The 57,671-nt window shown below is 37.7% G+C and carries 48 protein-coding genes, 1 tRNA gene and 4 pseudogenes; 44 read left to right on the forward strand and 9 right to left on the reverse strand.

Features of this window, described 5'->3' with window-relative positions; all coding sequences use genetic code 11:
• Both PVV69_RS04875 and ndk read left to right on the forward strand, forming a co-directional pair.
• A partial coding sequence (locus tag PVV69_RS04875) for an autotransporter outer membrane beta-barrel domain-containing protein (protein ID WP_273756717.1) occupies positions 1-140 on the forward strand: 140 nt, incomplete at its 5' end.
• Positions 141-528: 388 nt separating this feature from the next.
• Positions 529-951, forward strand: coding sequence for a nucleoside-diphosphate kinase (ndk, locus tag PVV69_RS04880; RefSeq protein ID WP_273756682.1), 423 nt, complete (start codon positions 529-531; stop codon positions 949-951).
• A 97-nt stretch (positions 952-1,048) separates the two neighbouring features.
• Here the strand turns inward: ndk and pgsA are convergent, their stop codons facing one another.
• The 3 genes from pgsA to PVV69_RS04895 all read right to left on the reverse strand — a co-directional run bounded on the left by pgsA (position 1,049) and on the right by PVV69_RS04895 (position 4,932).
• A complete protein-coding gene (pgsA, locus tag PVV69_RS04885) occupies positions 1,049-1,630 on the reverse strand; it encodes a CDP-diacylglycerol--glycerol-3-phosphate 3-phosphatidyltransferase (protein WP_273720801.1) in 582 nt (193 codons plus the stop codon).
• A 73-nt stretch (positions 1,631-1,703) separates the two neighbouring features.
• Positions 1,704-3,677 (reverse strand): excinuclease ABC subunit UvrC, encoded by a 1,974-nt coding sequence (uvrC, locus tag PVV69_RS04890; RefSeq protein ID WP_273756683.1) that lies wholly within the window; start codon positions 3,675-3,677, stop codon positions 1,704-1,706.
• A gap of 391 nt (positions 3,678-4,068) precedes the next feature.
• Positions 4,069-4,932 carry a 23S rRNA (adenine(2030)-N(6))-methyltransferase RlmJ gene (locus tag PVV69_RS04895; protein WP_273756684.1) on the reverse strand — a complete coding sequence of 288 codons (864 nt, stop codon included), beginning with the start codon at positions 4,930-4,932 and terminating at the stop codon, positions 4,069-4,071.
• A gap of 718 nt (positions 4,933-5,650) precedes the next feature.
• On the opposite strand from PVV69_RS04895, the gene PVV69_RS04900 reads away from it, so the two are divergent.
• From PVV69_RS04900 to PVV69_RS04965, 16 genes and pseudogenes are all read left to right on the forward strand, one after another.
• Entirely contained in the window at positions 5,651-5,827 is a 177-nt protein-coding gene (locus PVV69_RS04900; RefSeq protein WP_273756685.1) for a hypothetical protein, read from the forward strand.
• A 946-nt stretch (positions 5,828-6,773) separates the two neighbouring features.
• Entirely contained in the window at positions 6,774-7,085 is a 312-nt protein-coding gene (tatA, locus tag PVV69_RS04905; protein WP_273720805.1) for a twin-arginine translocase TatA/TatE family subunit, read from the forward strand.
• A 56-nt stretch (positions 7,086-7,141) separates the two neighbouring features.
• A complete protein-coding gene (tatB, locus tag PVV69_RS04910) occupies positions 7,142-7,582 on the forward strand; it encodes a Sec-independent protein translocase protein TatB (protein ID WP_273756686.1) in 441 nt (146 codons plus the stop codon).
• Entirely contained in the window at positions 7,579-8,361 is a 783-nt protein-coding gene (gene tatC, locus PVV69_RS04915) for a twin-arginine translocase subunit TatC (RefSeq protein WP_273720807.1), read from the forward strand. The genes tatB and tatC overlap by 4 nt, the downstream gene beginning before the upstream one ends.
• A gap of 60 nt (positions 8,362-8,421) precedes the next feature.
• Positions 8,422-9,699: a serine--tRNA ligase gene (gene serS, locus PVV69_RS04920; protein ID WP_273720808.1), complete on the forward strand. Its 1,278-nt coding sequence runs from the start codon at positions 8,422-8,424 to the stop codon at positions 9,697-9,699.
• Positions 9,700-9,832: 133 nt separating this feature from the next.
• Positions 9,833-10,492, forward strand: coding sequence for a protein-L-isoaspartate(D-aspartate) O-methyltransferase (locus tag PVV69_RS04925; protein ID WP_273720809.1), 660 nt, complete (start codon positions 9,833-9,835; stop codon positions 10,490-10,492).
• 169 nt (positions 10,493-10,661) lie between these two features.
• Entirely contained in the window at positions 10,662-11,834 is a 1,173-nt protein-coding gene (locus PVV69_RS04930) for a M23 family metallopeptidase (RefSeq protein ID WP_273756687.1), read from the forward strand.
• Positions 11,835-12,232: 398 nt separating this feature from the next.
• Positions 12,233-12,679 (forward strand): preprotein translocase subunit YajC, encoded by a 447-nt coding sequence (gene yajC / locus PVV69_RS04935; RefSeq protein ID WP_273756688.1) that lies wholly within the window; start codon positions 12,233-12,235, stop codon positions 12,677-12,679.
• A gap of 509 nt (positions 12,680-13,188) precedes the next feature.
• Positions 13,189-13,575, forward strand: coding sequence for an Mth938-like domain-containing protein (locus PVV69_RS04940; protein WP_273756689.1), 387 nt, complete (start codon positions 13,189-13,191; stop codon positions 13,573-13,575).
• Between the two features lie 496 nt (positions 13,576-14,071).
• Positions 14,072-14,263: pseudogene (locus PVV69_RS10040) on the forward strand (HNH/ENDO VII family nuclease); the annotation flags it as partial.
• 84 nt (positions 14,264-14,347) lie between these two features.
• Positions 14,348-14,926 carry an SMI1/KNR4 family protein gene (locus PVV69_RS04945; protein ID WP_273756690.1) on the forward strand — a complete coding sequence of 193 codons (579 nt, stop codon included), beginning with the start codon at positions 14,348-14,350 and terminating at the stop codon, positions 14,924-14,926.
• A 34-nt stretch (positions 14,927-14,960) separates the two neighbouring features.
• Positions 14,961-15,039, forward strand: a pseudogene (locus tag PVV69_RS10000) (SMI1/KNR4 family protein); the annotation flags it as partial.
• A 50-nt stretch (positions 15,040-15,089) separates the two neighbouring features.
• Positions 15,090-17,705, forward strand: a pseudogene (locus PVV69_RS04950) (DUF6990 domain-containing protein).
• A gap of 33 nt (positions 17,706-17,738) precedes the next feature.
• The gene (locus PVV69_RS04955; protein ID WP_273756692.1) at positions 17,739-18,089 is read left to right on the forward strand and encodes an HNH/ENDO VII family nuclease; all 351 of its coding nucleotides are present in this window, start codon (positions 17,739-17,741) and stop codon (positions 18,087-18,089) included.
• Positions 18,090-18,349: 260 nt separating this feature from the next.
• Positions 18,350-18,811 carry an SMI1/KNR4 family protein gene (locus PVV69_RS04960; protein WP_273720815.1) on the forward strand — a complete coding sequence of 154 codons (462 nt, stop codon included), beginning with the start codon at positions 18,350-18,352 and terminating at the stop codon, positions 18,809-18,811.
• Between the two features lie 1,094 nt (positions 18,812-19,905).
• Positions 19,906-20,766, forward strand: a complete 861-nt coding sequence (locus tag PVV69_RS04965) for a squalene/phytoene synthase family protein (protein ID WP_273756693.1) — start codon at positions 19,906-19,908, stop codon at positions 20,764-20,766.
• A 731-nt stretch (positions 20,767-21,497) separates the two neighbouring features.
• Here PVV69_RS04965 and PVV69_RS04970 read toward each other — a convergent pair.
• Complete coding sequence (locus tag PVV69_RS04970) at positions 21,498-23,387, reverse strand: peptidyl-prolyl cis-trans isomerase (protein ID WP_273756694.1); 1,890 nt, start codon at positions 23,385-23,387, stop codon at positions 21,498-21,500.
• A gap of 153 nt (positions 23,388-23,540) precedes the next feature.
• Between PVV69_RS04970 and tpiA the strand changes: the two genes are divergently transcribed.
• The 14 genes and pseudogenes from tpiA to PVV69_RS05040 all read left to right on the forward strand — a co-directional run bounded on the left by tpiA (position 23,541) and on the right by PVV69_RS05040 (position 37,712).
• A complete protein-coding gene (gene tpiA / locus PVV69_RS04975) occupies positions 23,541-24,305 on the forward strand; it encodes a triose-phosphate isomerase (protein WP_273720818.1) in 765 nt (254 codons plus the stop codon).
• 81 nt (positions 24,306-24,386) lie between these two features.
• Positions 24,387-24,839, forward strand: a complete 453-nt coding sequence (gene secG / locus PVV69_RS04980) for a preprotein translocase subunit SecG (RefSeq protein WP_273756695.1) — start codon at positions 24,387-24,389, stop codon at positions 24,837-24,839.
• A gap of 127 nt (positions 24,840-24,966) precedes the next feature.
• Complete coding sequence (locus tag PVV69_RS04985) at positions 24,967-26,595, forward strand: CTP synthase (protein ID WP_273756696.1); 1,629 nt, start codon at positions 24,967-24,969, stop codon at positions 26,593-26,595.
• A 36-nt stretch (positions 26,596-26,631) separates the two neighbouring features.
• Complete coding sequence (gene kdsA / locus PVV69_RS04990) at positions 26,632-27,477, forward strand: 3-deoxy-8-phosphooctulonate synthase (protein ID WP_273720821.1); 846 nt, start codon at positions 26,632-26,634, stop codon at positions 27,475-27,477.
• A 77-nt stretch (positions 27,478-27,554) separates the two neighbouring features.
• Complete coding sequence (eno, locus tag PVV69_RS04995) at positions 27,555-28,823, forward strand: phosphopyruvate hydratase (RefSeq protein WP_273756697.1); 1,269 nt, start codon at positions 27,555-27,557, stop codon at positions 28,821-28,823.
• A gap of 97 nt (positions 28,824-28,920) precedes the next feature.
• The gene (locus PVV69_RS05000) at positions 28,921-29,328 is read left to right on the forward strand and encodes a TM2 domain-containing protein (protein WP_273756698.1); all 408 of its coding nucleotides are present in this window, start codon (positions 28,921-28,923) and stop codon (positions 29,326-29,328) included.
• Between the two features lie 407 nt (positions 29,329-29,735).
• Positions 29,736-30,142 (forward strand): annotated as a pseudogene (locus PVV69_RS05005) (NINE protein).
• Positions 30,143-30,304: 162 nt separating this feature from the next.
• On the forward strand, positions 30,305-30,616 hold the full coding sequence (locus PVV69_RS05010) for a septum formation initiator family protein (protein ID WP_273720825.1): 312 nt from the start codon (positions 30,305-30,307) through the stop codon (positions 30,614-30,616).
• A 147-nt stretch (positions 30,617-30,763) separates the two neighbouring features.
• Positions 30,764-31,804: a pyruvate dehydrogenase (acetyl-transferring) E1 component subunit alpha gene (gene pdhA, locus PVV69_RS05015; protein WP_273756699.1), complete on the forward strand. Its 1,041-nt coding sequence runs from the start codon at positions 30,764-30,766 to the stop codon at positions 31,802-31,804.
• A gap of 16 nt (positions 31,805-31,820) precedes the next feature.
• Positions 31,821-33,188, forward strand: a complete 1,368-nt coding sequence (locus tag PVV69_RS05020; RefSeq protein ID WP_273756700.1) for a pyruvate dehydrogenase complex E1 component subunit beta — start codon at positions 31,821-31,823, stop codon at positions 33,186-33,188.
• Between the two features lie 14 nt (positions 33,189-33,202).
• The gene (locus tag PVV69_RS05025; RefSeq protein ID WP_273756702.1) at positions 33,203-34,528 is read left to right on the forward strand and encodes a pyruvate dehydrogenase complex dihydrolipoamide acetyltransferase; all 1,326 of its coding nucleotides are present in this window, start codon (positions 33,203-33,205) and stop codon (positions 34,526-34,528) included.
• Positions 34,529-34,749: 221 nt separating this feature from the next.
• The gene (lpdA, locus tag PVV69_RS05030; protein WP_273756703.1) at positions 34,750-36,210 is read left to right on the forward strand and encodes a dihydrolipoyl dehydrogenase; all 1,461 of its coding nucleotides are present in this window, start codon (positions 34,750-34,752) and stop codon (positions 36,208-36,210) included.
• A 75-nt stretch (positions 36,211-36,285) separates the two neighbouring features.
• The gene (gene lipA, locus PVV69_RS05035; RefSeq protein ID WP_273756704.1) at positions 36,286-37,248 is read left to right on the forward strand and encodes a lipoyl synthase; all 963 of its coding nucleotides are present in this window, start codon (positions 36,286-36,288) and stop codon (positions 37,246-37,248) included.
• 2 nt (positions 37,249-37,250) lie between these two features.
• Positions 37,251-37,712 carry a type II toxin-antitoxin system RatA family toxin gene (locus PVV69_RS05040; protein ID WP_273756705.1) on the forward strand — a complete coding sequence of 154 codons (462 nt, stop codon included), beginning with the start codon at positions 37,251-37,253 and terminating at the stop codon, positions 37,710-37,712.
• A 92-nt stretch (positions 37,713-37,804) separates the two neighbouring features.
• Here PVV69_RS05040 and PVV69_RS05045 read toward each other — a convergent pair whose 3' ends face one another.
• Genes PVV69_RS05045 through rirA form a run of 3 tightly spaced genes read right to left on the reverse strand, consistent with a single transcriptional unit; the run spans position 37,805 to position 39,952 of the window.
• A complete protein-coding gene (locus PVV69_RS05045) occupies positions 37,805-38,293 on the reverse strand; it encodes a CinA family protein (RefSeq protein ID WP_273756706.1) in 489 nt (162 codons plus the stop codon).
• Complete coding sequence (locus PVV69_RS05050; protein WP_273756707.1) at positions 38,290-39,489, reverse strand: bifunctional 2-C-methyl-D-erythritol 4-phosphate cytidylyltransferase/2-C-methyl-D-erythritol 2,4-cyclodiphosphate synthase; 1,200 nt, start codon at positions 39,487-39,489, stop codon at positions 38,290-38,292. The genes PVV69_RS05045 and PVV69_RS05050 overlap by 4 nt, the downstream gene beginning before the upstream one ends.
• Positions 39,490-39,505: 16 nt before the next feature.
• Positions 39,506-39,952: an iron-responsive transcriptional regulator RirA gene (gene rirA, locus PVV69_RS05055; RefSeq protein WP_273756708.1), complete on the reverse strand. Its 447-nt coding sequence runs from the start codon at positions 39,950-39,952 to the stop codon at positions 39,506-39,508.
• A 178-nt stretch (positions 39,953-40,130) separates the two neighbouring features.
• On the opposite strand from rirA, the gene PVV69_RS05060 reads away from it, so the two are divergent.
• The 8 genes from PVV69_RS05060 (at position 40,131) to PVV69_RS05095 (ending at position 51,301) form a co-directional block, all read left to right on the forward strand.
• Positions 40,131-42,395 (forward strand): PAS domain-containing sensor histidine kinase, encoded by a 2,265-nt coding sequence (locus tag PVV69_RS05060; protein ID WP_273756709.1) that lies wholly within the window; start codon positions 40,131-40,133, stop codon positions 42,393-42,395.
• A gap of 1 nt (position 42,396) precedes the next feature.
• Positions 42,397-43,755, forward strand: a complete 1,359-nt coding sequence (locus tag PVV69_RS05065) for a sigma-54 dependent transcriptional regulator (protein ID WP_273720836.1) — start codon at positions 42,397-42,399, stop codon at positions 43,753-43,755.
• 4 nt (positions 43,756-43,759) lie between these two features.
• Positions 43,760-45,136 carry a Trk system potassium transporter TrkA gene (gene trkA, locus PVV69_RS05070; RefSeq protein ID WP_273720837.1) on the forward strand — a complete coding sequence of 459 codons (1,377 nt, stop codon included), beginning with the start codon at positions 43,760-43,762 and terminating at the stop codon, positions 45,134-45,136.
• A gap of 10 nt (positions 45,137-45,146) precedes the next feature.
• A complete protein-coding gene (locus PVV69_RS05075; protein WP_273756710.1) occupies positions 45,147-45,956 on the forward strand; it encodes a hypothetical protein in 810 nt (269 codons plus the stop codon).
• A gap of 144 nt (positions 45,957-46,100) precedes the next feature.
• On the forward strand, positions 46,101-46,733 hold the full coding sequence (gene clpP / locus PVV69_RS05080; RefSeq protein WP_273720839.1) for an ATP-dependent Clp endopeptidase proteolytic subunit ClpP: 633 nt from the start codon (positions 46,101-46,103) through the stop codon (positions 46,731-46,733).
• Between the two features lie 181 nt (positions 46,734-46,914).
• Positions 46,915-48,189, forward strand: a complete 1,275-nt coding sequence (clpX, locus tag PVV69_RS05085) for an ATP-dependent Clp protease ATP-binding subunit ClpX (protein ID WP_273720840.1) — start codon at positions 46,915-46,917, stop codon at positions 48,187-48,189.
• A 179-nt stretch (positions 48,190-48,368) separates the two neighbouring features.
• Complete coding sequence (gene lon, locus PVV69_RS05090) at positions 48,369-50,792, forward strand: endopeptidase La (protein ID WP_273720841.1); 2,424 nt, start codon at positions 48,369-48,371, stop codon at positions 50,790-50,792.
• Between the two features lie 230 nt (positions 50,793-51,022).
• Positions 51,023-51,301 (forward strand): HU family DNA-binding protein, encoded by a 279-nt coding sequence (locus PVV69_RS05095; protein ID WP_273720842.1) that lies wholly within the window; start codon positions 51,023-51,025, stop codon positions 51,299-51,301.
• A gap of 930 nt (positions 51,302-52,231) precedes the next feature.
• Here PVV69_RS05095 and trmFO read toward each other — a convergent pair.
• On the reverse strand, positions 52,232-53,626 hold the full coding sequence (gene trmFO / locus PVV69_RS05100; RefSeq protein WP_273756711.1) for a methylenetetrahydrofolate--tRNA-(uracil(54)-C(5))-methyltransferase (FADH(2)-oxidizing) TrmFO: 1,395 nt from the start codon (positions 53,624-53,626) through the stop codon (positions 52,232-52,234).
• Positions 53,627-53,793: 167 nt separating this feature from the next.
• On the opposite strand from trmFO, the gene PVV69_RS05105 reads away from it, so the two are divergent.
• A tRNA-Leu gene (locus PVV69_RS05105) sits at positions 53,794-53,876 on the forward strand.
• Positions 53,877-54,011: 135 nt separating this feature from the next.
• Positions 54,012-55,439, forward strand: coding sequence for a trigger factor (gene tig / locus PVV69_RS05110; RefSeq protein WP_273756712.1), 1,428 nt, complete (start codon positions 54,012-54,014; stop codon positions 55,437-55,439).
• Between the two features lie 56 nt (positions 55,440-55,495).
• Here the strand turns inward: tig and PVV69_RS10045 are convergent, their stop codons facing one another.
• Entirely contained in the window at positions 55,496-55,630 is a 135-nt protein-coding gene (locus PVV69_RS10045; protein ID WP_404978371.1) for a hypothetical protein, read from the reverse strand.
• On the opposite strand from PVV69_RS10045, the gene gatB reads away from it, so the two are divergent.
• Both gatB and PVV69_RS05120 read left to right on the forward strand, forming a co-directional pair.
• Positions 55,568-57,067, forward strand: a complete 1,500-nt coding sequence (gatB, locus tag PVV69_RS05115; RefSeq protein WP_273756713.1) for an Asp-tRNA(Asn)/Glu-tRNA(Gln) amidotransferase subunit GatB — start codon at positions 55,568-55,570, stop codon at positions 57,065-57,067. The genes PVV69_RS10045 and gatB overlap by 63 nt on opposite strands.
• A 143-nt stretch (positions 57,068-57,210) precedes the next feature.
• Entirely contained in the window at positions 57,211-57,609 is a 399-nt protein-coding gene (locus PVV69_RS05120) for an NADH:ubiquinone oxidoreductase subunit NDUFA12 (RefSeq protein ID WP_273756714.1), read from the forward strand.
• The last annotated feature ends 62 nt before the right edge of the window (positions 57,610-57,671 follow it).

Below are 57,671 nucleotides of genomic sequence, written 5' to 3' on the forward strand. Positions count from 1 at the left end.
GTAATGCAGGGAAATTAGGAATTGGTTTAAGCAGTTTAGTCAGTGATCACTTAAAGCTTTATGCACAGGCACATTATGTCAAAGGACGTAAGACAAACCAGTCCTTTCAGGGGATGTTAGGATTACGCTACAGCTTCTAAAGTTCTGCTTATTTTTTAGATTTTTCTTTGTATGTGTATGGGGGAGGGGGATGCGCGGTGTTGAGGTATCATTTTTCAAGGAGGTTAACCTTTTTATAAAAACTATATATCTCTATCATGTGTTGTTTTTTCTTATATTTTTCCCCTTATTCAATGATAATTTTAGAGAGAAGCATTTAAGATTATGCCAACAATCCAAAATGATAAGAAGAGCAGTGGTACTGTTATAAAAAGATTAGGTACCACAAATGTTTCTATTCTTGACTGAAATTCACACAAGCCAATACAGGTTTTTGAAATTTGCTATGAAGATTTTTCTACAGTCTCTTGGCAAAGAGCTTCTTGCTCGTTATAGAACAGCCAGATAATGTTATATAAAGGTGGTCAAATGGCTGTAGAACGTACTTTTTCGATGATTAAACCAGATGCAACGCGTCGTAATTTGACAGGAGCAATTACAAAAATGCTTGAAGATGCAGGACTGCGCGTTGTTGCATCTAAACGTGTATGGATGAGTCGGCGTGAAGCGGAAGGATTTTATGCTATTCATAGGGAACGCCCATTTTTTAGTGAATTGGTTGAGTTTATGTCTTCTGGTCCAACAGTTGTGCAAGTTTTAGAAGGTGAAAATGCAATAGCTAAAAACCGTGAAATAATGGGCACTACAAATCCTGCGGATGCACAAGAAGGAACAATTCGTAAAGTCCATGCTTTGTCTATTGGAGAAAATTCTGTTCATGGTTCAGATAGTCCTGAAACCGCAAAAGTAGAAATTGCCTTTTGGTTTTCAGAATTGGAAATTGTGGGTTAATAAAAGCATAAAAATAGAAAATCCCGAAATAGACTGTTTCGGGATTCTTTTTATGAAGCTTGTAGATTATTTGCGGTATGTGGTACGGACTGTTTTTTTATGTGATAACGTGTTTTAAGCCTGCACGAAAATAATCCCACCCTGTCCACAATGTGAGAAGAGCAGAAATCCATAGCATAGTAATGCCAAATTCTACTGTGTAGGGGAGAACTTTATTACCAGCTGGTCCTGCTAAGAGAAGAACGATAGCTATCATTTGTACAAAAGTTTTCCATTTAGCAAGACGAGAAACAGGAACACTCACTTTCAATTCCGCCAAATATTCACGTAATCCTGATACAAGAATTTCTCGACAAAGAATAATAATCGCTGCCCATAATGTCCATCCAGCAATCGTACTATCTGCGGCTAGCAATAGCAGACAGGCAGAGACGAGAAGCTTATCTGCAATGGGATCTAACATGCGACCAATATTGGATGTCTGTTCCCAAATCCGAGCAAGATAGCCATCAAGAAAGTCAGTAATAGAGGCAATAACAAAAATAGAAACAGAAGTCCAACGTGCAATATCGCTTGATTGCAACCTTCCTTCTAAAAAAAAGCAAGCAACAACCATTGGCACAGCGATGATCCGTGCATAAGTGAGAATATTTGGAAAAGAAAAAGTATGATTTTTCATAGAGCAATTTTCAATTCTTTGTAAGATATGATTTATTTTATAAAGGTAACAAGGCGAATATTATGAAACAAGCCTATTTTTCATTAAAATAGTTATAAACTTTTTTTGCAATGGTGGCCGAAATTCCCATTACTTTTGTTAAGTCTTCGAGTGAAGCATCGGCTACGGCTTTGGCACTTCCAAAATGATGCAGCAATGCACGCTTTCTTGTTGGACCGATATTTTCAATTTCATCAAGCGGGTTTTTGAATGTCGCTCTTTTTCGTTTTGCTCTGTGCGTTCCAATTGCGAAACGGTGTGCTTCGTCGCGTAGACGTTGCAAAAAATAAAGGATAGGGTCACGTAGAGGTAGTGTAAAGGGTGTTTTGCCCTTGATAAAAAACCGCTCACGTCCAGCGTTACGGTCTACACCTTTGGCTATTCCAACAACGGTGATGAGGTCGCCTATTTTTAATTCAGAGAGTATTGTATGCACACTATTAATTTGTCCCTCACCACCATCAATGAGGATAAGATCAGGCCAAAGAGGAGAAGAATCATCGCTTTGCTTGCCTGTATGAGGCAGATCATGCTCTTTGAGAAGACGTGAAAATCTTCGTTTAATGACTTCTTTCATCATAGCAAAATCATCACCAGGTGTGATATTGGTCGAGCGAATATTGAATTTGCGATATTGATTTTTAATAAATCCTTTGTGATCTGCAACGATCATTGCACCTATCGCATTTGTTCCCATCATATGGGAATTGTCATAGACTTCTATACGGCGGGGAGTATGAGACATTTGGAATATTTCGGCAAGTCCCTGAAGCAATTTTGTCTGTGTAGCTGTTTCAGCAAGTTTGCGTCCAAGTGCTTCATGAGCATTGATAGAAGCGTGATGAATAAGAGTTTTTCGTTCACCTTTTTTAGGTAAAGAGAGTATTACTTTACGATTTGCTTTGAGACTGAATGCCTCCATAAGAAGTGCTTGTTCTTCGATTGCTTCAGATAAAAGGATCAGTTTTGGAAGTGGCTTATCATCGTAGAATTGGGCAAGAAAACTCTCTAAGATTTCAGAACGAGAAAAAGAGGAATCTGCTTTAGGAAAATAGGCTCTGTTTCCCCAATTTTGTCCCATGCGGAAAAAGAACACTTGGATGCAGGTCACTCCTTCTCGTTGTGCAATTGCAAAGACATCTGCTTCTTGTATTGTTTGAGGGTTAATACCTTGATGGCTTTGTATGTAAGAGAGAGCCGATAAGCGATCACGATAGGTAGCAGCTTGTTCAAAATCAAGGTTTTCTGCAGCTTGATGCATAGCTTGAACCATATGACTTTTAACAGATTGGCTTTTTCCTGAGAGAAAAGCTTTTGCTTCTCTCACCAGCACAGTGTAATCACCAATACGAATTTCATCTGTACAGGGTGCAGAACATCGCTTAATTTGATAAAGCAAACAGGGGCGTGTACGGTTTTCATAAACCGAATCGCTACAGGTTCGTAGTAAAAAAGCGCGTTGTAAAACATTGATTGTTTGTGTTACTGCACTTGACGAGGCAAAAGGACCAAAATAATGGGCTTTTTTTGTTCGGGTACCACGATGTTTGTAAAGTGCAGGTGCGCGATGATCGTCAGTGATAATAATATAAGGAAAACTTTTATCGTCACGCAGTAACACATTAAAACGTGGATGTAATCTTTTAATAAGATTAGCTTCTAGAAGCAGCGCTTCTGTTTCCGTATGGGTAACGACAAATTCCATGTGGGATGTCGCACGAATCATTCGGGCAATACGGTTATTGTGCCCTTGTTCTCGCGTATAGTTTGAAACGCGTTTTTTGAGATTACGTGCTTTGCCAACATAGAGGATATCACCATTGTCATCAACCATTCGATAAACCCCTGGCTTATGAGGAAGATGTTTGACAAACTCTTGTATGAGTTTGGCACCTTTCAATTGGTTTGTATCATTTTCTTGGTTGGCATTGTCCCACATAATGGGTGAGAGAAAAGAGAGATTTTCTCTTTCATTTTGGAGAAAAGCTGTGTCGTTTTTCAGAACCATTCAGTTTATCCGGAAACATTTTCTATTTATTTTATGAAGTGTTTTTATTCATAAAAGACTATTATTTATGTAATGGTAGTTATTATTTCCTATAAATAACGTATTATGACATGAGACCATTTAATTTTGGAGTAATCACTTTTCAACAAAACAGAGGGCGTTTTTTTAAAAACAATTTTACAAACTTTCCAACACTATTTATCGGTGATGAAAGCAGGTTTTGTTGAAAAAATGAAATTCCCACTGCTAACCATGATGTATACTAAGAGATAATATAGTTCAAAAGGTCAAGAAAACCAAGATCCTTGGTATTGCAAGATTTTTAAGCAGTGCAAAAACTTTGATTTTTACCAAGAAAATTTTAACTGAAAACGGAATTTAGATGAAAGACCTAACATAATGAATGTTCTTTTTGGATCCAATTATGAATTATCCTTGCATGTTTATCTTGTCCAAGACGATGAATAAGAAACGGGGTTAGTTTTTTCATTTCTTCTTCCAAAAGATAAGGAGGATTGATAAGAATTATCCCACTTCCATTCATTGTGGGTGGGATTGAATTTTTTCGAACACGCATTTCGAGTTGTAAAATTTTTGGGATTCCCGTTTGATAAAGTGCATGAAGAAAATTTTCAATTTCTTTGTCGTATTTAACTGGATACCATAGAGCATAAATTCCTCTAGGAAAACGACGATATGCTTTTATCAATCCGTTAATCAGACGGGCAAATTCACCAGTTTTTTCAAAGGGAGGATCAACAAGGATAAATCCACGTTTTTCCTTTGGTGGCAAGTGCGCATTTAAAGAAAGCCAACCATCTAAATGCAAGACTTTTGTTTGATAATCACCGGCAAAATTTTTTGCTAAAATACGATAATCTTCATCATGGAGTTCAATTGCGGTAAGTCGGTCTTGTTTACGCAATAATTGGCGAATAACAAAAGGAGATCCAGGATAGAAGAGAAGTTCTTTTTCTCCTTCATTAAGTAAATCAATAATATTATACCATGGAGAAAGGAGTGTTTTTAAATCTTCTGGAATAGGAGTTGATAAAAGCCGTTGTACACCTTCACGCCACTCTCCAGTTTTGTATGCTTGTACAGAAGAAAGATCATATATACCAATTCCAGCATGGGTATCTATAACGCGAAAAGCTTTTTCTTTGCGTTTGAGATATTCTACAATGCGGGTGACAATAATGTGTTTAAAGACATCAGCAAAATTGCCAGCATGATAAATATGCCGATAATTCATGAATAAATTCTACCGTATATGACTGCTTACTCAATTTCTCTATTAACATAAAATAATGGTTTTATATCAACAAAAATCCTTTTGTAGAGGTCAAACAATCGAAAAGTCGTATATGCACCTAGTAGAAAATGCAGATGTTATAGCTTTACAATTATGTTTTCTATTTTGGTAATCCATACAATTTGTATGAAGGGGGATTAATCACCAAGGTTTCGAATTTTTTGTCAGAATACGGAAAGAAAGAGAGAAAAGACTTCAAGCATTTATTCTTTATTTTTGTGAAGGAATTTTTTTTATTATTGCTGTCTTACAAAGAAAATCAGAGAGGATACAAATGAGCTGAAGCAGCAATGGAAATCACTAAAATTTTAAAGATAAGTTTTTACGTTGAACAATGAATTTATCAACGAGTTAAAAATTGATATATTTAAAATGCCTGATAAAATACGACTAACGTGTTTTAATAAAATTACTATAAATCTTTGAGAAAAAAGCAAAAACACGGTTATAATATGTAGAAAAATATCTCCTGTCAGCATTTAATTGAGTGAAAGCACAAATTTCACGTGTATGTATGATAAATCATTAGGTTATGTATAATATTGAAATATAGCTTTTAAAAATTGATATGAGATAGATGAGCTGTGTTTAACAAAATAAAAACTATAATTGTTGGTATTTCCGGTATTTTTGTAAAAGATGAAGAGAAGCTTTCATTATGAAACATAAACCTTGGGCTGTTATTCTGTTCGCACGCAATATAGGGGCAGCAGATGATATCAAGGCGCCTATCACTTCTTTACGTGAGGTAAGTGGACGGGATGATATTTTTATTGATCAAAAGAGGGAAGAATACACCATCTGTTACCTCACTATCCAGCTGCTACAACATTAAAAAAATCAAAAGAACGTAATTCATGCCACATGGGCTCTGTCTCGACTTCATGCTTTTGATTTAATAAAATTTGGCATGAATGCTCATTGTTTTCCTGTTTTAGATATTCCTACAAGAGGAACACATAATATTATCGGGATACGTGCTTATCCAAAGGAAAAAGAAACAGTTACAGCTTTACGGACGTACGACAGCTCAAAGGTTTATTGATAGGGGTGTTTTACTGGTGATGAAACATATTCGTGAGACATGGACGAACACTTTCTGATACGCATTCTGAGTGAGTATCGCTTGATATCTTAGAAAAATACGATTTTATGCTTTTTTAAAATTTTGCTGATTTACCAACTGCAATGGTAACATATATTATCTATGAAGCAATCGACGATCGAGTTTCGGCAATATTGTATAAAAAAGTTATTGAGAACATTTTTTGTGAGAAGATAGACTTTTACGGTCTTTGAGTGTCAGATGATGTATCAATCAAAGCTCTTTCAGGGATTACATTTTCGAAAAATTTTCAGATTGAACACGTAAAATTTTGCAGAAGGTTGTGATGGTGCCCTTCATTGTAATAGTAGTTTGCAAGAGATGTGCATGATTGCACGGATGACACCATTTAAAAGGTAAAGCATTGGAGCGTGTATAGAATGCTTCCAAGAAGTTTTTGTTACGCCGATAGATCGGATGAAGTTGCTTTAAGAGAAGAGTTTTCAAGTCTTTTGAATTCTGTTTAAAGCAGCTTATTATTTAAACTTTATGAGGTTCATGATAATACATTAAGAAAAATGGACGAGAGGTTAAAAAGTGAGTTTACAATAAATAGCGTACGATTGCCTTTAACTGGAAAAGAAAATATACAAGTAAGAGAGGGGTATATTTGATATATTTCTTCAGAATAAACATAAACAAATGAACGCAAATTTAAAAGCAGTGAGAGAAAGTGATGGGTAATATTTTTTCACCAACGCACTTAATTGTAATTTTGTTAATTATCCTTGTACTTTTTGGGCGTGGCAAGGTTTCTGAATTAATGGGTGATGTTGCTAAGGGGATTAAAGCTTTCAAAAAAAATATGAGGGAAGAAGAGGACGCTATCGAAGATAAGCATGAAATAGCAGATTCGTCCAAAACAATTGATGTTGAGTTTCAACAATCTGAACCATTAACGGTAAAGCGTGCAGCAGTGCGTAAAAAAGCTTCTTCTTCCCCTCAAAGAGGAAAGACATCTGTCGCTAAAAAACAGCATATAGAATGATAAAGACGTGATCGCAGTTGTACATTCTTTTTGAATGAGAAAGTCGAGTATAAACAATGTTTGGGATTGATGGGCCAGAGTTTCTCGTGATCTTACTTGTTCTCATAGTTGTCGTTGGACCAAAAGATTTACCTAAAATGTTAAAAACAATGGCAAGAGCAATAGCTTATGTCCGTTCAACAGCAAAAGAATTTCGTCACCAGTTTGATGATGCAATAAGACAGTCCGAGCTTGATGAGTTACAAAAGACATTGTCGGATATTAATGATCTTAATCTAAACAGGAGGGTGACAGAGACTTTTAATCCTATTCATGATGCAGTGGAAAATATCCGCAATAATTTTGATGGAAAAACGACACACCATAATTTGAAAAAAGAGAAAGAAATTTTGAAATGTGATCAAAACAAAGCCAATGAAGATTTAACCGCATCCGTTGATTCTCATAGTTCTGGAAATATTTCTTTAATTTCCAAAGAGAGAGAGGGTGCGTCATGAATATTAAGAAGGATGAAGTTGATGACAATATGGCTCCACTTTTAGAACATTTGATTGAACTGCGTCAGCGAATTATTGCTGCTCTTATTGCATTTTTGATAGCTTTTATTCTGTGTTTTCTTGTCAAAGATTACATTTTAAATTTTCTGATATGGCCTTATCAATGGGCAATGAAAATATCAGGTGGTAATCCTGAGAATATTCGTTTGCAATCAACACAAGTATGGGAAACTTTTTTAGCAAAGATGAAACTTGCGGCTTTTGGGGCAGTTATTTTATCTTTTCCCTATACAGCTTTTCAGTTTTATAGTTTTATCGCACCAGGACTTTATAAAAATGAGCGTATGGCTTTTTTGCCATTTCTGATTGGCGGACCGATTTTATTTTGTATTGGAGGGGCATTTGTTTATGCTCTGTTAGCACCAATAATGCTTTGGTTTAGCCTTTCTCAGCAATTTCTTCCAGATGTTCATTTAAGAATAGAGTTTATCGTCCGTATTTCTGACTATTTGAGCTTTATAATATCATTTATCCTCATTTTTGGTTTGATTTTTCAATTACCTCTTGTGACAAGTCTTTTAACGAAAGTTGGACTTTTAACTTCTCATAGTTTAGTATCTAGACGCAAGTGGGCTATCCTTATCTCTTTTATAATTGCAGCGATAGTAACGCCATCAGATTTTTTTACTATGTTTGCAGTAGCCTTACCAACGATAGCTCTTTACGAGATTTCAATTTTAATTGCTTACTGTATAGAAAAGAGAAAAAAAATCTCTTAAGAGAAGTTTATATCCTGTGTGATAGCGCACGAATAGAAATGATGTAAATGAGGAATTTTGATGCTTGATATTAAGTGGATTCGTGAACACCCTGAAAAATTAGATAAAGCACTGGAAAATAGAGGCATTGAACCGCACGCAGAAAGATTAATAAAACTTGATCTTGAACGCAGGTTACATGTTGCCAAAGTGCAGTCTGCGCAGGAGCGTCGTAATGCAGCTTCAAAAGAAATAGGACAAGCTTTAGCAGCATGTAATCAAGAAATGGCTGAACGTTTGAGAGCGGAGGTTGAAGAGATTAAAGCCTTTCTTTCTTCTGCTACAGTGGAAGAAAAGCGCTTGACTGAAAGTATTGAGGAGGCTCTTTCAGCACTTCCAAATATTCCATTGGATGATGTTCCAAAAGGTAAAGATGAAAGCGATAATGTTGTTATTCGACATTTTTCTACACCTCCAACATTTGACTTTACACCAAAGGAGCATTTTGATCTTGGTCAAAATCTCGAACAGATGGACTTTGAACGAGCAAGCCGTTTATCAGGGGCGCGCTTTACAGTCCTTTCAGGAGCTTTGGCGCGGCTTGAACGCGCATTAGGTCAATTTATGCTTGATGTGCATGTTGAGGAGCATGGTTATACAGAAGTTTCAATACCTCTCCTTGTTCGTGATGAGATTGTTTACGGAGCAGCCCAGCTACCAAAATTTGCTGATGATCTGTTTCGGACAACAGACGGTCGATGGCTTATTTCTACAGCAGAAGTGCCGTTAACCAATTTGGTGAACAATGAAATTCTTGAAATGTCAGATTTACCACTGCGGTTTTCTTCTTTAACGCCCTGTTTTCGCTCGGAGGCAGGTGCGGCAGGTCGTGATACGCGTGGGATGTTACGTCAGCACCAGTTTTGGAAGGTAGAAATGGTATCCATTACCACTGAAGAGCAGTCTTTAATGGAACTAGAACGTATGACAGAGTGTGCAGAAGATGTGTTGAAACGCCTCGATTTGCCTTTTCGCACGGTGGTTCTTTCTACAGGTGATATGGGATTTGCTGCACGTAAAACTTATGATATTGAAGTTTGGCTTCCAGGACAAGGATGTTATCGTGAAATTTCCAGTTGTTCAGTTTGTGGAGATTTTCAAGGGCGACGTATGAATGCGCGCTATCGTAGAGAAGGCGATAAAACATTGCACTTTGTGCATAGTCTTAATGGTTCTGGTACAGCTATTGGACGTTGTCTTATCGCTGTTTTGGAGAATTATCAGCAAGCTGATGGATCAATTATTGTTCCAGATGTTCTACAGCCCTATATGAAAGGCTTACGTTGTATTACCGCTTAATTTTATAACAAAAAAGAACCACTCTATGTTTCTTGCTGAGGGATGATGACGTGTAAACACAAGGCTTTGCCATTTTAAAAAATGAGTTGTAAGTACGGTAAGGGTACCACTTCATTGGAGAACGACTGACATTATGGGGCAAAAGAGTATTTTACGATTTCGTGAGGAATTGGCCAGCCTTGTGCTGAAAATGCGTAGCAAAGGAATTGATGATGTTCGCTTTTTTTCGGCATTTGAGAAAATTCCGCGTCAACAATTTGTTGCTTCTTCTTGGTTCAACAGTGCTTATGATAATAAAATTATTCCTATTGAGTGTGGTGAATATATTGAGCGTTTAGAAGAACAGCTTTTAATTCTTTTTGCTTTATCGTTGAAGAAAAAACATCGTGTTTTAGAAATTGGTACAGGATCTGGTTTTTGTACGGCTCTTATGGCATGTCTGAGTGACCGCGTGACAACAATTGATCGTTATAAAACATTGGTTGATTTGGCAGGTCAGAGATTTCAAAGTTTAGGGCTCGAAAATATTGTTATACGGCAGATAGACGGCAGTTGCACAGGTACAAGTTTAGGATCATTTGATCGTATTCTTATTTGGCCATCACGTTCAGATGAACCCCAAGAGTTTCTCAATCTTTTAGCTGAAAATGGGATTCTTATTCAAGCTATAGGACCTGACGAAGGGGTACAAACGATGACACGTTATAGGAAAATTGGTAGCCAATTTGAGTGTTTAGAAATGTTTCAAGTGCGTTATCAGCCTTTTATTAAAGGCCTTGCAGAAATACTTTAATTTTTTAGGTTTAAGATACTGTGCAAACTCTTTTCCCTTTTTATTTTACGATAAATTCATTTTGATCTTATTATAAAGATATTTATGAATAAAATATCGAATTTTAACTCTTAGGTAATATTAAAAAGCTTTAATAGAGTGAGTTGAGTATTGACGAGTGGGCAAAACTATGTGGTTCAAGGTTTTGGATAGTATTTTTTTTGGTTATTTTCAAAGAATAGCTTTTTTAGCGATGATAATGATTTTTGCGGGGTGTAGTTCTGGTACGCAGCGCTTTACAAATATTTTCTCTCATCGCGCAGGATCACCACACCCGAATATATTTACACCTATGTCTGCAGATCCGCAAGCGTCACCCTATGGTAGCATGATACAAAGCACCGATTTGCCTCCGGTAGATCAGAGTGGTGTTTCATGGACAGGTGATGATACTGGGTATGATTCTCCACAACAAGGAGGGACGTCTCCTGATAGCCGGATTATGGGGACACCGCCACGCAATCTTGGAACTCTTTCTCGTTCACAAATGGATAATTCTCCGGTCTTCCGGCGAAACTCTTATATTGTTCAAAGTGGCGATACACTGTTAAGCATTGCACGGCAAATAGGAGTGAGTGTTGAAGCATTGAAATTAGCAAATGGTATAAGCAATAATTCCATTTATATTGGTCAAGTACTCGTGGTTCCAAGAAAGCGCACACTAGCAACTTCAAACACCTATAATGATGATAAGGGAATATCAGCAGCAGAATCTTCATATCAGTCTCAAGTTATGACTTCTACAAGACAGAGAAAGGTTCCACCTACATATAAAGCGCCGGTCACAACTTCTCCTTCTGCAAGGATGAACAATTCAAGTATTGAGAAAAAATCTTTTAAACAGATGGCGCAATTCAGTCATGAGACGAGTTTGTCAAATGCTGTTACAAATACGGATAATATTGTGACTCCGCAAGCCACTGGAATTTCTAAGATGCGTTGGCCTGTAAGGGGGCGTTTATTAAGTCAGTTTGGTCAGAAGAAAGGAACGGCAACGAATAGAGGGATAGATATTGCTGTGCCTGAAGGTTCATCGGTAAAGGCGGCGGAAAATGGTGTCGTTATCTATGCAAGTGATGGGTTAAAAGAGCTAGGCAATGTTGTTATGATTCGACATGAAAACAATATTATTACTATTTATGGATGTAACAGTAAACTTGTTGTAAGCAAGGGCCAAAGAGTACGGCGTGGAGATGAGATTGCTAAATCTGGTGTTTCAGGAAATGTTAAAACGCCACGCGTTTATTTTGAGGTGCGTAAGAATTCATTACCTGTCAACCCTAGCAAATATTTAGAAAACTAATTCATTTTGAAAATCTATGGTTTACGTAGTTTGAAAACAGAATAATTCTTTTTCTTAAACGAAATAGTATTTTGATGGGAAAATTATATAAAAATCATATATTGAAGAAGAGTCGTTAGTTTAGTTTGCTAAAAGATAATGCAATTGATTTATATCGTTAATTCTTCCGTTAATGAGGATGCGTATGATATATAAAGGAAGAAAATAAATCTGTTTCTGAAAAGTTTTTTCTCGTTGCCTTCTGTCTTTTAAGGATTTATTTCCTTTCTATAAAGCTATGGTTACATTGTGTCGTTATCGCTTTGTATGACAATTCCTCTGGGAGAGCTTTTTTTCTGAGCCAAAAGTCTATTTTTATGGAGTGAGAATTACCTGAAGTTTATCTATAGGAGATCAAAATGTTTATTAGTAACGCTTATGCTCAAGTTGCAGGCGGTGTTTCCAATGGGACCTCACTTGTTAGCTTTGTTCCATTCATTTTAATTTTTGTAATTATGTATTTTTTTATGATTCGTCCACAGCGTCTACAAATGAAAAAGCGTCAGGAAATGCTTGATGCTGTGCGCCGTGGTGATACCGTTATAACGGGCGGTGGTATTATCGGCAAGGTTACAAAAGTTTACCATGAGAGTGGTGAATTAGAGGTTGAGATTGGTGATGACATGCGTGTTCGCGTTATCCGTTCCACATTAACTGATGTACGTGTTAAAGGAGAACCCATTGCGGAAAAAAAATCAAAATTGAATACTAAACCAAAAACACCACAAAAATCTAAGACTAAAACAAAGAAAAATGTAAGTGTAACTGAAGAGAAAAAAACTGGATCAGAAGAAAGTGAATCTTAAAATATAATTGCGGCTTATGACGTTATTTGACAATGTATTTTTATAAAAATGGATAACTTCTGTATAAAAAATATTCAGCTTATGGGCAGTTTCGTAGTCGATAAATGAACATAATCCCTTTATTTTCTGCGAATTATTGAAAGACTACTTAAAAAGTAATATTTCATTTGTTAAGTGTTGTAGTCAATTTTCCTATTTTTTGAATAAGTTTATTGTTTAAGAGAACAGAGGTTATTTGTTTTTAGTGAATGATCTGAAAGAGTGTTTTAGCTAAATATATTGAAATGAATATGATATTTAATAGCATCTTGTTATAAGCTTTTATAAAATCTAGAAACAGATTTTCAATTGAGTGCTTACTGTATGATCAGAAGAGTGTTTATATGAGGGATGCATCAATTGCTATGCGAGGTATGATTACTCTAGCATTATTTATTACAGATCCTTTGCTGATTTTGAGAAGTGAGAGTAAAAATGCAATTAGTTATCAAAAATAAAGGGTACTTTTGATGTCTCATGCCATTCAAATCCGTGAAGCTCATTTTCCAAGACGTGCACCTATTGATGCTTATGGAAATGGTGGATTTCGTTTTGCTGATATGTCCCATAAAGGATCTATTATTTGTGTTCCATCAGGTATTTATGGTATTGACATGGGGGGACCAATTCCCACTAAAGAGGATATATCTCGAATTTTAGAAGAGGCATCTGAGATTGAGGTTTTGCTCATAGGTACTGGAGTTGAATTATTGCGATTACCTGAAGAATTACGGATGCTTTTATGGCAAAAACGGATATCATCGGATACAATGAGTACAGGGGCTGCTGTGCGTACATTTAATGTTTTGTTGGCTGAAGATCGTGCAGTTGCTGCGCTATTGTTTGCAGTAGAATGATATTTTATTTATCTCCTCTTTAGAGGAAGATATTTTTATCTCTTTTATAGCGTTTTTTCCGATGAGCTCTCTTTATGTATGGAGATTCAATACTGTCCTAATGTATATAGCTAAAAAGTGTTTTGCCTTGACAGTATAAAGGGTAGACAGCGCTAAAAAATATCGTTGTAAGCCCTATGATGTTTTTTCTCGAAAGAATAGTGTATAGTATAACATATACCTGATATAAATACATAAACTCAAGATTGTTTTTCCCTGCATAGTATAATCATAACCTTCAAGAGGAATATCTATCATTATAAGTTTCTCAGTTACGAGATAAAATGAGAGATGCAGTTATTGCATCTCAATTTTTGAACAGAAAAAATTCTGGGCAGCGGAAACCATTGCATTTATAGATAGAAAAACAAAATCTATTAGAGAGATAATTTCTTGTATCTTAACGGAGTGACTTCTTAAATGAAAAGAGGAAGAAGTGTAGGGCACCAATGTTGAAAGAATGAAAGCAGGCAGAGCTTCTATTAGTTTTGACGATCGTCCTGTTAATTTGCATCATATGCTACAAATAAAAGACGGACCTCTGGTAGAGGTTAGCTCCAGTCATTCCATCAAAAACATACTTCCGTTATTCGCATTGATCTTAACACAGAAAAATCAGCTATTGATAGAGACAAATTTGAGATGGTGAAGAGAGGTATTGGAAGAAACGCGCTGGAGTCTATAAGAATAAAGATAGAGAAACTAAAAAATAATCAGTTATGGAGAATAATTGATGAAAACCTATACCTTAGATGATGTTGCAGTATTAATTGATAAAGTGAATAAATATGATGGTGATATTAGCAATTTTGGTACTGCAAAAAATGTGGTTGATGATTTTGTAATTGAAAAGGCGGAGAAAACTCTCGGCTTACAGTTTACAACTTCTTATAAGGATTTTTTAAAAAATTATAAAGGCGGGGAAATTGGTGGTGATGAAATCTATAGTTTTTATGAGAACCCTATAGGTATTCCTTTTGATAATATTGTTTACCGAAACTTAAATGCTAGAAAACGTTGTTTTGAAACGCCAGAACAGCTTGTTGTTAGCAGAACAGATTTTGGTGAAACCTTTTATTTTGATTATACGCAGTTTTGGGATGGTGAATGCCCACTCTATATCATGCTTTCATCTGAAGATTGCGAATATTACGCGAGTAATTTTTATGAATTTCTCTGTAAAAGAATTAAAGAAAGCGTGGGAGCTGAGATACCTGAAGGTGATCAACCGATTGAAAAACCAGAGAACCCTCCCATTCCGCAACTGATACCTTTTTACAAGCGTTTTTGGAAAAAAATATGGAGGAGATGACATTAGTAGTGAGGAAATCTCTAGTTTTTCTAGCGATCCTCTTTATTATTGCAAGTAATTTTTATGAGTTTTTATGTAAAAGGATTAAGGAAAATGTGGGCGAAGATTCATGAAAACCTATACCTCAGATGATGTTGCACAATTAGTTGATAAGTGAACAATGATGCAAACCAAAGATGCAACAGAAATTTAAAAAAGACTAGGCTGGGAGCCCCATCGCGATGAAGTGGGGGATATATTTGCTTATTATTATCTCTCCGATCGTATTGTGCATATCCTTTATGATATTGTAAATTACGGCGAGAATGGGGGAAAGTTTCGGTTGTCTGTTAATCTCACCACTGCTGCTTATTGTCTTGGCTGGGAATATGATAATGGCGAAAAATCGCAATATAAAAATACATTAATTTCCGCAAAAGATGACTTTGATATTAAAGCTTCAGATCTTTCTGAAAGCCATATTGAAGAAGCTTTAAATAGGCTAATAGCTTGGGACCAAGAACAAGTTATTGAACAAAAATTACGTGAAGAAGCTGCAGATCATTCTCTTGTAGCAAAGGCTTTGCTTGGTGATATAGAGGCTTTAAAGAGTTCTGAGGATATATCTCAGTTGTATGTACCAGAATTTTCTGATTACAGCACAATGACGAGGTATGATCGCCTCCTTCTTTTTGCTCAAGCCTATAAAAATGGAGAATTGGACGATATTCTCGCACGCAAAAAGTTCAATCAGCGCTTGATGAATCTTACTGCAGCAAGCCGCATTCTCAAAACGCAAGGGTGGTTTTCTATGGAGCCTGGAAAAATGTGGCTCTCTTTGCCGGATCGTTTTATTAAGTTAGTTTTTGGCTTTGTACATCTCCATGATCAGTACAGTGTCCATCTTGAACTGAAATATCTAACGAAGAGATTTCTTTGGTTTGCTGGTATATTCATTTTCATGGACAACGTAATCTTGTAGGTCCTACGGATATTTATCAGTCTTTTAATACACTTGGAGGGAATAGTATTCTTGATAAAGGGATTGATATTTGTGTGGAGACATTAAACGAGCAAGAGTTGACAAAAATCTCTGAACGGATAATACAATGGGCACGTGCCCAAGATTTACAAGCATCGATAGAAAGTAAAACACTTGTTCAAAAGTATAGCTACAATATAGATATAGTTTGGCATTTGGCTTGTTTAGCATTAACTGGTAAGATTGATGTGCTGAAATCTTATCAATTTTTTTTAGAAGTAGGTACGATTTCTGAATATTTAGAAAGCAATATTGTAAAAAAGTCTGTTAAGTACGCTGTTGAATTTGCTGAAAAACATCTAAAAATCCTTCATGAGCGAGAAACAACAGAAGCACATCTTGCTCCACAAGTTTTGATTACTTTCAATAAAGTTGCAGAGCAATTAAAACAAATGGGGTGGACAGTTTATCGTGATAAAAACTACAATCGCAATGCTTATTTCATAAGTAAAGACCGTATTATTAATATAGTGTACGAGCTTAATAAAGAAGGAGAAACACCGCTTGTTAGTTTCAAGGTTTCTCTTTCACCGCTTGTTTTTTCTACAGCTTATCGGCATATATTTCCTAGTAGACCTCAATATATAGCCCTCAAAGAAGCAGAAGAAGTTTATACAGTTTCTAGTACTGAATTGGACGAAGGCAAACTGAAGCAGATTTGTGCAGATATTCTTGAATGGGCAGATCGGCAAAATGTTAATCAAATCATCTATGATTATGCCGTTGTGTTTCCAGATAGTGAATATGATTTTGCGCAGTTTCACCTTATTGCTCTTATTCTGATTGGGGATGTTGAAAAGCTGAAATCTTACAAGGAGAGTTTTAGAAAGGGAAATCCTTTAGGCTTTGTGAAAGGTATCACGAAATATACAAACAACAACGCTCTTAGTCTTGCACGGGGTTATCGAACGTTTTTTCCCAAAAACACTCCGATTTTAAGCTTGGATCCACAAACAACATCTATTGCTTCCAAAACAGCATCTGTTGAGGCGACAGAGGAGGTAGAAGAAACGGAGATGATAAAGATGCTTCATTGACCATGGAAAGTGCTCATGCACTTTTAAAAAACCTAGGCTGGTCAACTGAGAAAATCGATGAGAATGATCATATAGCAAGCTATCAATTGGCTGATCGTGAAGTCCAAATACTTTATAACGATGAAATTGCCAAAGATTGTCCACAATTTGATAGTGCCTTTTTGATTAGCACGGGTATTCTTTCTGTTGCTTGCAAATTCATTTATCCTACACATACAGAAGATTTCCCAGCTATACAGCTTAATTTTGAAGCCAAGGGACTGGATTTTTTGAACCAGAAGTCACTGCAGATCTTTTAACACAGGCGCTTGATGATGCACTAGAATGGGCAGTAAGCGCTATTGATCTTTCTGGAAGACTTCGCTGTGATTATGGTCGAGATCCTTGGCAACAGGATGCAACGTCTAAAGCAGACAATCCGGATTATGCTTTGCTTCATCTTGGTGCCCTTGCTTTATTGGGTGATGTTGAAACCTTGCATTCTTATCAGCAAAGTTTTACAGCAGGAGATCATTTAGACTTTGGCGAAAGCATCCAACAGCTTCATCTTGAACGGGCTATCGCTTTAGCCAAGGAAGTAGCAAAGGTGAAGCAAGTGAGCTACGCTTTGATTGAACAGGTGACAGAAAAGCTTGATGATCAACAAGAGGTTATCAGCAAGAAGCAATCCAGCTCTTGGAGGGAGAAGTTATTAAATCTATTGAGAACAAGGAATACATGATTATTGTGAAAAAAGCGAAGGGGATTATAAATTATGAAATGGCTAAAGAAAAAAGAGTATGGGTTTGCTGAGCCTGTGGAATTTCAAGGTATAAAGGTTTATCAGGCAGATAATCTGTTTGAGCCTGAAACAGTTTCTTCTTGGAAAGAAAAAGGACAGGTAGTAGAAGGCACAAACCTAGAAAGAATGACATCAGGAAGAGCTCCTATTGGTATCGATTATCGGCCTATCATGTTCCATCCTATGACAGACGAACAAGATGGCCCTATAGCTGAGATTCTCTACTCATTTTATCAAAACAAGAGTTTTGTTACCCATATGAAGCCAAAGACCAATTTTATCAAAAAAGCTATTTGTTGGATTTCAAAAAAAAATCCTAAGTAGGAAAAAAGTGATTATTGCAAATATTGAAGTGATGCCACGAAAAAGCTCTCTCTAAGCTTGAAGGATCATCCCTTAAGTTACATCATATATTGTAAATGTAAGATGATCTTACAGCCACAGTTTAGAAAAGAATTTTATCAAGAAAATATTCCTTATATTCTATCAATGTAAACCCAATTCCATTGGCTATGTAGACCAATATTGATCAGTTGAAACACTATTATTAGCGAAAACACACTGTGACTTATGGAGGAAAATTTATGAAAAATTATATGTTATCAGATGTTGTACAATATATTGATACGTATAATCATGTTATTAATTTTGGCACTAAAGAGAATGCGCCTGATGATGTACGGATTAAAACAGCTGAGAAAACTCTCGATTTACAATTTACCTCTTCTTACAAGAGTTTTTTAAAAAATTATGGAGGAGGAGAAATTGGAGGTGAAGAAATATTCAGTATTTATGAAATCTGTGCTGGTATTCCTGCGGGTGATATTGTATACCGAAATTTGCTTGATAGACGAGATGGCTTTACGAATCCCAAACAGCTTGTTATCAGCACAACTGATTTTGGTGAGACATTCTATTTTGATTATTCTCAATTTCGGGATGGTGAATGTCCACTCTATTTCAGGTTTCCATCTGAAACTCCGCAGTATTATGCAAGTAATTTTCATGAATTCCTCTGTAAAAGAATTAAGGTTCATGCGAGCTGATTTTCTTTGTATGGTGTTTTTAGTTTCAAGGTGGAGGCGCTTAGTGGTTATTTTTCCTCGTTTTTAAAAGTGTTAACATTGCTCTATTTTAAAATAAACTAAACAACATAAAAAAGAATGCATTATGGCTTTAGAACAAAAATTAGCAAAGTATTATGTCAAAACTATACCTCTGTTATACACAAAAAAACAATATGATAAGATTTGATATTGATCAAAGACAAATATCCTATGATGAGACAGAAATATTGGAGGAAAGAAAGAGTATAATCAAAAAGAGGAATCTATTGGAAGTAATTGATACAGAAGATGGTATCAGTAACATAGAATAGAATATATGGGAATGAAAGCTAGAGAAAGGCATGCGCTTTGGTTGATGAAAAGAGGAAAATAACCAATAGAAAAAAAGCTTTGAAAAGTTTTTTATCTGTCTCTTATGAAATCTGCTCCATTACTATTGAAATTGGAGAGTCTATGGGAGGGGGCAACAGCTTTTCTTCAATCAATGAGATTTCATAACATACGCTGTTTTTTCATATTTTTACCTTATGTATGTGCATCATGCTTGAATAACCTATAACGAATAAGTATTGCTTATCAAATGCCTAATTTTTAAAACAGCGCACCAATATTTTCAAATATTTCGTTTAGTTCCTTTATAGTTTTACACGTAATGCGATGAGATATTTGGACATTGAAAGACCAAAATCCTTCATCCCTTATATGTAAAGATATCATAGGAATAAAATCTTGAGGCGATGAACGCATGCCCTCTAAAGTGATTTTTATTTGCGCGCTCATTTCATTAGAAACATGGGTATAAAGGGATAAACTTGCATGATTATTTTCCCATGAATGAATATTCATTCTCAAGTGTCGGCATTGTAGAGTAAGTCAACTTTTAAAAGATAAAAAGACTTTATGTGTTTGGGTAAGCAAAAAATACCCATAAAAGGAATCTTAATTCATATAGATTTATAGAGGTATATTTGAAGAATTTATTCTTCTTGTTGTGTTTTCTCATCTATCGTTTTTTTATATGAATAAAAATAGGGTATTAATTGTTAAAAAAGGAAGTTAAGAAGTGTCATAGAATGATAGATTCTCTTTCTTATTATCTTGATATTTTACGTGCTACAGATCGTGATCGCTATATATCGGTTTTATTTGCGCCTAAAAAAAAGCGCAGAGCATTAGCTGCTCTTTATGCTTTTAATGTAGAAGTTTCTCGTATTCGTGAAATCGTACACGATCCGCTTATCGGTGAGATACGGTTACGTTGGTGGTATGATTCTATTGCTCATGGTGAAATACAAAAGAGTAACAATAATCCGATTTTGGATGATTTGCTTGCTGCAATGGCTCTTTTTGATTTACCTAAAACAGCTTTTTTACGGTACTGTAATGCGCAGATTTTGGATCTTTATCACAATCCTATAGAGACTCTTCATGATCTTAAATTCTATTGGGGTGAAACCGCGAGTATCCTTTTACAGCTTTCTTGTCAGATATTAGCTCCTAATAGAACACAAGATTTTACAGATGCTTGTGAACATGGAGGAATTGCACAAGGATTAAGTGGTGTGTTGCGCCTTTTATCATTTATGCAATCACGATATCATTATTACTTACCTGCTGATGTGCTAAAGGCTGTAGGAGTGGAGAGGAGAGATTTAGAGTCACATCGTGTCAGTAACGAACAGGAATACCACATTATTGAAGCTATGGTAGCGTTATCGCGAGATCATTATACAAAGTTTTATGAGCGTTCTAATGCGTTGCCTAGAATCCTTAAACCAGCATTTCTTCCATTGGCAATTATACCAGCATCTCTTCAAAGAGCGCAGCAGTTGGGAGCAGCAGTTTTTCAAGAAAGCGCAACTTTGCCGTTGATTTGGCGCTATTGGATAATAACATGGGCAGCGATAAGCGGTAATTTTCCAAAGATATCATAGAGGGAAAAGGAGTATTATTCAAAACCAAGAGAAAGAATAAATCTATTGAAGGTCACTGTATATTATGAATGTAAATCCTTCTTGATTATCCGAATTTATTATCTGGAAAATACTGCTCATGCGTTGATGAGAATTTTCTTCAAACAGTGAAAATTGGATTTATGAAGTTGAAGATATCGTGTGTTTCTTTTGCTATTTATTCATTTTGTTGGGTGCTCTCTATCGGTAGATGATATAAAAAACATAAAATATAAGCTCAGATTTATAAAATACGTTAGTTGATTTTCTTGCTGTTTGAGAAAAGCTCCTTCAAAATGGGCATTGGAGAGGAAGATTTTGCTACTCAACAGTGAAATGTATAGCTGATATCTCATTTTCCAATGAAGTACAATTTGGGGGATAAGACAATATAATAAGCTCTATAGAAAAATCTGTTATTGGAGAGAAATATAGCACGCAAAACTATAAGGCTATAAACTATTATCGTTTGTTATGAGGACATTCAGAGAGCGGTTTATACGGGTTGAATTCTTTCTTAATATAAAGAACGCCATATTCAAAATCATCCCCACCACTTTCTGTAAACGCACAGGTCCACAGAAAAGCTTATATTTTTACAGATATTATTCGTTCTGACACTACAGAGAAAGAAGTCTATCTTATTTTCTTACATATAGAAGGAACTCTGATTACCTTTTTATCCCTTAAAAGCATCAATGATTCACTGTATTTTATTGGAGAGTATTGAAGATTTGCTGATAATTAGTGCTATTAATTTCCAGAGGATGTTCTTTATTAGCAATTTGCAGCATTCCTAGCTTTAGATCTTCCCTTGTCATCATATCTATATTGGCACGAATATGAGGAGAGAGAGCATCAGGAGACGTATCTTGAGGCATAGTTACGGTCTTTATTTGATACACAATACGATTTGTTATAACTGGACCTTTTACGATGCCATAATGACCTTTTGGAGCAGAAAATAATGCTTTAATACCTTCAACTCCAAAAGTTTCAGATGAATCTTGGCGTCGTAGAGCTTGTGTTGTTTGTGTTATGAGACCAAGTGTATGAGCAAGAGAAATAAGACTTTTTCCTTCCGTGAGTTGTTTGAGAGCATTTTGAGCTTTTTCATCAAGAAGGCGTTGAATTTCTTCACTTTTCCATTGAGATAGAACATCTTTCTTAGCTTCTTCAAGTGTTCTATCGCGAGCGGGGATAACTTTATCTACCTTATACCAGAGATAGCCATCTGTTTGCAGAGAAAGAGGATCAAGATCGACTCCTTCATTTGCTTGATAAATGGCATTCAGTACAATGTCTTTTTCGGGTAAATCCGTGATTATTGTACCTTCAATTGTTTTTCCTGTTTTATCAAGAGTGATTGTCCGAAGAGATAATTTATATTGGTCAGCAAGTTCTTTAAGAGAAGCGCCTTCAAAACGAGCATTTTCGATTGCTGTATAATTATTACGTATGATATCCACAGCACGACTTTGGGCAAGTGTTTGCCGAATATTTTCTTCTACCTTTTCAAAGGGAAGAGAGGCTGAAGGTTCAATATGTATAACGCGAACGATAACAGGGCCTTGTAAATCATTAATTACAGAACTGATTTGTCCTTTCTTGAGTTCAAAGATTTCAGATGCAAGATGATTAGGAAGCTCGCTTTCTGTGAGAGGTCCTTTTTGTATATCACTAAGAGTTTTGTTTTCCGTTTTAACTAACGCTTCAAAACTCAATCCATCTGATATTTTTTTTGCTGCATTATCAGCAGCCTCGCGTGTAGAGAATCGCAACTCTTCAATGGTGCGTTTTTCAGGAATCATAAAACGTGAGGTATTTTGGGTGTAATAAGCTTTAGTTTCATCTAGGGAAATATCTTCAGGTTTTACAATATCAGCGGACGTCATAGATAACAAAGAAACAGTACGGTATTCAGGAGCACGAAATTCATTTTTATGCGTTTCAAACCACCTTTGCAATGTTTCCTGATCAGGATCAGAATTTTTTTCCTTTTCTTTTAAATCAATCACGAGATAATCAGCAATACGAGTTTCTCCTTGATAAAGAGCAAGGGCTTTGTAAAAGAGGTTTGGTGCCTTCATTCCAGATAATGAAGCTGCAATGAGTTGGTTACGCTTTTCTTTTTGGGTGTAATAGTCAAGGAAATTACTTTCGCTGATATGTAAATGTTGAAGATAGTTACGAAACAAATTTTGATCAAAAACACCATTTGTTTGAAACATATTATCAGCACTAAGAATACGAGCTATTGCATCTTTTGAAAGACTAATTTTCATTTTACGCACCTGTTCATCAAACAGTATATCGTGTTGTAATTGATTGAAAACAAAAGCTGGAATTTTATATTGCTGCATTTCATTTGGTGTGAACATTCGTCCAAGATGAGATGTAAACGCTAAACGCGCGCTTTGATCGACCAGTGCAAGACGATAATCATCAACAGTTATTGTGGATTTTCCAGAAGTAATAAGGTCTCTTTCACTCTTGGTGTGTAACTGTGGGATTCCCCATAAAAGGATGAAACATAAGAGTAAAATAGTAAGGAAAATTTTAAAAACCCAAGAATTTGCAGCATTTCTTAAGACGTCAAGCATTGTTCAATTCCATTTTTAGCATGCATTATTATCAAAGCAGTGATGGAATTTGCAATAAAGAAATAAAAGATGCAAGCTTAAAGACTTGCTTTCGTTTTATAATTTGGTACCTAAAGATAAACAATGTTTCGTGATAGTTTTTGAGGTGAAAATATGTCTCCAAATATTCGGCCTTTTATCGCTGGAAATTGGAAAATGAATGGAACCGGTGAATCACTTGGAGAATTGCGTGCCATTGCTGCGGGCGTGAGTTCTGATTTAGGCCGTTTATTTGAAGCGCTTATTTGTGTTCCAGCAACACTTTTATCACGTGCTTTTGATACATTGGGCGGTGAAAATCTTCTTCTAGGGGGGCAAAATTGTCATTTTGATGATCATGGACCTTATACTGGAGATATTTCGGCTTTTATGCTTAAGGAAGCCGGAGCAAGTCATGTCATTATTGGGCATTCAGAACGCCGCACAATTTATCAAGAAAGTGATGCAATTGTTTGTGCGAAAGTGCAAGCGGCGTGGCGAGCAGGTCTCGTTGCTCTTGTTTGTATTGGTGAAACATTAGAAGAGCGTAAAAGTAATAAAGTGTACGATGTGCTTACGCACCAGCTTGCAGGATCTTTACCAGACGATGCAACAGCAGAGAATACTATTATAGCTTATGAGCCTATATGGGCTATAGGTACAGGCAATACAGCTAGTGTAGCAGATGTTACAAGAGTTCATGATTTTATTCGTGATGAGATGCGTTCTCGTTTTGGGGGTGAAGGGGACAAGATGCGTCTGCTTTATGGTGGATCAGTAAAACCATCTAATGCATTTGAGCTTTTGAGTATTGCTCATGTTAATGGCGCTCTGATAGGTGGAGCAAGCTTAAAAGCAAGTGATTTTTTAACTATTTGCGATGTTTATCGTAAATTATAAGAGAGGAATCTTGGTTTCCCCTTGGATTATGCGTTATTTACGTGTAAAGAGCCATGGAGAGTTATTTGAAGAGCAAGGTTTATGCAAACAGTACTTATTATTATCCATTTTTTGGTCGTTATTCTTTTGGTTGGTATCATATTAATTCAACCTTCAGAAGGAGGTGGGCTTACTGCAAATAGTGGTTCTGGGTTAATGAGAACACGTGGCTCTAAGAATCCGTTAACGCGTTTGACTGCTATTTTGGCATGTTGTTTTTTTGTGGTATCCATTGGGCTTACCGTAGTGGGTAATATATCAAATTCTAGTTCTGACATTCTCAAGCGTATTCCGGCGAATTTAGAACAGAACTCTACAAATAAAGAAACGCCAAAAGTATCATCATCAGATAGTAAGCCTCAACCTTCCATTCTTGAGCAGCTAGGAGGTGTTTCGGTTCCACCTCAAGAGCAAAAACAGCCTACAAATTCTACAACAGAAAATCCGCTACCACCGGCCCTTGAAACTCCAATTCCGGATAATGGTACAAAATAGTTTTTTCAAAAGAGAGTAGATTTTTAAAAAGGTGTTTTGGTACCTTTTTTATTTTAGAGAAGAAAACAGTTTATTTTTGCATTTTTTGCTGGAAAAATCATTCTAAACTGCTTATCACCATAAGCCCATGGCACGTTATATTTTTATTACTGGTGGTGTGGTTTCTTCTCTTGGAAAGGGCATCGCTGCAGCGGCATTGGCAGCACTATTACAAGCGCGTGGGTACCGTGTAAGGCTTCGCAAACTTGATCCTTATTTAAATGTTGATCCAGGGACGATGTCGCCTTATCAACATGGTGAGGTGTTTGTGACCGATGATGGTGCAGAAACGGATCTTGATCTTGGTCATTATGAGCGTTTTACCGGACGTTCTGCAAATAACCAAGATAATATTACAACAGGACGTATTTATCGGAATATTATTGAACGAGAACGACGTGGTGATTATTTAGGAGCAACCGTTCAGGTTATTCCCCATGTTACTGATGAAATTAAGAAGTTTATTACTACTGGAAACGAAGAATTTGACTTTGTTTTGTGTGAAATAGGTGGAACGGTTGGTGATATTGAAGCGATGCCTTTTTTAGAAGCGATTCGTCAACTTCACAATGAATTACCACGTCATAATGTTGTTTATGTGCATCTTACCTTAATGCCTTATATTTCGTCAGCTGGTGAATTAAAAACCAAGCCAACACAACATTCTGTCAAAGAATTACAATCAATTGGTATTGCCCCCAATATTTTATTGGTGCGTGCAGACCGGCCTATTCCAGAAACAGAGCGAAGTAAATTATCACTTTTTTGTAATGTCCGCCAGAACGCCGTTATTCAGGCATTAGATATGCCAACGATTTATGATGTTCCCATAGCATATCATAAGGAAGGGCTAGATTCGGAAGTTCTTTCTGCTTTTGGAATAGAACCGGCACCTAAGCCCAAAATGGAGTGCTGGGAAGATATTACACATCGAATTCATCATCCCGAAGGGGAAGTGACAATTGCTGTTGTTGGCAAATATATCGGATTGAAGGATGCTTATAAATCCCTTACCGAAGCGATTGCCCATGGTGGTTTAGCCAATAAAGTAAAAGTTAATATTGAATGGATTGATGCGGAGCTTTTTGAAAAGGAAGATCCTACATCCACTTTATACAAAGTGCATGGGATTTTGGTTCCTGGTGCTTTTGGAGCACGTGGAGCAGAAGGAAAAATTCGAGCAATTCAATTTGCGCGGGAGCATAAAGTTCCATTTTTCGGCATTTGTTTTGGCATGCAATTGGCTTGTATAGAAGCTGCACGCAATATTGCTCAGATTGAGAATGCTTCATCAAGTGAATTGTGTGAAACCAAAAATCCGGTTGTTGGTTTGATGCGGGAATGGCTCAAAGGGGATGTTTTTGAGAAACGTACACAATATGGAGACCTTGGTGGGACAATGCGTCTTGGTGCTTTTGCTGCTGAATTAAAAGAAAAGAGCCATATTGCCCAAATTTATGGGATGACAAGGGTTTATGAGCGACATCGTCATCGTTATGAGGTCAATATTGATTATAAAGATAAACTAGAACAGTGTGGTTTAATTTTTTCTGGTATGTCTCCCGATGGTATTTTGCCAGAGGCGGTAGAATATACAGATCATCCATGGTTTATTGGTGTTCAATATCATCCAGAATTAAAATCACGTCCATTTGATCCACATCCACTTTTTTCTTCTTTTATTGAAGCAGCTGTAGAACAAAGTCGATTAGTTTAGTTGATAAATGAAGTTATTTGCTTTTTGAGGGATAAAATGTCTGAACAAAATGCCCCAAATGCTCTTGTGAAAGTTGGAAATGTTGTTTTTTCAAATGAAGCACCTTTTTCATTGATTGCGGGACCATGTCAGATAGAAAGTAGAGATCACGCTTTTGAAATGGCTGGTCGGATCAAGACAATTACCGATCAAGTTGGTATGAGATTTGTTTATAAATCAAGTTACGATAAAGCCAACAGGACATCTTTAGATGCGGCACGTGGTATTGGTCTTGAAAAAGCAATGGCTATTTTTGCTGATTTGAAGAAGGAATTTGGTTGTCCGATCTTGACGGATGTGCATACAGAAGAGCAATGCACGATGATTGCTTCCACAGTAGATATTTTGCAAATCCCTGCTTTTTTATGTCGTCAAACAGATCTTTTGGTAGCAGCAGCCAAAACGGGACGTGTTATCAATATTAAGAAAGGTCAGTTTTTAGCGCCGTGGGATATGAAGAATGTCTTAAGAAAGGTCACACAAAGCGGTAATCCGAATGTTATGCTTTGTGAGAGAGGAACTTCATTTGGTTATAACAGGCTTATTTCTGATATGCGTTCATTACCTATTTTACGTTCATTTGGTGCTCCTGTTATCTTTGATGCAACGCATTCTGTTCAAGAGCCAGGTGGTCAAGGCGATTCATCTGGTGGACAGCGTCAATTTGTTGGAGTTTTGGCGCGTGCAGCTGTTTCGATTGGGGTAGCAGGTCTTTTTTTAGAAACACATCAAGATCCTGATAATGCTCCTTCTGATGGACCGAATATGGTTAAAATTGATCAGTTGCAAAGATTGCTTGAGACTTTAATGGAATTTGATTATTTATCCAAAAGGATTAATTGAATATACAATTATAGGGGATATTGCATCATTATGGTGTTAAAAATAAATCGAGGGTTTTGTTGGATGAGGAAAAACACATGGCTATAATTGTTGATATCATTGGACGTGAAATACTTGATAGCCGAGGTAATCCAACGGTAGAAGTTGATGTTCATTTGGAAGATGGGGCTTTTGGCCGTGCTCTTGTTCCCTCTGGTGCATCAACAGGAGCTCATGAAGCTATTGAGCTTCGTGATGGTGGTATGCGTTATCAAGGAAAGGGTGTTGAAAAAGCAGTTTCTGCAATAAATGGCGAAATTCTTGAAGAGCTTGGCGGGCGAGATGCAAGAGATCAAATTGCCATTGATCAAGCGATGATTGCCTTGGATGGCACACCCAATAAAGCACGTCTAGGTGCGAATGCACTTCTGGGTGTTTCATTGGCTGTTGCAAAAGCGGCAGCAAATTCATTAAGTCTGCCTTTATATCGTTATATTGGTGGTGTACAAGCGCATGTTCTTCCCACACCTATGATGAATATTATTAATGGTGGTGTTCATGCTGATAACCCGATTGATTTTCAAGAATTTATGATTATTCCTATAGGAGCGCCGACAGTGAAAGAAGCTGTCCGCTATGGCGCTGAAATTTTCCATACGTTAAAAAAACGTTTAAAAGATGCAGGTCATAATACCAATGTTGGTGATGAAGGTGGTTTTGCACCGCAATTTAAAGGTGCGGAACAGGCAATTGATTTCATTATGGAATCTATTATAGCGTGTGGATATCAGCCAGGTGAGCAGATTGCTCTTGGTTTAGATTGTGCTTCAACCGAATTTTATAAAAATGGTTCGTATTTTTATAAAGGTGAGGGTAAATGTCGTGATGTGGGAGAACAAGTCGATTATTTAGCGCGACTTGTTGAAACTTATCCCATTATTACGATTGAGGACGGGATGGCTGAGGATGATTGGGAAGGTTGGAAGTTACTTACAAATTCGATTGGTACAAAATGCCAGCTTGTTGGTGATGATTTGTTTGTAACAAATTCCGCACGTTTGCGTGATGGTATCAAAATGGGAGCAGCCAATTCCATTCTTATCAAAGTAAATCAGATTGGCACGTTGAGTGAAACGCTTGATGCTGTAGAAACAGCGCATAAAGCAGGTTACCGTGCCATTATATCTCATCGTTCAGGTGAAACGGAAGATTCTTTTATTGCAGATCTTGCTGTTGCAACGAATTGTGGGCAGATTAAAACGGGTTCGCTTGCACGTTCAGATAGATTAGCAAAATATAATCAGCTCATTCGTATTGAAGAAATGCTAGGCAATCAGGCATGTTATGCTGGTTGTTTGCGCCGTTGATCGTGGTGATCATAACATTTTAAATGATGAATATCATTGGGATTGTAAGTTTAATTGTAGGAGATAGGGGGGGCAAAGATTTTATAGGTGTTAAAAGATGAGAGGTATAATTATCAGTCAAGATCAGGGAACTTATCTCGTTTCTGGAGATGATGGTAGGCGTTATCAATTTGCGACTTGGGATTGGCTAGGAAAAAATCCACCACGGATAGGTGATAGCGTTGATTTTGTGTGTGAAGGCGATAATGTTAATTCTGTTTTTCCATTGTTACAACAAGATTCAGAGCCTTCAAAGCCAATATTAGCACTTATTTGTTGGGTCTCTGGTGTATTTGGTGTTCATCGTTTTATGGTTGGTAAAGTGAAAACTGGTGCTTTAATGCTTATTCTCTCTTTAACACTTTTTGGCTTGATGGTTACAGGAATTTGGGTAATTATTGACTTTATAGTCATTACGGGGGGAAAGTTTACTGACAAAGATGGCAAGCAAATTACACGTTGGTAGAAATTTTGCATTACAAATAAAATATAAAAAGTAAATAATATTATTTACTTTTTTACAGTAAATGTATTAAAATATTGCATGTATTAAATATATAATAAAAAGCTCTAATGTGTATAGTTGTTAAAATATTTTAAAATTATGCACAATTGATTTAACAGTATAAAGAAAGACTGTACCTATTTTATTATGAATAAAATAGGTACACAAATCGTTCGTGTGTTTTGTATTACTCGTTTATAGCGGTGGGAAATTTAAGATCATTGGGGGGAATTTTAAGCTATTTCACTATCTATTTATTCTGGTGAGTACGGCTTGTATTCATGCCGTAAAGCTGATCAACAGTTTATCAAGAGAGCAAAAACTTATTTTATAAATAACAGTACGTAACAATTTTAGAGGTGGTAGAAATGAGAGGTAGAATTATTGGTCAGGATCAAAGTGTTTATCTAGTTTTGGGTGATGATGGTAAACGCTATCAATTCTCGAGTTGGGATTGGTTAGGAAAAATCCACCCAAGGTGGGTGATGCCGTTGATTTTGTGTGTGAAGGGGATAGCATTAAATCTGTTGTTCCTCTTTTGGGGCAACAACCGTCAGAACAACCACAAGCGATAGTGGCAATTGTTTGTTGGTTTTTTGGTTTATTGGGAATTCACCGCTTTATGGTTGGTAAAGTTGGAACGGGTGTTTTAATGCTTATTCTATCTTTATCAGTTATTGGGTTAACTGTGACTTTGATTTGGCGCGTTATTGATCTTGTATTTATTTTGACAGGGAAATTTACTGATAAAGATGGGAATAGAGTCACAAATTAGTAAAGAGCGTATATTAATATAAAAATAGTTAATGTGGCATGGCTATTTAGCATGTAATAACAAATTATTTGCATATGTAGATTTGGTAATGAGGTATTAATCAAAATTATGCATAGTTGAGCAAATGTTAAGAGAATTATGTTGTAAAGACTGTGCTATTATATGTGGACAAAGCAAAAACGCAGATCAATAAAAGTACGCTTTGTGCTCCCAATTATGACGGTGGGTGTTTTAAGCTATTTCAGTTATCACATTTACCATGGTGAATATGGGTTGTATTCACGCAGTGAAGTTAATCAGCGTATTGTTGAATTAGAAGAGGAACTTTATCAGGTAGAATCTGAACGGTTATCCATTGAAAAGCGTATTGCTCTTTTACGCAATGGGCACATTGAGAGAGATATGTTGGATGAGTATATTCGGAAGAATTTGAATTTCTCTAAGGCAAATGAGCTAACAATTCTAACGCCTTGAAAATGATATTAAAAGTCGATGAAAGATCACTCAATTTTTAAAAATATTTTAAAACAACTGCCGGTGAGAGCATTTAAGCTGATGGATAATGCTTGTAACTTTTGTTCGTAACGGTTATTCCTAAACAATCATAAAAGGGAGTTTAGTATGGCAGAAAAATCTAAAAAAGGTTCTGCATCGGTGGTGCACACTGCATTATCAAACACCACAAAGAGAGCACCAATAGCGCATTTTACAAAAAAAGAAGAAATTGATGCTTATCGTGAGATGCTTTTAATTCGTCGCTTTGAAGAAAAGGCGGGGCAGCTTTATGGTATGGGGTTTATTGGTGGATTTTGTCATCTCTATATTGGGCAAGAAGCTGTTGTTATTGGAACATTGCAGGCAGCAAAAGAAGGTGATCAGGTTATTACCTCTTACCGTGATCATGGCCATATGTTGGCGGTTGGTATGAGCCCACGTGGTGTCATGGCAGAATTAACGGGGCGTCGGGGTGGCTTTTCTAAGGGCAAAGGGGGCTCGATGCATATGTTTTCAAAAGAAAAGAATTTTTATGGTGGGCATGGCATTGTTGGTGCACAAGTCCCAATTGGCTCTGGGTTGGCATTTTCGAATCAGTACCTTGGTAAAGACAATGTGGCATTAGTGTATTTTGGTGATGGTGCTGCCAATCAAGGACAGGTTTACGAAAGTTTTAATATGGCTTCGCTTTGGAAGCTTCCTGTTATTTATATTATTGAAAATAATCAGTATGCTATGGGAACGTCTGTTGCACGAGCATCGGCCGAGACTGATTTTTCTCGTCGTGGTCTTTCCTTTGAAATTCCAGGTTTTGTTGTTGATGGTATGGATGTTCGGGCAGTAAAAGGAGCTGCTGATGAAGCAATTTCTTGGGCACGCTCAGGCAAAGGGCCAATCATTCTTGATATGCAGACTTATCGTTATCGTGGTCACTCCATGTCTGATCCAGCAAAATATCGCTCAAAAGAAGAAGTTCAGAAAATAAAAGAGGAACAGGATCCCATTGATCAAGTAAAGAATCGGATTCTTGAACAAGGCTTTGCAAGTGAAGACGATTTAAAATCTATTGATAAAGAGGTCCGTGCAATTGTTGCGGATGCAACAGATTTTGCACAGCATGATCAAGAGCCAGATGCTTCTGAGCTCTATACTGATGTTTTAGTTTGATGCGAGGGAAGCGAATATGTCTATTGATATTTTGATGCCAGCGCTTTCACCAACGATGGAAGAAGGTAAATTGTCTAAATGGCTCAAGAAAGAAGGCGATAAAGTGATCTCTGGTGACATCATTGCTGAAATTGAAACAGATAAAGCCATGATGGAAGTAGAGGCTGTTGATGAAGGTATTCTTGGTAAAATTTGTGTGCCTGAAGGTTCTGAAGGTGTGAAGGTTAACACCGTTATTGCAGTATTGTTGGAAGAAGGTGAAACGGTTGAGGGCATTTCACAAACGACCGATTCTCTAAGTATGCATCAAAAAACTGGGAACGCTTCTTTTTCTTCATCAGTGCTACAACCTCCTATTTTGGATACACTTCCTGATTTTGATATTCCAGCGGGGACACAAATGGTTACAATGACGGTGCGCGAAGCGCTTAATCAAGCTATGGCTGAAGAAATGCGACGTGATGAAAAGGTTTTTCTCATGGGGGAAGAGGTCGCACAATATCAAGGAGCTTATAAGGTTAGCCAAGGGCTATTGGAAGAATTTGGTGCACGCCGGGTTATTGATACACCAATTACAGAACATGGTTTTGCAGGATTGGCTGTTGGTGCTGCTTTTGGGGGATTGCGCCCCATTGTCGAGTTTATGACATTTAATTTTGCCATGCAGGCCATTGATCAAATTATTAACTCTGCAGCAAAAACCCGTTACATGTCTGGTGGACAAATGACTGCTCCTATGGTTTTTCGAGGTCCCAATGGGGCGGCTGCACGTGTTGGGGCCCAGCATTCTCAGTGCTACGCTGCTTGGTATAGTCATGTGCCAGGACTTAAAGTTGTCATGCCTTATAGTGCTGGGGATGCAAAAGGTTTGCTAAAAGCTGCTATTCGTGATGACAATCCTGTTATTTTCCTTGAAAATGAGATTTTGTATGGTCATCAATTTGATGTGCCTCAAATAGATGATTTTGTTCTACCTATCGGGAAAGCGCGTATTCATAAATCTGGACAAGATGTTACGATTGTTGCCTGTGGGATTGGTATGCATTATGCGATTCAAGCGTTGCCAGAAATTGAAAAACTTGGCATTGATGTTGAATTAATTGATTTACGAACCATTCGTCCAATGGATCTTCCAACAATTATTTCGTCAGTCAAGAAGACAGGTCGCTTGGTAACCATTGAGGAGGGATATCCTCAGTCATCTGTTGGAACAGAAATAGCAACGCGTGTTATGCAGCAGGCTTTTGATTATCTTGATGCGCCAATTGCTACCATTTCTGGTAAAGATGTTCCGATGCCCTATGCTGCTAATCTTGAAAAGTTGGCTTTACCGAGCACTTCTGAAATTGTTGAAGCCGTTAAGGCTGTAACTTATAGAACATAACGGAGGAAAGCACTATGCCCATTAAAATTACCATGCCTGCGCTTTCTCCAACAATGGAAGAAGGAAATTTATCAAAATGGAATGTTAAGGTAGGCGATAAAGTTTCTTCTGGTGATGTTATTGCTGAAATTGAGACAGATAAGGCAACAATGGAAGTAGAGGCCGTTGATGAGGGGACGGTTGCCAAAATTGTTGTTCCTTCTGGAACGCAAGGCGTTAAAGTAAATAGTTTAATTATGATTTTAGCAGCAGAAGGTGAAGACTTAGCCGAAGTGGCAAAAATTGCAGAAGAAAATTCTTCTGCTTTTGCCATGAGAGAAACAGAGGATGCAAAACAGATAGCTTCAAAGACAACACAAGCTTCTCATGTGTCATCGGTTCAGCAAGTCATACAGCAGGATAAAAAGGATATACGTTTTTTTGCTTCCCCCTTGGCTCGGCGGTTAGCAGCTCAAGCTGGTCTCGATTTATCACTTGTTTCTGGTAGCGGCCCCCACGGGCGTATTATCAAGCGCGATGTAGAAAAAGCTATGAGTGGTGATATTTTAACGACGCCTTCATCACAAACTGGTCCTTTGGTAGTGGCAGGTTCTTCTGACGAACAGATACTGACACTCTTCAAAGAGGATGAATATACATTCACATCTCATAATAATATGCGTAAAATAATCGCTAAACGTTTGGTCGAATCAAAACAAACAGTACCACATTTCTATGTGACGGTGGATTGTGAGCTCGATGCATTATTGGAACTGCGTGCGCAATTAAATGCTGCTGCACCAATAGTTAAGACGCAAGAGGGGGGAAAGCCCGCTTATAAGCTGTCCGTTAATGATATGGTTATTAAAGCTGTAGCACTTTCTTTAAAAGCTTTGCCCGATGCGAATGTTTCTTGGCTGGAAGGTGGAATACTCTATCACAAACACTGTGATGTTGGGGTAGCTGTTTCTGTTCCGGAGGGATTAATTACCCCAATTGTCCGCCATGCAGAGGAAAAGTCTTTATCGATTATTTCTAACGAGATGAAAGATTTTGCAAAGCGTGCACGTGAGCGCAAGTTAAAAATGGAAGAATATCAAGGGGGCACGACAGCTGTGTCAAATATGGGGATGTATGGTGTGAAAAGTTTTTCTGCTATTCTTAACCCACCGCATGCGACAATTTTTGCTGTTGGTGTAGGTGAACAACGTGCCGTTGTTAAAAATGGTGCATTAGGGATTGCGAGCATCATGTCTGTTACACTTTCCGTTGATCATCGTGCTGTTGATGGTGCACTGGCAGCAGAACTTGCACGGACTTTTAAGAAGATGATTGAAAATCCATTAGCAATGCTCATTTGAGTTTTTAAAAATGCTTCACGTGAAATGTTTGTATGCGTGATATGTTAATATTGTAAAAGCGGATTTAAAGAGTTTAATTAGAGGTATTGCTGTTGATTTGGCAAAGGCATTTTATGTGAAACTGAGAGTGAAAGACACAAGAGAATTTTGTCATATTATTTTTTTAGTTTTAAGCTCAAAGAGTGTGTATCTGTTTTGTGTATATCCATGGAGGGATTACTGTGGCGAATCTTTATGATGTAATTGTGATTGGATCTGGACCTGGTGGATATGTAACCGCAATTCGTGCGGCACAATGTGGCTTCAAGACTGCGATTGTTGAACGTGAACATCTAGGTGGAATTTGCTTAAATTGGGGATGTATTCCAACAAAGGCGCTTTTGCGTTCAGCAGAAATAAAACATTTGGCTGAGCAGGCAAAAAATTATGGTTTAAATCTTAACGGTTCCATTGAAGCAAATATAAAAGATGTTGTTGCGCGGTCACGCGCCGTTTCAGGGCGTTTAAATGCTGGTGTTGGTTTTTTAATGAAGAAAAACAAAATCGATATTATTTGGGGTGAAGCAAAATTTACAAAGGCCGCAAAAGGAAGCCAGCTTGCAGAAATCGTGGTTTCTGCATCATCCAAACCGATTATGCAACCGCAAAATCCAGTACCTAAAGGAACATTAGGAGAAGGGACTTATCAAGCAAAATACATCATTATCGCAACGGGCGCACGTCCTCGTGTGCTTCCTGGTATTGAACCAGATGGAAAGCGCATTTGGACTTATTTTGAAGCGATGATTCCCCATGCAATACCGAAATCACTTTTGGTTATGGGATCTGGGGCAATTGGCATTGAATTTGCTTCTTTTTATCATGATATGGGAGCCGAGGTCACTGTTGTTGAAATGATGCCTAACATCATGCCGGCTGAAGATATCGAAATCTCTGCATTTGCTTGTAAACAGTTAGAGAGAAAAGGTATCCGTATTCTTAGCCAAGCAAAAGTAACAAAGGTTGAAAAAGCTGCCGATTCTCTCATTGCACATATTGATGTGAAAGGTAAGACAGAAATGGTCACAGCGGATCGATTGATTTCAGCTGTTGGAGTTCAGGGCAATATTGAAAATTTGGGGCTGGAAATATTAGGCATAAAAACCGATCGTGGATGCATTGTAACCGATGAATGGAGTTGGACAGGTGTAGAGGGTATCTATGCCATTGGTGATGTCGCTGGTCCACCTATGTTAGCACATAAAGCAGAAGAAGAAGGTGTGATATGCATTGAACGTCTTGCAGGTTTGGAAAATGTTCATCCGCTTGATAAGAGAAAAATTCCAGGCTGTACTTATTGTACACCGCAAGTTGCATCCGTAGGGCTTTCGGAGGCGGCAGCAAAAGAAGCAGGGTATGATATACGAGTTGGTCGTTATTCCTTTTCAGCGAATGGTAAAGCGATTGCTTTGGGTGAAGATCAAGGCTTAGTGAAAACTATTTTTGATAAAAAAACGGGACAGCTTCTTGGTGCCCATATGGTAGGGGCGGAGGTAACAGAACTGATACAAGGTTTTGTTATTGCCATGAATCTGGAAACAACCGAGGAAGAATTGATGCATACTGTCTTTCCGCATCCGACATTATCGGAAATGATGAAAGAAAGTGTATTGGATGCTTATGGTCAAGTTTTAAATGCTTGACGACTGGAGCGCCAATAAAAAATTTGGTGTTTAATTTGCTCATTGGCACTCCATATTGATAAGGCAAAGGCTTAAATGGTTACGGTTGTTGATAGAGTTACGAATAGACGTTTGCGTCATCCTGAGAAGGCACATCGTCCGGATACAAACATTCAAAAAAAACCGGATTGGATTCGTGTAAAAGCGCCAACGTCACAGATCTATAAGGAAACGCATGGTATTGTCCGTGCTTATAAATTAGTAACCGTATGTGAAGAAGCAGGTTGTCCAAATATTGGGGAATGTTGGAGCCAGCGTCATGCCAGCTTTATGATTTTGGGTGAAATATGTACACGGGCATGTGCGTTTTGCAATGTTGCAACAGGTATTCCACTTACTGTTGATGAGAACGAGCCAGAACGTGTAGCAGATGCTGTTGCACGGATGGAATTAAAACACGTTGTTATTACATCGGTTGATCGTGATGATCTTGCTGATGGTGGTGCTGAGCATTTTGCGAAAGTAATTTATGCGATTCGTCGAAAAGCTCCTAAGACAACAATTGAAGTCCTCACACCTGATTTTCGCCATAAGGATGGAGCTTTGGAAATTGTTGTTGCTGCTAAACCTGATGTTTTTAATCATAATTTAGAAACGGTTCCTTCTAAATATTTAAAGGTTCGCCCAGGAGCACGTTATTTTCATTCGATTCGTCTCTTACAACGCGTAAAAGAACTTGACCCGACAATCTTTACAAAATCAGGAATTATGGTTGGACTTGGGGAGGAGAGAAATGAAATTCTTCAATTGATGGATGATTTACGCTCTGCAGATGTTGACTTTATGACAATTGGGCAATATTTGCAGCCTACACGAAAGCATCATCCGGTTATTCGTTTTGTGACTCCTGAAGAATTTGAGTCTTTTGCCAAAATTGGTAAAGTCAAGGGTTTTTTACATATGGCTTCTAATCCTCTGACCCGTTCATCGCATCATGCGGGCGATGATTTTGCGATTTTGCAAAAGGCGCGTGATGAAAAATTTGCCTTACAGAGATAGTTATGCCAACTTTTACAACACATCGGCAGATTGCCCATAGTGCGAGTGAGATGTTTAATCTTGTTTCAGATATTGAACGTTATCCTGAATTTTTACCGATGTGTGAGGCTTTAATAGTTCGCTCTCGCAAAGAATGTGAAGAAAAGACATTGCTTCTTGCTGACATGATCGTTGGTTATAAGGTTATTCGAGAAATTTTCACGACCCAAGTATTTCTTCAACCGAAAAAAAATCTCATAGAGGTTAAATATATTGATGGTCCATTCAAATATCTTGAAAATCGTTGGGCTTTTCATGCTATTGAGAATAGCAATTCGTGTAATGTAGAATTTTTTATTGATTATGAATTTAAAAGCAAAATGCTTAAGCTGGTCATGGGCTCAATGTTTGATATTGCTTTTCACAAATTTACCGATGCTTTTGAAATGCGTGCGCATCAAATCTATGGACCTCCTGTCACATAATGTATTGAGTTGGCGTTTTTGTATGATACCTATTGTAAGTTATATACGGTAGTCGTGGTAATATAAAATCTGGAAATCAGATAGAGAGAGCTTCATTGGAGAGACTTCAAAAGCATTTTCAAAGCATTTTCAACGGTTGCATAACGAATAGCCTTGCGATCAAGCTTACCAAAGCGCATTTCTCTGTGTAAGGTTTTGTGATTTTTGTAAGCAACAGCCAAATGCACAAGCCCCACAGGTTTATCGAGAGATGCTCCTCCTGGTCCTGCAATTCCTGTTACAGCAACGGCAATTCCAGCATATGAATGTTTTAATCCACCCTCTGCCATTGCAAGAGCAACTTCTTTTGAAACGGCACCATAGGTTTTTATAAGTTCAGCACACACGCCAACAAGGCGTGTTTTAGCTTCATTTGAATAAACAACGAATCCACAATCGAGTACATCGGATGATCCTGCAATATTGGTGAGACTTGCAGCAATGAGCCCTCCAGTGCAAGACTCGATAGTTGCTAAACGCAAACCTTTTTGGCGACAAGCTACAAGAACTTCATGTGCTTGTTTTTCACAAAAATATGTCATTTTGGAACTTCTCCTGGATAAAGGACGCTCACTGTTACAAAAGCAGCAATACCTTCACCACGACCAATAAATCCAAGCTTTTCATTTGTTGTTGCTTTGATGGAGATTCGATCAGGTGAAATTGTGAGCATATTCATAAGATTTTCTACCATTGCATGACGATAGGGGCCAATTTTAGGTTCTTCGGCAATCAAAGTGATATCAACATTAGCAATACGACCACTTGCTTGTTTCACAATATCAAGAGCATGACAGAGAAAAATTTCTGAAGATACCCCTTTCCATTGAGGATCAGAGGGGGGAAAATAGGTACCGATATCTCCTGCTCCTTGCGTTGCAAGAAGAGCATCTGTTAATGCATGAAGAGCGACATCAGCATCGGAGTGCCCATTTAATTTTTTATGAAAAGGAATTTTTACGCCGCATAATACAAGAAAAGTTCCTTCCTCGAATGCGTGAACATCATAGCCATTGCCAGTACGGATATCAGGGAATATTTGCATTTTTTTCTGGAGATAGAAATGTGCAGTATCAAAATCTTCGTGCCATGTAATTTTTATGTTGTGAGGATCGCCAGGAACAGTACGCATAGGAATCCCAAACCATTCGGCGATTGCAGAATCATCAGTGAATTCTTTTTTTCCTGCTTGTCTTGCTTTTTCATGGGCCGTTAAGATGTCTTTGAAGGGAAAACATTGGGGTGTTTGTGCACTATAAAGGTGGCTGCGTGGAATTGTTTCTACAACAGAATGTGCACTATTAACACGTTTAAGGGTATCAGAGACAGCAAGAACGGGAAGAACACCTTCTTGGTGGGTGAGGTTGGTATGGATTTTATCGAGGAGTTGTTTTTCTATAAAGGGGCGTGCACCATCATGAATATGCACATATTGGGGTTTTATTTTTTTGAGTGCATGAAGCCCACGTAAGGTGGATATCTGACGTGTAGCACCTCCTTCAACGATGATGAGCTGTTCTTTAAAATCAGCAATAGCTTGTGCACAGATTTGATGATCTTCAGGATGAATAACGAGGATAAGTGTTGTAATAGCTGGATGCAGTAAAAAACAACGCACCGTATGACAAATAACCGGCTCTTGTCCAAGAATCCGGTATTGTTTTGGAATTTCTTGTGGAGTTCCTACTCTTTTACCGCGTCCAGCGGCTAATATGACTGCTGCGATAGAAATATTCAATCTCCTTTTTATGATTTTAGTTTATTGTTTTATGATCATCAGTTTTAAATTGTTTTTGAAAAGTTGGGCGTTTTAAATCCGCAAGAGATATGACTGACAATACATCAAAAAAAGCGTTTAATGCTTTTTGAAGGGCAGTGTTTAAACCACAAAAATCGATCAATGGACAATGAGTTTCTGTCGTATCAAAACATTCTGCCATAGAAAAATTATCTTCTGTTACTTTTACAACATCAGCCACTGAAATTTCTTCTGCGGGCTTAGCCAATTTAACACCACCATTGCGTCCACGCACTGTTTGTACAAAACCTGCTTCAACAAGTGGTTGAAGGATCTTAAATAAAAAAAGCTCAGAAACAGCATAGGCTTTTGCAATTTCTGGAATACGACTGAGAGATCCTTGATTATCTGCACAATACATGAGCATTCGGAGTGCATAATTTGTCTGTTTGGTTAACCGCATTTCATTTCCTCTGTAAACTATCACCGGACGCATTTTATTTTAAAGATATTTTGAAAATGTAGAAGTTTCTTTTCTTTTTGATAAATTGGCTCTCTATTTTAAATGCGGTACTGGACTTGTCAATTTTTGTTACAAGAGGTTATATGAGAACAATGGGATAAGGGTATATAAGCGCATCATGAATACAACATCTATAACAAATCTCCAAGAGGCAGATCATAATACTTATAACGATGAGTTGTATCGCTTAAGTAAGGTGTATATCTTTTTAGGTATCACAATTATTGTCTTGGCTTTGCTCACAGCGTCTGTTTCATTCATCATTCTTATTGGATTAACGCCTGTTGTTCCCAGTAGAGGTGTAACTCTCATTCTTATAGGAATTAATAGTGTCTGGGTTTTAGGGCTTGTGATCATTGTTTTTTATGAGATGATCCCTATCATTCGTGCGTGGCGCTCGAGGCGTGCAGGTTCTCGTCTTCATGTGCGCCTTATTTCGTTGTTTGCACTTGTTGCAACCATGCCAGCTGTCGCTGTAGCTCTTGTATCTGGTCCTGCACTGAATCTAGGACTTGATAGATGGTTTGATACGACAACACGGCAAATTGTTGGTTCTTCTATCGATTTAGCGAACGCATATGCGGATGAAATGCTACAAAATTTGAAAAATTTGTCCTATGCGATGGCCTTTGCCCTTGATAATAAAAAGCTTTTAGAGCGTAATCCAGCTGAATATAGGATGCAATTAACGCGTCATGCTATAGGACGTAATCTACGTGGTGCATTTTTGTTAAGTTCGAGCGGAACTGTTTTTATATCGAGTAATCTTGGGGATGAAGATAAACTCCCAATTCCCCCCTCCAATCTTATTGAGCGTGCAACGAGTGCAAAACCTTTTTCTTTTCAACCAGGAGTTCATGATTATTTTGGTATTATTTTAAAATTTACCAATATTCCAAACACATTTTTGTATTTAGTGCGCGATGTTGATAAAGAAGTTTTATCTGCTTTACGTTTGACGGAAGTCAATACAGATCGTTATCGTGATTTAAATGAAAATCGCCTGTTAACACAAATTGCATTTGGTATGCTTTATCTGTGTCTTTTTTTTAGTTTATTCTTATCAGCCATTTGGGCGGGAATTGCTGTTGCTGATCGTTTGGTACGTCCTATACGCCTTCTTATTAGTGCTGCTGATGATGTAGCTTCTGGGAATATGGAAGTTTTTGTACCAGTGCGTGCAAAAGATGGGGATATTGGGCAGTTATCAAAAACGTTTAATTACATGGTTAGTGAATTGAAAAGTCGGCGCAATGAGTTGATTGCAGTTCGCGACCAAATCGATGAGAGACGGCGTTTTTCTGAAGCTGTTTTATCTGGTGTAACAGCAGGGGTGGCTGGTATTGATGATAATGGCGATATTACAATTATCAATCGGTCTATGGAAACAATGTTCGACATTCGTTCTGAGCAGGTTATTGGCCACAGCCTTTTATCATTAAGTGCTGAAATTTGGCAGGTTTTTCAACTTGCACGTTCGCTAGAACGTAAGAATCATCGTGAACAAGTAACTTTAAGCGTGGCAGGACAAGAACGCGTTTATAATGTACAAATTACCATGGAAGAAGACGACGGACAGGGGCAATCTTGGGTTCTCACTATTGATGATATTACAGATCTTGTTGCAGCACAACGGACATCGGCGTGGGCAGATATTGCACGTCGTATTGCGCACGAAATTAAAAATCCACTTACTCCGATTCAATTATCGGCTGAACGTATTCGTAAACGTTACAACAAAGTTATTACACAAGATAAAGAGGTTTTTGAGCGATGTATTGATACGATTATTCGCCAAGTTGGAGATATTGGGCGTATGGTTGATGAATTTTCTTCTTTTGCGCGTATGCCCAAACCGCAAATGAATGTTTTAGATATACGCGAATTACTGCGTGAAGCATGTTTCTTGATAGAAGTTACGCGACATGATATTCATTTTGAGCAAGATTTAGGAAGTACACCACTTGTGGGTGCATTTGATAATCGTCTTATTGTGCAGGCTTTTTGCAATGTTATTAAAAATGCGAGCGAATCTATAGATTCGGTTATAAGAGAGGAAACTATTCACGGTCATATTCTTATACGTTCTTATTGTAAGAAAGGATGTGTGGTTGTGGATGTTATTGATAACGGTAAAGGGCTTCCTAAAGAGCAAAGGCAAAAGTTATTAGAACCTTATATCACAACGCGGGAAAAGGGAACAGGACTTGGGTTAGCTATTGTGCGCAAAGTTATTGAAGATCATGGTGGTTCTATGGAGTTGCATGATGCGCCGAAGAGTTTTTATGAAGGTCGTGGTGCAATGATCCGTTTGATGTTTCCCTCATATGGGGCTAAGCAGGGTAGTCTTGCACAAGTTACAAGTAATAAGATAGGGGAATAGAATGGTGTCAGATATCTTAATTGTTGATGATGAAGCAGATATTCGTGAGCTTGTTTCTGGTATTTTGGATGATGAAGGTTATGAAACACGTGTTGCTTGTAACTCTGATGAAGCTTTAGCACAAATTAGTGAGCGTATTCCAAAGCTTATTTTTTTAGATATTTGGTTGCAAGGAAGTCGTCTTGATGGTTTAACGCTGCTTGATGAAATTAAAACGCGATACCCTGCTCTTCCAGTGGTTATGATTTCAGGTCATGGTAATATTGAGACAGCTGTTTCTGCTATAAAACGGGGAGCATATGACTTCATTGAAAAACCATTTAAAGCTGATCGGCTTGTTTTGGTTGCGGAACGAACTCTTGAAAACTCAAGTTTAAAACGTGAGCTTTTAGAATTACGAAAACGCTCGAATGAGACATTAGAACTTCTTGGAACATCGAGTGTTGTAAAAAATTTGCGCCAAATCATAGAAAAAGTAGCACCAACCAACAGTCGTATCATGATTACGGGTCCCTCAGGCGCAGGAAAAGAGATGGTTGCACGTGCTATTCACGCACTTTCAACGCGTTCGAATGGTCCATTTGTTACCATAAATGCTGCAACAATTACTCCTGAAAGAATGGAAATAGAATTGTTTGGCAGTGAAATGGAGGGAGGAGAGCGTAAAATTGGTGCCTTAGAGGAAGCTCATGGTGGAATATTATATCTTGATGAAATTGCGGACATGCCACGTGAAACTCAGGGGAAGATTCTTCGGGTTTTAACGGGGCAGACATTTGAGAGGGTTGGAGGCACAAAACGTGTTAGAGTGGATGTTCGTATCATTTCTTCAACGGCACAAAATCTAGAAAACCTCATATCAGATGGGCGTTTTAGGGAGGATCTCTTTCACCGTCTTTCTGTTGTTCCTATTACAGTTCCACCATTGGCAGCGCGTCGTGAAGACATCCCAGAACTTGTGCGTCATTTTGTTAAAACAATATCACAGCAGGTTGGGATTAAGCCGCGTGAGATTAGTGATGATGTGATAGCTATTTTACAAACGCATGCTTGGCCAGGTAATGTGCGGCAATTACGCAATAATATTGAGCGCCTTCTCATTCTTGTACGTGATGGTGAAGGTCCAATAACAGCGGAGTTTCTTCCTAGTGAAGTGAGTGATTCTTTGCCACGTATTCAAATGGATGCAGATGAGAGTATAATGGATTTACCATTGCGTGAAGCACGGGAATTGTTTGAAAAGAGGTATCTGGTCGCGCAGATTGGGCGTTTGGGTGGAAATATATCACGTACAGCTGAGTTTATAGGTATGGAGCGTTCAGCTTTGCATCGCAAACTTAAAGCGCTTGGAGTTTCGTAAGGTTATGCGTGTTATTATTTGTGGTGCAGGGCAGGTTGGTTACGGAATAGCAGAGCGTCTTGCTGCTGAAAATCACGATGTCACTGTTATTGATATTGAAACAAGATTGATTGAAAAAATTCGCGATACGTTAGATGTAAGAGGTTTTGTTGGTCATGGCTCACGACCTGAGGTTCTTTTGGCTGCTGATGCAGACAAAGCAGATATGTTGATTGCCGTAACTTTATTTGATGAGGTGAATATGGTTGCTTGCCAAGTGGCACATTCCTTATTTAATGTTCCAACGAAAATAGCGCGTATCCGTTCACAATCTTATTTAGAACCACGCTATAAAACACTTTTTTCTAGAGAGAATATTCCCATTGATGTGGTTATTTCGCCCGAAGTTGAAGTTGGAGAAATGGTTCTACGTCGTATTGCTCTGCCTGGTGCAATAGATGTTCTTTACTTTTGTAATGATGATATTGTTGCATTGGCTTTGGAATGTATGGAAGATTGTCCAGTTATTAATACGCCTTTGCGTCAGTTAACGGAGCTTTTTCCAGATCTTCGCACGACAGTAACGGCTATTAAGCGTGGTGCAGAATTATTGATTGCGCATTCAGAGACGCAATTGCGTGTTGGCGATATAACCTATATCGTTGTTGCTCGTGATCAAATGCGTCGTGCGGTTGGTCTTTTTGGTCATAAAGAACAAGATACTCATCGCATGATTATTGCAGGAGGTGGTCACATTGGTCTTTATGTTGCTCAGGCTATTGAAAAGCGTCTTCATAAATTAAGATTGAAAATTATAGAATCAGATAGAGAAAGAGCGCTTACAATTGCGGATCAACTTGAAAAAACAACGGTTTTATATGGTAACGTATTGGATCCTGTGATTCTTCAAGACGCGAAAATTGAACAAGCCGATTTAATGATTACATTAACTAATCAGGATCAGGTTAATCTTTTAAGTGCTATTATTGCTAAAAGATTAGGATGCAAGGCCAATATGGTGTTGATCAATAATGTTGCTTACCAAGAGTTTAGCCGTGCAGTTGGTGTGGATGCCTATCTTAATCCACATAGTGTTACCATATCGAGAGTTTTGCAACAAATGCGTCGTGGTCGTATTCGTGCGGTTCATTCAGTTTTTAATGGACAGGCAGAAATTATTGAGGCTGAAGTAATGCAAACCTCTTCATTGGTTGGTAAGTCATTGTCGGAATTAAATTTATCAAATGGTTTGAGAATTGGTGCTATTTATCGCAATAAGACAATCATACAGCTTTCAGCGGAAACACGTATTTTATCTGGTGATCGGATAGTGATTTTTGCTCTTGTTGAGTGTGTTCGCGATGTGGAACAGCTCTTTCGTGTCAGTTTAGAATATTTTTAATCTATTGCCTATGGATATTTGCACTTTTTGGTATAGAGGACAATTGAGATTGGTGGATAGACTTTGTTTGTCTTCAATGGTCAAAACTGGGCAACGCGTTAAGCTTTTTAGTTATGATAAAAAAATAGATAATCTCCCTGCTGGTGTTGAATTATGTGCAGCAGAATCAATTCTACCACGTTCAGCAATTTATCGCCTTGATCCCAATTTTTCGGATGATAAACCAGGGTGTACAATTGTTCAGTTTTCGGATTTTTTTCGTATTATGCTGATGAAATATCAGCAAGGTGTTTGGTTAGATACAGACGTTTACCTCGTGAAACAATTTCATCCAGATGCGAATAAAGTTTGGCTTGCCAGAGAAAATGCTGTAAGAGTAGGTGTTTCTGCACTTTATTTTCCTCCCTATAACCCTATTATAAAAGTGTTTGAAGATTATTGGGCAGGCACAGAAATGGTTCCGCATTGGCTTGGATTTAAACGTCGTGTTTGGAAACCATTTTGGTTGAAGAGGAGAAAAATGCCGATTTTGCCAGGAAATCTTGGAGTGACAATATTTGGTAATGATGGGATTTCACGATTAGCCAAACGATATGGTTTTTTTCATGAAGCAAAGGAAAAAGAAACCTTTTATTATTGGACAGGGAGAAAAACTGAATATATCTTTGATCCAACTTTTGGCGTTGAACCTCTTGTAAATCCACGTGTGATAGGGTTTCATATTCACAGAAAGATGAAGACTACTCAAAAACCTCAAGAAGGGAGTTTTTATCATTGGGCAGTGTCTCGTATTCCTAATGCAGATGAATTTTTCAGTTAGAGTTATTATTGCTATTTTAACCACTAGGATTTTAATCTTTCTTGAAGAGCATTGATTATGGCTTGCTTAACAGAGTAATGTTAGCCTATGGAGAAAATATTGAATGCGTAAAGAGCGATTGTTATATGAACGGAAAGTGAAAATATGAGTGATCCAATGAAAACAGCATTAAGCCTTGTGCCTATGGTTATTGAACAAACTAATCGTGGTGAGCGGGCCTATGATATTTTTTCCCGTCTTTTAAAAGAGCGAATTATTTTTATTAATGGTCCCGTTGAAGATGGTATGGCGATGCTTGTTTGTGCACAATTACTTTTTTTGGAAGCGGAAAATCCTAAGAAGGAAATTAGTCTTTATATTAATTCGCCTGGTGGCGTCGTAACATCTGGTATGGCAATTTATGATACTATGCAGTTTATTCGCCCTCCTGTTTCTACACTTTGTATGGGGCAAGCTGCCTCTATGGGGTCGTTACTTTTAACAGCTGGAGCAAAAGGTCATCGTTTTACATTACCCAATGCACGGATTATGGTGCATCAACCCTCTGGTGGTTTTCAAGGTCAGGCTTCAGATATTGAACGACATGCGCAAGATATTATAAAGATGAAACGGCGTTTAAATGAAATTTATGTTCAGCATACAGGCCAAGATTATGAGGTTATTGAAAGAACTCTTGATCGTGATCATTTTATGACAGCAGAAGAGGCCAAGCAATTTGGCTTAGTTGACGATGTTATACAATATCGTGCAGAAACCGAAAAAGATGAAAAAGATTAAGAGTTTTTATAGAAAAAAGAACTACTTTAAAGAGAGAGCTTTGTAAAAGTATCGCGAAAATAAGAAAAAACATTTAAAGATATTGTGACACGCAGGTTTTTATATGTCTTATAATTTTCTTTATGAAAGACTTCTTTTGAAAAAACGAAGTATTTATATATCGTGGTGAAAGGAAAGAAAAATGAGCAAAATTGGCAATAGTGGGAACGAATCAAAAAATACTCTCTATTGCTCATTCTGCGGCAAAAGTCAGCATGAGGTGCGTAAGCTCATCGCAGGGCCTACAGTATTCATTTGTGATGAATGTGTAGAGCTTTGTATGGATATCATTCGTGAAGAAAATAAATCTTCTGGGATTAAGGCACGTGATGGTGTTCCTACTCCACAAGAGATTATAAAGGTTCTTGATGACTACGTTATTGGTCAGCAACATGCGAAGCGTGTTCTTTCTGTTGCTGTTCATAATCATTATAAGCGACTTGCGCATCAGTCTAAGAGCAATGATATTGAGTTAGCAAAATCGAATATTCTCCTCGTTGGTCCAACAGGCTGTGGTAAAACTTATCTCGCACAAACATTAGCCCGTATTATCGATGTGCCTTTTACCATGGCCGATGCTACTACTTTGACTGAAGCAGGCTATGTGGGTGAAGATGTTGAAAATATTATTCTAAAGCTTCTTCAAGCTGCAGACTATAATGTTGAACGTGCACAGCGTGGCATTGTTTATATTGATGAAGTCGATAAGATTTCTCGTAAAGCTGAGAATCCTTCTATTACAAGGGATGTTTCGGGGGAAGGTGTTCAACAGGCGTTGTTAAAAATTATGGAAGGAACGATTGCTTCAGTTCCTCCTCAAGGTGGGCGTAAGCATCCGCAACAAGAGTTTCTTCAAGTGGATACAACAAATATTTTGTTCATTTGTGGAGGAGCTTTTGCTGGCCTGGAACGGATTATTTCAGGACGTGGTGACAAAACGTCTATTGGTTTTTCTGCTACCGTTAAAGCACCTGATGAGCGTTGTGTTGGTGAGATTTTTCGTGATTTAGAGCCTGAAGATCTTATAAAGTTTGGTTTAATACCAGAATTTATTGGTCGTCTTCCTATTGTTGCTACCTTAGAAGATTTAGATGTCAACGCTCTTGTTCAAATTTTATCACAGCCTAAAAATGCGTTGGTGAAACAATATCAACGTCTTTTTGAGATGGAAAATGTTGAATTAGCATTTCATGAAGATGCGTTACGGATGATTGCGAAGAAGGCGATTGACCGTAAAACCGGTGCGCGTGGTTTACGTTCTATTATGGAGAAGATACTTCTTGAGACAATGTTTGAGTTACCAGCTCTTGAAGGTGTTCAAAAAGTGCTCATTTCGAGTGACGTAGTTGATGGGAAAGCACGTCCTCTTTATATTTATTCAGAGTGTGCAGAAGATAAAGAAAATGTATCGGCATGACGTTGTGTGATATGAGAAGTGGTCATGAACACAATTTTAGGATGATGTTTCTAGATATTGTAGTGATAATGCTTGATTTATACGTTCCCAGTTACCACTTCATGTATTGTGGAAAGCTAAAGTTTTTCAAAGGATGGGCTTGTGTAGTGGATAGATCATAGGCTCCAGAAAGGAGAATTATGCAATATATTGATGAAAAGACAGATGAAATAAGAGAAGGGTTTTACGCTGTTTTGCCTCTTCGTGATATTGTTGTCTTCCCACATATGATTGTTCCGCTTTTTGTGGGCCGAGAAAAATCAATTCGTGCTCTTGAAGAAACGATGGCGGTTGATAAACCGATACTATTGGTTACACAAAAAAATGCTTCTGATGATGATCCAAAATCAGAAGATATTTATGATATTGGTACCTTTGCTAATATTCTTCAACTTTTAAAGCTTCCTGATGGAACGGTAAAAGTTTTGGTTGAAGGCACAGCACGTGCAAAAATTAGTCAATTTGCTTTGAGTGAAGATTATCATCAGGCCTTTGCAACTGTTACAGAGGAGCCTAGAGAGAATGATGTTGAGATTGAAGCTCTTTCAAGATCAGTGATTGCGTATTTTGAAAATTATGTAAAACTGAATAAAAAAATTTCTCCTGAAGTTGTCAATGCTATTGGCCAGATTGATAATCCTTCTAAGCTTGCCGATACGATTGCCTCTCATTTGATGATAAAACTTTCAGAAAAGCAAAAAATATTAGAGCTATTACCTGTGCGCGACCGCCTTGAACGTGTTCTTTCTTTTATGGAAGGGGAAATTTCTGTTTTGCAGGTTGAAAAGCGTATTCGTTCGCATGTGAAACGGCAAATGGAAAAAAACCAACGGGAGTATTATCTCAATGAGCAGATGAAGGCTATTCAGAAAGAGTTAGGAGCAGGTGATGATAGTCGAGACGAACTCTCTGAATTAGAAGAACGCATCAAAAAGACAAAACTCTCTAAGGAAGCGCACGAAAAAGCTGGGACCGAACTCAGAAAATTACGCAATATGTCTCCGATGTCTGCGGAGGCAACAGTTGTACGTAATTATCTTGATTGGTTATTAGCAATGCCTTGGGGTAAAAAGTCAAAAATTAAGAATAATTTAGACTTTGCTGAAAAGGTTATGAATAATGAGCATTTTGGTCTTGAAAAAGTGAAAGAACGCATTGTTGAATATTTAGCAGTGCAAAGCCGAGCATCAAAAATAAAAGGACCCATTATTTGTTTACTAGGTCCTCCAGGTGTAGGGAAAACGTCACTAGCGCGCTCTATTGCAAAAGCAACGGGGCGTGAATATGTTCGTATTTCATTAGGAGGAGTGCGAGATGAAGCAGAAATTCGTGGACATCGCCGGACATATATTGGCTCTATGCCTGGGAAAATTATTCAGTCTATGAAAAAAGCTAAAAAATCTAATCCACTCTTCTTGCTTGATGAAATTGATAAAATGGGACAGGATTTTCGTGGGGATCCTTCGTCAGCTTTGTTAGAAGTACTTGATCCTGAACAAAATGGTACATTTATTGATCACTATTTGGAAGTTGAATATGATCTTTCTGACGTCATGTTTATAACAACTGCCAATACACTTAATATTCCAGGGCCGTTAATGGATCGCATGGAAATTATCCGTATTGCGGGCTATACAGAATGTGAAAAAATGGAGATTGTTAAGCAGCATCTTTTACCAAAAGCATTAAAAGATCACTGTTTATCTAAAAAAGAGTTTAGTGTATCGGATGGTGCAATAAAGTCGATTATTCAGTTTTATACACGTGAAGCAGGGGTTCGTAATCTTGAGCGTGAATTAATGAAGGTAGCACGTAAATCCGTTACAAAAATTCTTAAAACGCATCAAAAATCTGTAAAGATTACAGAAGATAATATTGATGATTTCTTGGGTGTTAAGCGTTATCACTATAACCAGATTGAAGGAGAAAATCAGATTGGTATTGTTACTGGGCTTGCTTGGACAGAGGTTGGTGGAGAGCTATTAACCATTGAAGGGGTGATGATGTCGGGTAAAGGCAAGATGACTGTAACGGGGAATTTGCGTGATATCATGAAAGAATCAATTTCAGCAGCAGCATCTTATGTGCGTTTTCGTGCAGTTGATTTTGGTATTGAACCTCCACTTTTTGATAAACGCGATATCCATGTTCATGTTCCTGAGGGTGCTACACCAAAGGATGGTCCATCAGCTGGGATTGCAATGGTCACAGCAATTGTTTCAGTCCTCACAGGGATAGCAGTACATAAAGATATTGCAATGACTGGTGAAATTACTTTGCGTGGGCGTGTTTTACCGATTGGCGGATTGAAAGAAAAATTACTCGCAGCTCTTCGAGGAGGTATAAAAAAAGTACTTATTCCTGAAGAAAATGCCAAAGATTTGATTGATATTCCTGATGATGTCAAAAATAATATGGAGATTATTCCGGTAAATCATGTGAGTGAAGTTTTGAAATATGCTTTAGTCCGTTTTCCTGAACCTATTGAATGGACAGAGCCTTCCACAGTACCTGTTCCCGTTAGATCAGAGAGCGAGAGTGAAGGAATACAAATTGCACACTGATTCATTTACCTCATTTACAACGGTATTTTCAAAGCAGCAGAAGGTATTTGGGGGGTGTTTTTCTCTTTATTTTGAAAAAAAGTAAAAAAATCCGTGAATAACTGTGATTATTGCTAAAAAAACAATATTTTGGATAAAAATAAGGCTTCTGTTTGCTGTACTTTTCAATAAACTGATCGATGACACGGTTAAGTTGTGTCATCCGGTAATATAGGGAAAGGAAATGTTTTATGAATAAAAGTGAATTGGTTAGCTCAGTTGCTGAAAAAGCAGGAGTTTCAAAAGCACAAGCAGGTTCTGTTATCGATGCTTTTATCGCTTCTGTAACCGAAGCTTTGGCTTCAGGGGGAGATGTTCGTATTCCGGGCTTTGGTTCTTTTGAAGTTTCTCATCGTGCAGCGACAAAGGGGCGTAATCCTTCCACTGGTGCTGAAATTAATATTCCAGCACGTTCTGTACCTAAGTTTTCTGCAGGAAAAAGCCTAAAAGAAGCTGTTAATAAAAAATAATTTGAATGATACTAAAGGGAACCTGATTTATTTATAAGCAGGTTTTCTTTAGAATTTTTCTGTCCTTTCTTTTTACGTAAAGAATTACATCACGTGTCTGCTTTAAAGAGCGTGTTTAAAGAAATGTCTTTTAAGTCATCTATGTTTATTTTACGACGTTTGTAAATGATATAACGTGAAGTTCTCTTGGGGGGCTAGCGTATTTATACTTATGGGCACCATCAATGTATTTATTTGCACCCAGATAGCCTTTGCATTTGAGAGTGTTATAACAGGCATTTTATTCCTTATCTTTGAAGAGCTTGTATTGACACGCTAAATCTCGCTTGTGATGTGCAAGTGAAGAGTTTTGATTGATTTAATATAATATAAGCAAATCCGAAATGAGAGAGTCTTAGGATATCTTGCTTTCTCATTCAGTATCTAGAACAACGAATTATCTCTATAAATCAATATGTCGCTTTTTGAAGGGCTTTTTTTAAAGTTTGGCATAAAGTATGATGTGCCTAAAATATCTTTCTTTACATACTTTCAATAAAATATTTGGCTGTGGAGATTTGTGTAAATTGTAAGGATTATTTTCGTTTTGTTATGCGAGTATGTTACAGTGTGTTCGTATAGTAAAGTGATCAAAAAGCCATTATTGCGTAGTATCTATATGTTCGATATCGTTTATAACTGTAGCATGTTTCATGTCGTTATAGACTTCAACTGATTGAGATATTTTGTGTTTTTTACGGTAGTAAAGGTTTTCGTTTATATAAAAATATCTTTAAAAACTCTGACAATAAAAGAAGCATGTTGCTTATTCGTTGCAGCAGATGAGTTTCATAAAAGCACTTTAGGATGATTTGTCTACGAGAATCCGAGGTCCACTCAGTTTTTTTTTAACAGGCTGGAAGCATAAGAGTATATTTTTATAATAAGGGATTATTTTTTCTCTGCTAACCATTGAGTACAATCATTTAAGGCTCTAGCAGTGAGTGCTTGTTTTTTTGCTAATTTTTTTTCTTTGCCTACCAAACGTTTTTCTAAGTGCTTAAGAGTATCGATAGGGGGAAAAAGTCCAAAATTGATATTCATAGGTTGAAAGGATTGCCTTTCTGTTTCTTCTGCTACAATGTGCCCACCGGTAATATGATTCAAAAGAGCTCCCAATGCTGTGGTTAATGGCGGCAGATAAGGGCTGTTATGGTGATATTCAGCAGCGGCAAAACGCCCAGCAAGAAGCCCTATTGCAGATGATTCTACATAACCTTCACATCCGGTGATTTGCCCCGCAAAACGCAGCTGTGGCCTTTGTTTTAAGCGAAGGGTTTGATCAAGAATGATAGGTGAATTAAGATAAGTATTACGGTGAAGTCCACCAAGACGTGCAAACTCTGCTTTTTCAAGACCGGGGATCATTCTAAAAATGCGAATTTGTTCACTATATTTCAGTTTTGTTTGAAAGCCGACCATATTATAAAGGGTTCCAAGCTTGTTATCTTGGCGTAATTGGACGACAGCATAAGGTTTAACTGCGGGATTATGGGCATTGGTTAATCCCATAGGCTTCATGGGGCCATGTCTAAGAGTTTCAAGTCCACGTTCAGCCATAACTTCAATCGGCAAACATCCATCAAAATAGGGTGTTTTTTCAAAGTCGCGGAATTCTGTTTTTTCAGCATTGTTTAAGGCTTCAACGAATACTTCATATTGCTCTTTATTAAGGGGGCAGTTAAGGTAGTCCCTCCCTGTTCCTTCAGGTCCGATTTTATCATAGCGTGACTGATACCAACAAATATCCAAATCGATACTATCAGTATAGATAATGGGTGCGATGGCGTCAAAAAAAGAAAGCGCTTCTACTCCGGTTATGGTTTGTATTGCCCGCGCCAGTGCTGGTGAGGTAAGGGGGCCAGTTGCAATAATAATATGCTGCCAATCTTCAGGAAAGTCTTTAATTTCCTCACGGTCTATTGTTATAAGAGGATGATTTTCGAGTGCTGACGTAACGTTTTTTGAAAATTCATCACGGTCAACGGCAAGAGCGCTTCCTGCTGGTACTTTATTGGCATCTGCAGCCTTCATAATCAGAGATTTTGCTAATCGCATTTCGCTATGAAGAAGCCCTACAGCATTTGTGGAGGAATCATCAGAACGAAATGAATTTGAGCAGACCAGTTCGGCAAGCTGATCGGTTTTATGGGCAGCAGTTTTTTTTTGCGGCCGCATTTCATGCAAAATAACGGGGATTCCTGATTGAGCGATTTGCCAACTTGCTTCACTGCCTGCAAGACCACCACCGATAACATGGATTGGAGTATTGAATGTCTTTAACATAACCTGCTTTTAGCGAAAGTCACTCTGTATGAAAAGGGTAGATTTTGTTTCTGCAATTTATTAAGAATGATGTGTATTGAGATTTTTAAATATATTTATTTGCTTTTTTTCTTGAATTAATGGTATAGAAACGCCGCTTATATAAGGTTACTGGCTTGTAAGTTTGAGCGGATGTGGCGAAATTGGTAGACGCACCAGATTTAGGTTCTGGCGGGAAACCGTGGGGGTTCGAGTCCCTCCATCCGCACCAAAGGAATTTTTTGAGCACTATAGGTATCTATGTGTCTAGAATTCCGCTTCATGTTGATTTAACACTCAAGTGTTAGAATGTGGTTGTTATCAGAGAGGATTTATTCCTTTCCTTAAGAAGAATGAAGGTTGTTTAATGCAGGTTACCGAGACGCTTAATGAAGGACTGAAGCGCGAAATTAAGATCGTGGTTCCGGCGAGAGATTTAGAAGAAAAATTAAATGAACGGTTGGATCATACCAAGGATAAAATCAAGCTTAATGGTTTTCGTCCCGGTAAGGTGCCTGCTGGATACCTACGGAAGATGTATGGTAAGTCTTTTATGGCGGAAATTCTCAATGAGATTGTTAGCGATGCGCCCCGTTCTATTTTAGCTGATCGTGGTGAACGTTCGGCGATGCAGCCACAAATTGATATGGATGAAGATGAAAAAATTCTTGATGGTACAGCTGATTTTGTTTTTAGTTTAAAATATGAAGTTTTGCCAAAGTTTGAAATTAAGGGCTTTGAGCATATTGAAATTACTCGTGAAATCGCAATTATTCCTGAACAAGAGATTGATGATCAAGTGAAACGTGTGCTTTCTTCTACACGTAATTATTCACCAAAAGATGGTGTTGCTGAAGAAGGAGATCGTGTTACAATAGATTATCTTGGTAAGCTCAAGGGAGTTCCATTTGAAGGTGGAGCAGATAATGATGCACAATTGATTCTGGGATCAAAGCAATTTATTCCTGGTTTTGAGGAGCAATTGGTTGGTGTAAAAGCAGGCGATACGAAAACAATTTCTGTGAAATTTCCTGAAAATTACAGTGCAGTACATTTAGCTGGTAAGGATGCGGAATTTGATATCACCGTTAAAGCAGTTTCCCAATCGGATGAATTAAAAATTGATGATGAAGCAGCACAAAAGGTTGGTTTAGAATCTTTGGAACGTTTGCGTGAAGTTGTTCGTGGGCAAATTGAAAGCCAATATGGTTCAATGACACGTCAAAAAGTTAAGCGTCAGATTCTGGATGCTTTAGATGCTGATTATGATTTTGAGATTCCTGAAGGACTTTTAGAAATTGAATTTAACAATATATGGGCTCAAGTTAATGACGATTTAAAAAAGGCTGGACGCAGTTTCGAAGATGAAGGTGTGACAGAGGAGCAAGCACGAGAGGAATATCGTGTGCTTGCACAGCGTCGTGTTCGTCTTGGTTTGGTACTTTCTGAAATTGGTATGAATGTTGGTGTTAATGTAAGTGAAGATGAATTAAAAGCGGCAGTTTTTGACCAAGTTCGTCAATATCCTGGACAAGAAAAAGAAATTATGGATTTTTTCCGTAATACTCCAGAAGCTGTTGCAAATCTGCGCGCCCCAATTTTTGAAGAAAAAGTTATTGATCATTTGCTGGCAAGGATAAGAGTCATAGATAAAGAAGTAACAGTTGAAGAGCTGATGAAGGAATATGATGAGTTAGATTTAACTGAAAAAAAGCCGACAAAGAAAAAAACTGCGGTGAAAGAAAAAGCTGTAGAAAAAGCTTCAGCTAAGAAAAAGGCACCTAAAAAGAGTTAACATTTTGCGAACAGAACAAGCCCGATAAAATCGGGCTTTTTTATAAGATTTCTATTCTAGACTTGCACTTGATATGGTTTTAGATTAGCCATCAGATATATTTGAAAAATATTGATAATGGATGAGCAATGAGCATCGTTGATACGCGCACTCCTGATTCTAAACGTTTTATTTCTGGAGTTACAGGTAATTGGGAAGTTATCATTGGCATGGAAGTTCATGCGCAAATTATTTCAGATTCAAAACTTTTTTCAGGTGCATCAACCAAATTTGGTGCAGAGCCAAACAATCATGTATCACTTATTGATGCTGCTATGCCTGGTATGTTGCCTGTTCTTAATCAGGAATGTGTTCGTCAAGCAGTTCGAACAGGTTTAGGATTAAGGGCGCATATTAATTTGAAATCTGTTTTTGATCGTAAGAATTACTTTTATCCAGATTTACCACAAGGGTATCAAATTTCACAATTTCGTTATCCGATTGTAGGTGAGGGAAAGATTATCATATCTGTTGGTCCAGATTCACATGGTCAGTTTGAAGATGTTGAAATTGGGATTGAACGGTTGCACCTTGAACAAGATGCAGGAAAGTCGATGCATGATCAGCATCCAACGATGTCTTTTGTAGATCTTAACCGTGCTGGTGTTGCTCTTATGGAGATTGTCTCTAAACCAGATATGCGCTCAGCAGATGAGGCCAAGTCCTATATGACAAAATTGCGCACGATTGTTCGTTATTTAGGAACGTGCGATGGTAATATGGATGAAGGGTCTATGCGTGCAGATGTTAATGTGTCTGTTCGTCGTCCTGGTGAAAGTTTTGGAACACGCTGTGAGATAAAAAATGTGAATTCTATCCGCTTTATTGGCCAAGCAATTGAGTATGAAGCACGTCGTCAAATTGCCATTTTAGAAGATGGTGGTGTCATAGACCAAGAAACGCGACTTTTTGATGCAACGAAAGGTGAGACGCGATCTATGCGTTCAAAGGAAGAAGCGCATGACTATCGTTATTTTCCTGATCCTGATCTTTTACCGTTAGAATTTGATCAAGCGTTTGTGGATTCTTTGGCAGCTGAGTTGCCTGAATTGCCTGATGATATAAAAGCACGTTTTATCAAGGTGATGGGATTGACCGCATATGATGCCTCTATTCTTGTCACAGAAAAGTCCATTGCTGATTATTTTGAAAAAGTAGCTCATGGGCGTGATGCAAAAACCGTTGCAAATTGGGTGATTAATGATCTTTTAGGTGCTTTAAATAAAGATAATCGTGAGATAAACGAGACGCCAATATCACCAGATCAACTGGGACGCATTATTGATCTTATTAAAGAAGGAACGATTTCTGGAAAAATTGCTAAAGATCTTTTTGAAATTATTTGGCATGAAGGTGGTGATCCGCGTCAGATTGTGGAAGAACGCAATATGAAGCAGGTGACAGATACAAAGGCTATAGAGAGAGCTGTAGATGAAATTATTGCCAATAATGCTGATAAAGTTGCGCAAGCGAAACAAAAACCTGCTTTAGCTGGTTGGTTTGTTGGCCAAGTTATGAAAACAACAGGTGGGAAGGCAAATCCTCAAACTGTTAATGAGTTGGTTAAAATGAAACTTGGTATAGATTAAGTTTTATGGGGCTAGAAGAGAGCCCGTAAATATGATACCTTTATAGTTAAGGGATGTGAATTCACTTATCGAATGGAGTTATCTAGTAATTTTAAGTGTTATGACAAGTTAATCCCATAAATATACTAAAAATGGACGAGAAGATGGCTATTTTTTTGAAGCAGATCTTTACATGGTGGAGTGGTAATACCATAAACACACGCTTTTTCACGTGGCGCAAAGGTAAGCGGGTAGGCGAAGATCAGTTTGGGAATGTTTATTATGAGGGGGGAATGCATAAGGATGGTTATCCGCGCCGTTGGGTTATTTATAAAGATTATTCTGAAGCGTCTACCATTCCACCAGGGTGGCATGGTTGGATTCATCATCGTTGTGCGTGTCCACCAACACAGGAGAATTATCGTCCATATGAGTGGGAAAAGCCTCATGTTGCCAATATGACAGGGTCAAGTGAAGCTTATCGTCCAAAGGGAGCTATTCCTTACAATGGTGAGCGCCTTTGTGTGCGTGAAGATTATGATGCGTGGTCGCCTAAAAAATAAGATGTTTTGGTAGGTGTGTATTTTTCTTATTTGCACTATTTTATGAAGAGAATTTTTTAGAT

The sequence above is a fragment of the Bartonella sp. MM73XJBT genome (genome assembly GCF_028618465.1).
Classification (GTDB): Bacteria; Pseudomonadota; Alphaproteobacteria; order Rhizobiales; family Rhizobiaceae; genus Bartonella.

Bases quoted from the DNA above. Each gene is read 5' to 3' on its own strand.
- ndk (WP_273756682.1), top strand. From the start codon at position 529: ATGGCTGTAGAACGTACTTTTTCGATGATTAAACCAGATGCAACGCGT.
- pgsA (WP_273720801.1), bottom strand. From the start codon at position 1,630: ATGAAAAATCATACTTTTTCTTTTCCAAATATTCTCACTTATGCACGG.
- uvrC (WP_273756683.1), bottom strand. From the start codon at position 3,677: ATGGTTCTGAAAAACGACACAGCTTTTCTCCAAAATGAAAGAGAAAAT.
- PVV69_RS04895 (WP_273756684.1), bottom strand. From the start codon at position 4,932: ATGAATTATCGGCATATTTATCATGCTGGCAATTTTGCTGATGTCTTT.
- PVV69_RS04900 (WP_273756685.1), top strand. From the start codon at position 5,651: ATGAAACATAAACCTTGGGCTGTTATTCTGTTCGCACGCAATATAGGG.
- tatA (WP_273720805.1), top strand. From the start codon at position 6,774: ATGGGTAATATTTTTTCACCAACGCACTTAATTGTAATTTTGTTAATT.
- tatB (WP_273756686.1), top strand. From the start codon at position 7,142: ATGTTTGGGATTGATGGGCCAGAGTTTCTCGTGATCTTACTTGTTCTC.
- tatC (WP_273720807.1), top strand. From the start codon at position 7,579: ATGAATATTAAGAAGGATGAAGTTGATGACAATATGGCTCCACTTTTA.
- serS (WP_273720808.1), top strand. From the start codon at position 8,422: ATGCTTGATATTAAGTGGATTCGTGAACACCCTGAAAAATTAGATAAA.
- PVV69_RS04925 (WP_273720809.1), top strand. From the start codon at position 9,833: ATGGGGCAAAAGAGTATTTTACGATTTCGTGAGGAATTGGCCAGCCTT.
- PVV69_RS04930 (WP_273756687.1), top strand. From the start codon at position 10,662: ATGTGGTTCAAGGTTTTGGATAGTATTTTTTTTGGTTATTTTCAAAGA.
- yajC (WP_273756688.1), top strand. From the start codon at position 12,233: ATGTTTATTAGTAACGCTTATGCTCAAGTTGCAGGCGGTGTTTCCAAT.
- PVV69_RS04940 (WP_273756689.1), top strand. From the start codon at position 13,189: ATGTCTCATGCCATTCAAATCCGTGAAGCTCATTTTCCAAGACGTGCA.
- PVV69_RS04945 (WP_273756690.1), top strand. From the start codon at position 14,348: ATGAAAACCTATACCTTAGATGATGTTGCAGTATTAATTGATAAAGTG.
- PVV69_RS04955 (WP_273756692.1), top strand. From the start codon at position 17,739: ATGAAATGGCTAAAGAAAAAAGAGTATGGGTTTGCTGAGCCTGTGGAA.
- PVV69_RS04960 (WP_273720815.1), top strand. From the start codon at position 18,350: ATGAAAAATTATATGTTATCAGATGTTGTACAATATATTGATACGTAT.
- PVV69_RS04965 (WP_273756693.1), top strand. From the start codon at position 19,906: ATGATAGATTCTCTTTCTTATTATCTTGATATTTTACGTGCTACAGAT.
- PVV69_RS04970 (WP_273756694.1), bottom strand. From the start codon at position 23,387: ATGCTTGACGTCTTAAGAAATGCTGCAAATTCTTGGGTTTTTAAAATT.
- tpiA (WP_273720818.1), top strand. From the start codon at position 23,541: ATGTCTCCAAATATTCGGCCTTTTATCGCTGGAAATTGGAAAATGAAT.
- secG (WP_273756695.1), top strand. From the start codon at position 24,387: ATGCAAACAGTACTTATTATTATCCATTTTTTGGTCGTTATTCTTTTG.
- PVV69_RS04985 (WP_273756696.1), top strand. From the start codon at position 24,967: ATGGCACGTTATATTTTTATTACTGGTGGTGTGGTTTCTTCTCTTGGA.
- kdsA (WP_273720821.1), top strand. From the start codon at position 26,632: ATGTCTGAACAAAATGCCCCAAATGCTCTTGTGAAAGTTGGAAATGTT.
- eno (WP_273756697.1), top strand. From the start codon at position 27,555: ATGGCTATAATTGTTGATATCATTGGACGTGAAATACTTGATAGCCGA.
- PVV69_RS05000 (WP_273756698.1), top strand. From the start codon at position 28,921: ATGAGAGGTATAATTATCAGTCAAGATCAGGGAACTTATCTCGTTTCT.
- PVV69_RS05010 (WP_273720825.1), top strand. From the start codon at position 30,305: ATGTGGACAAAGCAAAAACGCAGATCAATAAAAGTACGCTTTGTGCTC.
- pdhA (WP_273756699.1), top strand. From the start codon at position 30,764: ATGGCAGAAAAATCTAAAAAAGGTTCTGCATCGGTGGTGCACACTGCA.
- PVV69_RS05020 (WP_273756700.1), top strand. From the start codon at position 31,821: ATGTCTATTGATATTTTGATGCCAGCGCTTTCACCAACGATGGAAGAA.
- PVV69_RS05025 (WP_273756702.1), top strand. From the start codon at position 33,203: ATGCCCATTAAAATTACCATGCCTGCGCTTTCTCCAACAATGGAAGAA.
- lipA (WP_273756704.1), top strand. From the start codon at position 36,286: ATGGTTACGGTTGTTGATAGAGTTACGAATAGACGTTTGCGTCATCCT.
- PVV69_RS05040 (WP_273756705.1), top strand. From the start codon at position 37,251: ATGCCAACTTTTACAACACATCGGCAGATTGCCCATAGTGCGAGTGAG.
- PVV69_RS05045 (WP_273756706.1), bottom strand. From the start codon at position 38,293: ATGACATATTTTTGTGAAAAACAAGCACATGAAGTTCTTGTAGCTTGT.
- rirA (WP_273756708.1), bottom strand. From the start codon at position 39,952: ATGCGGTTAACCAAACAGACAAATTATGCACTCCGAATGCTCATGTAT.
- PVV69_RS05060 (WP_273756709.1), top strand. From the start codon at position 40,131: ATGAATACAACATCTATAACAAATCTCCAAGAGGCAGATCATAATACT.
- PVV69_RS05065 (WP_273720836.1), top strand. From the start codon at position 42,397: ATGGTGTCAGATATCTTAATTGTTGATGATGAAGCAGATATTCGTGAG.
- trkA (WP_273720837.1), top strand. From the start codon at position 43,760: ATGCGTGTTATTATTTGTGGTGCAGGGCAGGTTGGTTACGGAATAGCA.
- PVV69_RS05075 (WP_273756710.1), top strand. From the start codon at position 45,147: ATGGATATTTGCACTTTTTGGTATAGAGGACAATTGAGATTGGTGGAT.
- clpP (WP_273720839.1), top strand. From the start codon at position 46,101: ATGAGTGATCCAATGAAAACAGCATTAAGCCTTGTGCCTATGGTTATT.
- clpX (WP_273720840.1), top strand. From the start codon at position 46,915: ATGAGCAAAATTGGCAATAGTGGGAACGAATCAAAAAATACTCTCTAT.
- lon (WP_273720841.1), top strand. From the start codon at position 48,369: ATGCAATATATTGATGAAAAGACAGATGAAATAAGAGAAGGGTTTTAC.
- PVV69_RS05095 (WP_273720842.1), top strand. From the start codon at position 51,023: ATGAATAAAAGTGAATTGGTTAGCTCAGTTGCTGAAAAAGCAGGAGTT.
- trmFO (WP_273756711.1), bottom strand. From the start codon at position 53,626: ATGTTAAAGACATTCAATACTCCAATCCATGTTATCGGTGGTGGTCTT.
- tig (WP_273756712.1), top strand. From the start codon at position 54,012: ATGCAGGTTACCGAGACGCTTAATGAAGGACTGAAGCGCGAAATTAAG.
- gatB (WP_273756713.1), top strand. From the start codon at position 55,568: ATGAGCATCGTTGATACGCGCACTCCTGATTCTAAACGTTTTATTTCT.
- PVV69_RS05120 (WP_273756714.1), top strand. From the start codon at position 57,211: ATGGCTATTTTTTTGAAGCAGATCTTTACATGGTGGAGTGGTAATACC.